The sequence below is a fragment of the Falsibacillus pallidus genome (assembly GCF_003350505.1).
GTDB classification, from domain to species: Bacteria; Bacillota; Bacilli; order Bacillales; family DSM-25281; genus Falsibacillus; species Falsibacillus pallidus.
Genome location: NZ_QQAY01000011.1, coordinates 1 through 57,671, shown reverse-complemented (window position 1 = coordinate 57,671; position 57,671 = coordinate 1). Strand labels below are relative to the sequence as shown.

The following is a 57,671-nucleotide window of genomic DNA, read 5'->3' as shown; positions in this document are numbered from 1 at the left end:
TAATTACAGTATACTTCTTCAATAATTCCAAACCCATAATGGAAATAAGAGAATTTTTCAAACTCTTCCTGACTGAAACCAGTAATACTCTTATAGCTAAATAAACGTCTTCTATACCCTTCAAGTATTCTATTAATCTGCCCACAATCCCTTCCCCTTTTACTCCCATATACAGTTTTTGCTATCTCTTCAATATCGACTTTTAGGTTTCCCCATATAAGAGTCTTGTAATTTGCGTATTGGAGTATGAATTGTGCTATTACCTTGTACTCTTGATCCAAGCGGTTTATCAACTGATAATTCCTCGGTAGCCCATAAAGACGAAGGACATGACTGCTATTTAGTAAATCATCTAAGTTCTTCATCATTTCCATCATCAATCTTTCCTTTCAACAAAAAAACTCTTGACCATAGTGAATAAAAAACGCCTCTTTGACTAAAGTCAATTTTTAAAAAGGTTTTTTTTTATTCAAACTATGTTCAAGAGTTTGAGTTTTATTATTTTTAAGTTGTTAATTTAAATCCTATCATAGAAACATTTGTTTTTCAAACCAATAAACACCTCCTAAAATACACGCAGAATTTTAGTAATTGCTACTAAGTTGCTTTTAACAATTGCCGCTGCTGACAACTTACTCATTAACTACTTGTCTGAAACAAGGGTAGTCTATAAAAATTTAATTTTGTAAAAATGTATATATGAAAGGTTAAGCAACCATTATAGGGTACATATTTAACAACAAGGAGGTTCATTTATGACCGATAATATGTCTAAAGAAAATAGAAGTAAAACAATGAAAGCAATTAAATCGCAATCGAAATTGGAGAATAGACTTACAAAGGAGTTATGGAAAAAAGGGTATCGATTCAGGAAAAACGCAAATGACCTATATGGGAAACCTGACATATCTATAAAAAAATATAAGACGGTTATATTTATTGATTCTTGTTTTTGGCATGTCTGCCCAATTCACAGCAATAGTCCCAAAACCAATACGGAATACTGGGGAAAAAAATTGCTAAGAAATCAACAACGAGATAAAGAAGTAAGTGAGTTTTACGTAAAGAATGGTTGGAACATTAAAAGAATATGGGAACATGAAATAAAGCAAGATATCAATGCAGTAATCAATGATATAGCAAATTTTATCAATCAGGCTAAAGATAAAGAGAATAAAAAAACCCTGACTTAATAAGTCAAGGTAAATTGTATTAAATAGTAGATGATATCTGCTTTTTACTATCAGAAACACTTTCATCTTCATTCGTCTTTTTTTGTTTTTTCTTTTTCTTTTTTTGTCCTGTTTCAAGCATTTCTTTTAATTCATCTTCCCATTTAGATGATTCAGTTTCATAAGGAATTCCTGCAAAAGAATTTAAAATGGCTTCAATAATCACTTTAGCCCCATCTGGCGGAACTGCCATACCAACTTGTTTTCTGACTATTTCTTTTCCACCCAGAAATTCAAACCAGTCAGGGAATGTTTGCAGTCTTGCTCTTTCACGGTTAGTTAATGCCCTTGGTTGGTCGTAGTGGTACATATGCGTACCGCCTCCCCCTGACCCTGTAACTGTATAAGACGGTAATTTAGGATTTAATCGTTTATAAATATTAGACATCCTTGCACCCTTGACATTTAATCTAAGGTGTTCTGGAATACCTTCATACCAGGCATTTTCCCCTTGTGGAATATGGTTTAACATTTCAATAACCTTACTTTGGTGAGCAGTAAAATCATGGTTATATGCTTTTTCGGGAATTGGTGGTTCTTCAATTGCCTGACGGGATGTTTTTTGAGTCATAGGATCTTTAGTTGTTGCTTTAGGGACTTTAAAAGACCATCCAAAGTCTTTATGAATCCCTACAATAATTATCCTATGACGTGCCTGGGGAACACCATATTCCTCAAACTTATAAAGGTGAGGTGTGATATTATATCCAACCTTCTCCATCTCTTGTAGAATTTTTATGAATGCTTTCCCTTCATTAGCAGATTCTAACCCACCTACATTTTCTGCAATAAACCATTTAGGCTGATGATGCTTTAGAACTTTGATGCCATAAGAGTATAGTGGCCCATATTCTCCTTCTAAGCCCTTCGATTCCCCAACAATACTAAAATCATTGCAAGGAAAACCAAAAGCAAAGGCATCAATTGGCGGTAGACTCTCTATATCCAATTTACGTACATCTTCACAAATAACAGAAGTAGGGTTGTCTGGACAAATATTATGACGAAAGGTCTCACATGTCCATTCATCATAGTCATTAGCCCAAGCATGTTCGACTTTAAATACTTCTCCGTCTTTTTCCACTTGTGCCATTTTAGCACCCAGCGTTAGGCCACCTGGCCCACAAAAAAGCTCTCCTTTTCTAAATATCATTTATGTCAACTCCATATACGTACTTTTGTTCGGTTAGCTATGATTATACACCATTTCCTAAATCTTTGGGAATAACAAGTATTGCCTTACCTTGTCTTACTAATGTGAAAAAGACTCCCTGTGAAATCACAGAGAGTTGATATCCGATAATCTTATTATTGAATTCTGAGTAAAAAGCATTCGCAGTCTATTATGATCAAGTGGATTAGAGGAATGCCGTTGTAATAACCTTATCATATTTTGGGCAGTTATAACACTTCCATTTACATTAGTTCTTGTTGCAATATCTTGAACCTGGGTGTCTATATTTGTCCCAAATCCATCAGCAACATACATGAAAAATTCAAGGTTATTACCGTTTTGATATGTTGGAATATAATTATTAATCATTCTGTTCCTATGGTCATTAGATATAGTATATTGTCTGTATGCCTTAGTATCAATAATTCCTGAAAAATTCAATGGCGATCGCACAAAAACATCTGGATGCAAAGGTTGGTTTCCGACATGTTCCGAATCAAAACCTAACTCTTCAAATATCCCACCGGTAGCAATTTCAAAATCAGCAGCCAGTTCTGTCCCACTTAAAGCCATGTTTAAATAACTTGCCTCAAAGTGCGAAAAGGTATCAGGCCTGAAGTTTGCCAAAGCATCTTCAACTTGGTGATTTGAATAGCCAGTGGAATCAGAAATTTCGTTTATTAATCTTACATTAAAGTGAGAAATTGGTCTTGTCCCGGCAATATGAAGTAAATGACTACGTACACGTCTCTCTCTATACAAGGTGTCCGTTATAGTCTGACCTCCAAAATTTCGATTGTCTCTATTTTGACCTGGTGCTAACCCAAAGGCTCTCTGAAATCGCTGTATTCCAAAAGGTTCGTTTGGATTAAAAGCACGAAGGCCAGATCCATCATTTAATATAGTTTCAACAGTTGCAATACTTTCAGCAGGGATATATATATGTCCCCTTTCATTTCTTCTAACCAATTGTGTATATTCCAAATAATTTATTAAAGTATTTCCTATGTCCTCTAAATAAGATATAGTGCTTTCCCTCGTCCTCACTCCTGTTGTACTACTTTGGTATAACTCTTCGAAGTTAGCATGAAGAATTGCATCTCCAAGGTTACGGAAATTAAGAATCCTTTGTTTAACATGTTGGAAACAAGTTGTTGATTCATTTTCTCCCTCGGTTATGACAAAGCGACCTATCTCGGCTTTATTAAGAGTTTGAATCTGTTGGTCTACAAGTAGTCTTAACAAGAATCGAAAAGGTCTAATTCGGAAACGAGGGTTAATATTAACCCTACTTCTTATTGAATAAGGTGATGGATATTGGAGCTTCATTAGTTGATTTGTAATAATAGGTACTGGAGGTTGACCAGCAAGAAGTGCTTCTCCCGCTAAAGTAGTCCGTACCACATCATTGTCTTGCTCTTTAAAAATTAAACCCAAATTGAATAGCCATGACTCATAAGTTCTTGCACCACCAGCACGCCTGTCCCGCCGTTCTCCCGGTCTTTTTAACCCAAATCTTTCTAATTCACTCTCAAAATCTAATTGGCGATGCAAGTTTCCTCTCCAATCATCGCCTATCGTTTGTAAGTTAAAAAGTGAAAGAACATCAACAACAGGGTACAATTTCCTTTTATTTCTGGGAACTTGCCAATTATTTATCATATTTTTTCCCCTGACATGTGTACTATAGACAATATTATTTTAACAGTTTTTGAAATATATGGATATGCATTAGTAGTAAAAAGATTTTTTTCGTAATTGAAGGCAACTTGTATCTTAGTGATTATTCAATTGGAAAAAGGTATAATTAATTTACTGTTTCCTTTTTTGGAAATCAGTACCGAGCTAAGCCACCCGAATGATTCCGCTAATAACAATTCAAGGGTGGCTTTTGATATAGTTTTCTTAACAACTTCGATTAAATGTAATTCCCAACAACAGTTCGTTTAAATGTATAATTTTAATTTAACTAAATAGATTAGGAATGATTTTTTTCACACAGCAATTAAAATGATAAGTTTTACTTTCCTAACATGAGTTAAGACGACTTTGTATAAATCATCATTTGCAATCAAAGAAAGCGTCTGATGCTCATTCTTTACTTCAAATGAGGCATAGAAAGAAGGGGGATAATTTGAAGCGTAAAAAAATTACCACTGTAGGAACATTCCCATCCACAAGAAGACTAATTAAGTTATCAAACAAAATTATCAGGTTATTAACATAATGAAGAGGACATTAAAGCGAAAAACCAAAGAACCTCGAACGGTTGTCGTAGACATGGGTTTCAAGAAAATTTTAGAGAAAATAGACAGGGAAATAGACAAATTAGAAAAAAGACGTTGATTGGTAATAGTAAGGTTATAGCTTTGGAGACGGTCAATTAAATTTATTTAGTTCTATAATGAATTAAAAACAGTAGAACACCGTAAAAAGAAACCTCTGCTATAACAGTGGTTTCTTTCTTTTATTGCTTGAATTAAATGGACTTATTAATGGTAGAGGAAGTTAGATTCATCCTTATCGAGCTGCTTAAATACTGTAAATAAGTTAATTGATGAAATCTATTGGGTGTTTTTTATTTTTTTCTATCGGAAATTATACTGATAACTGTCCCAGTATATGATACTTTCTTAGTAGTAAAGGTGGGGGTTTTTTGTATTTATTACACAATTTAGAAGAACAGGTTTTATCAATACCTTACAATCAAGGGTATCGTCATTTGAGGGTATTATCTGGATATGTAAGTCCAATATTTGTCCAACATGTATTAGAAGTTTATAGTGAAATACAGTTAGAAATTACTATTGGAATGGTGTCAACAGATGGTTTAGCTATATGGAATCATCAGGCATTTAAAGGTTTAATGAATCAATTTCCTGGTCGTTTAGAAATTTTTTATCAAGTTGTTAGCCCTGGTAATCATCGCAAAGTATATCACTGGAAAGATGCTATCTTGGCAGATAAAGTATTTATAGGATCAGCTAACTTCACGCAAAATGGTTTTTGGAATCTGCGAGAAATCTTAGTAGAATCTACATTTCCTAATATAAATGATGTTTTTTCTGACTTAAACAGTATTAGTTGCGACAGTCCAAATGTAGAGGAACAAGTAAGATTCTATAGGGCGTTACCAGGTAGTGTAAAACTTACTACTTCTCATGAACATATGACAGTTGATATATTAAGTACACCTACAAATACTTTTATGAATTATGTTGATCTTTCTTTAATAGATAGAAGCACTGGCCAAGTTCCAGCACGTTCGGGACTAAACTGGGGGCAAAGGCAAGGAAGAAATCATAATCAGGCATATTTATCCGTACCGCTATCTTTCCATAATGCTAATCCTACTTTTTTCCCACCCTTAGCAGAACGGTTTTTAGTCATTACAGATGACGGAGAAAATTTAATTTGTGTAATGGCACAACAAAATCGAAAAGGGATACACACAAGTAATAGCAACAGTATCATGGGTGCTTATTTCCGAAGGAGATTGGGATTAGGGGACGGAGCATTTATTACATTAGAAGATTTACATCATTATGGTCGTGATAGTGTAAGAATTTTTAAAATGGATAATGAAACGTACTATTTGGATTTCAGCGTTTAAACTCAGTTGTTAGTTAGGAGGATTAAGCATGTTGTTTTGTCCTAAATGTGGAGGAATTCAAGAAGTTATTAAGATTCATGATTCTAAAAATTTTGAGCCAAGATTGTGTGATGTACAGTGCTTTAAATGCGATCATATTGTATATTATCAACCCTACGATTTTGGTAAATCACTCAATTTAGTTAGTAATGATCTTTTAAAAAAAGAAGATAAAAAGAGTTGATATTTTTTGTTTATGTATTTCAATAAACTTTATTGGCATATAACCGTTTATATAAAATTTTCCTTTCTACCACAATGTTCAGTTCCTACAGTCAGTGTATTATGTAAAACGCTCACGATCATTTAGGATTACATTTTTATTAACATTTTGTTTAAAAGTCAAAGAGTTGAAATGTAAATATTTATATTATGTAAATCAAAAAAGATTGGCATTGCTTAAACAATGCCAATTCAGTTTAATGATTGTTTTTTTCCTTTTCTAAAGTCTGCAAGACCAATTCAGCTAAATCTATCATTTCTACTTGGAAAGCCACTGCCAACGATTGAATGGTACTTACTGATGGGTTAATTCTTTTCCCCCTCTCTAATCTATTGATATACGATGGCTCTAATCCAGTCCTCATTCCTGCTTCACGTAAACTCCAACCTCTCTCTAATCGAGCATTATAAAGGAATATTGCAAATTGGTTACTTTTCTCTTTTTGTCTCATGCTTTTCACCTATCTCATTTAATTTTATTAATCTCCATTTCTATTACAACGTTATATTATAGTGAAATTTAAAAAATCTATAACTACTCTTATTTGCGGTTGCGTTTCTTTTCAAGAAACGATTTCAGTAAATTAATTCCTACTCGTTTTCGTATTTACACACCAACGTTTATTTTAATAATATTGTCAAAAGGAATATTAAGTGTGTATAGCGAATCTCTTGTAAAGGAGGTGGATGCAATTTGACAAAGTTAATTAAGGTACAAAAAGCCAAAGATGAAATAAAAAGGCTGCAACACTATATCAATTTAGTAGAAAGCTATGAAGTGAACTCATTAGAGAGGTGGATTATTAAAGAGTATGCCTATACGAACAGCATTATCGAGGTAGTCAGAAGGGCTAATATTCAAAAGCTCACCTATGAAGGATTACCGTTAGATAAAAAATTTGCAACAGCAGTTTTAAAAGCAAAGGCAACGGATGAACTCCATCTGATAATGCAACGTGGTTATAAACATAGAATAAAAATGAATAAGGGTAGACCTTTGCGGTAAATGCATCTTATAAGAATTCTTCAATAATTTTTCAGGAATTTCTCATTTTATTCTACTGTGAAAGCCTGGCTGATCTTAACAACAATTTGCCTCCTAAACTGTGAAGAATAGCTTCTCCCTCCCACTACAAAATTGCATCCTGTTCAATTTCCGGCTCCATATATTTCTCGACTCCCATACTATCAATAAAAGCCAAAAAATTAATGGTTCCCGCATTATAAAAAGCACTCTGCCGTATAGAATATATAAGCATTTCGCAGGTTATTTTTTTCGGCGTATCGCTATCCTATTGCCAGTATGAAATCTCGACTTTCGTTTCATTTTCAGCTGCCACTCAGGATAACTTTACATCTCTTCTTTAATTTCCAAACTATCCCCCTCTATTCTGATGGCATTTCGGAGACATTGTAAACAGCCGTTTCACTCTGTTCCCCATGTCGATAGCTTGAATTAAAATGAAACACAATCCCCACACATGATTGTTTTGAATGCATCTCTGATTAGCCTCAGACCGCTATGCAATCAAAGATTTCAACACTCAAAAAAAGGTCTGCAAAAAAACAAAGGAGGGATTTCTCATCCTGTCAATAAAGGTAATTACTAACCGAGATCGAGAGTTATTTCGTCAGTTAGCCCGTACTGGCATTGTGACAAAACAACAAGCTCAACAGTATCTCAATTATGATAAAAATAATCGCAGAATTGAAAATCTTGTCAAAGGGGATTATCTTAAAAAGCAAATGATTAACGGCAAAATGATTTTCCGCCTTGGTAACAAAGGTACTGCCTATGTAAAAGAAAATATCGCTGACGTGGATAAGATTTATTCGCTCGCCGGAGGGAGAAGTGGCTTCTACCACGACCACCTATTGACAGAGCTTTATTATGAATATCACCATAGTCACTACGATGCATTAGAAACATGGAAAACCGAACAAGATTACAAGCACAATGGCTCCTATGGCAGTCCAGATGCCACAATAACATTAAACGAAAAGACCCTTTGCTTAGAAATAGTTACTTCCAATTACAAAACAGAACACATAGAGAGCAAGGTATTATTTGCCGAACTACATGGTTTTCAGATGGTGATGCATCGTGTCTAAGATCATCATTGAAGTTCGAACTGATCTCCCCTCGATAAACCCACACGACCATTTAGATTTTCTCCTCGAATTCAAGCCTTATCTCGAATTTATTTCCAACCATTTTAACGGCTATCTTTCTCAAAGCAATTTCTTTAACTTCATGGAAAGGTACTTTGGCAGAACTGAGAGCCAATCCAAGACAATTCTTAAAAAGCTGATAAAAAGTAACTGGATAGGTCAAGAAAACATCGGTAACAGGCACAAAATCCTTTATTTAAAGCGAAAAGCAAGGGTTTGTTTGAAAGAAAAAAATCTATCAGACCTCCCTTCTCCTTCAAATCGGACAATCATTCGCTCTCTTTTAATTGAGCAGTTCTCTATTGAGCATAGAACAATAGAGTTCAGAAGGAATGTTTGCGAAATTAATAAGGGTTTTGACCCAAAAGATATCATAGTGGCAATTTTGCCGTCAGGAGCAGTTCAAATCCTATTTATTGACCTTGTTAGAAAAACTGCTAAGCAATATGCGGAGCTTATTGAATCATTTTTAAGTGATGAAAGATTTCACGGTCAAAAAATTTATATTCGATTTCTTTCCTATACAAACGCTCGTAAGAAAACACTTTTCAAAGTGCTTCAAGAAACACCAGTTACCACCCTTGTTAGCCTCAATCAGAGCCGATTGAAAATTGGGGGGAAGTGTTATGACTTATTGTATTACTTTGACAATACAGAGCCTTTGCTATGATTTAAAAGAGTAGAACAGGTTGGAACCTATCTACTCTTTTTCAATTTTTAAGACAAGAAAAGATTATTAAAGCAAAAATAAATATGAGAATGATTTTCTTGCAAAATGAAGATTTTCCAATATGCACGAAGAAAAGTGAGGAAAAAGCATCGACAAACAAACATTTGCAAGATTAACCATTGAAGATTAAGAAAAATTCATTAGTGAACGACAAAAAATCAGCTGCAGTTAATTTTTTTGAAAATAAATAACCCTATCAAGTTAAAAATTAAATTACTTATGTAAACATTTCATGAAACACCAATGTATACATTTTTTGATTATGAATTTATTTATGAAGCAATTACTTGCTAACCCCATTTGTAGGTTTTGTTTTTTATAAGGCCGTATAGAACTGAAAAGCTGTCGTCTCTTATAGTAATGTTAGGTATAATTTGAACGAAAAGTTGTATTGAAGCCTTGATACTGCTGGACTAATTGCCATTAAATTTCGCGAAGGAGTTGTTGTAAATGACAAAATTGAAATCTAAAGTTAAATACAAAAAAGAAGAGTCTTGCCCTTTATATAAAGTAAAACTATGTATTGATACATTTATACTTGTTGGAAAACTCACTGAAGAACAACAAGAAGAACTATTTGACCACTTTATCTTACTGAAAAGGGAATGGTATCAAGACCGTTATTTCCACTACAGCATACGCATTAATAATATAGTTATAAAATACTCCCCTCGAAATCTCCTTGCTTGGAACAACTACAATACAATGATAATAATTGAAAAAAACACTTCAATCACCTATATTCCCCATTCAGTTAAAGAGATTCTTAAATTTAACACCTGGCAAATTAAGCGATTAGACCTTGCCTTTGATTTCTCTGATGGTACTCCCTTTTCAACTTTCTCCAACCGATTAATAATGAAACATCATGGGAATGTTAAATTATTGCAAATAAGTAAAAATGATAAGGATTGGAACTCCGAATATGTTGGTACTTTGAAAACAAGAACAGAATCAAAAGCCTGCTGTTATGATAGGAATAAAAAGGAGGAGGATTATGGTTCAGGAGTTGAGCATGAATATCCTTTACGTTTCGAAATAAGATTGTTCCCAAAATTGAATGAGTTTAACTACTTAAATCAAATCGATCACGGTTGGATTGAGAATAAACTCAGCAAATTCATCTTTATAACCGACATTGAAAACCTTCCTTTAAACAAGTGGGATAAAAGGAAGCTATATAAAGTGCAGGCAGACTACGACTATTTCAAGGGAATAGAACCCTCCAAACAAAAGGCGTTAAAAAAGGTTATTAATTCATTAAGAGTTCCGTTTGAAGATATATATTCTTCCCGCAAGGATACCCTTTTTTTATTCCTCGATCTACCTCCAATTCACATGAATAGCCAAAATCAATATTATGAACAGTTAACTTTAAATGATTTTTTCTAATTTGTGATTAATAGATTAGTAGCATAGAAAACTCACTTTTTCCCACAACGCTATACTTCCTATCCATCTAATTTGTTTCTATGTTTAACAAAAAAGGGAACAAACGTTCCTATAGAACCACTAAACTATAGACATATCTTTACCAATTTGATTATTCTATAGGAGAAGCATTACCCCACAATTTAACCCCAATTATTACAAGGAGGACTCCTCATGAAAAACAACCCCAATAACAATCACACCAATACCGAAGAAAAGACTATCGGTGAATCCTTAAACACATCATTAATTGATAACTCTATGGATAACCTGGATATTATTTCTACGTATCTATTGAAAGCAATCAAACTAAACACAAGCCATAAAATTCAAAAGGAGAGTGCATAAATATGACACAACAAACACAAAAGGTAGTTGGAATTTATATAAGGGTTTCCACAGAAAAACAAGTTCAGGAAGGTTTTTCATTAGATGCCCAAAAAGATGAAGATACACAATTTGCCAAAAAACTCTTTGGTGATGACGTTGTACTTAGATATTATGTTGATGAAGGAAAAAGTGCAAAAAGTACAAAGAGCCGATACGAATTACAACGAATGATGAAGGATGTAAAGCATGGATTGCTTTCAACAATTATTACCTATAAGGTTAGTAGACTTTCCCGCAACTTGTCTGACTCACTTAAATTAGTTGATGAAATACACAAGGCAAAAGTACGTTTTATTAGCATCAAAGAAGGTGAATATGGAACACCTCATGGAAATTTACAATTCAACATTTTAGCATCCGTCGCTCAGTATCAAAGAGAAGATTTAGCTGAGAATGTTCAATTCGGAATGAGTAGGCGTGCAAGAGAAGGAAAATTTAACGGTGGCAGAGTGTTAGGATATGATAGCAAGGATAAAAAATTAGTCGTAAATACAGAGGAGGCAGAAATTGTTAATATTATTTTTGACAAATTTGTAAATGATGGCTGGGGAACAAAAAAAATTGCTCATTATCTAAATACAATTGGTAAGCATACAAAGAATGGTAAGTCATTTTCTGTTAATACGGTTTCAATTATACTTGATAATCCCATATATAAAGGTTACACACGCTACAATCAGGTAATAAACTGGGAATCTCAACGAAGAAAGGGAACAAATCCTGATTATATTTTGGCTAAAGGGCTACATGAAGCAATAATTGATGAAGCTATCTGGAACAAAGCCAAGGAATTAAGAGAAAGGAAATCCACAGGGACTCCTCGGCAATATAGCGGTTCATTCCCTTTAACGAGCTTAGCAAAATGTCCTAAATGTGGATCCTATATGACTTCACTATATGGGGCTAAAAGAAAAGATGGTACAAGGAAACGCTACTATGTATGCGGAGAGTACCACAATAAAGGAAGAGCAGTATGTAATCCAAACACTATCTGTGCAGATTGGCTTGAAAATGCAGTATTTGAAAGGCTAAGAGAGGCACTTATGTCGGACAAAATCATAAAGGAAATTACGGATCGTATCAATCTACAAATTAGAGAACATCCTGCTTCTGCAAGCAAATCTAACGAAGTAATAGTATTAAAAAAGCAATTAGATGATTATGAATCGAGAAAACGACAAATACAAGAACTTATTGAAACAGGTGTCTACACCATCGACGAAGCAAAAGAAAGAATGTTTCATTTTCGCAGTAAGATTGAGGAAACCAATAAGCTCCTTGATTCCATGGAGAAAGAACAATATACAGACATCCGTATCTTAGAGCCAATAACACCGGAGCAGATTAAATTGCAACTAAAAGAGTTTCTGGAACTGAAAGAGTTACTTTCTCCGTTAGAGTTCAGGCAGCTACTTGTAGCATCAATTATAAAAATAGAAGCAAGCAAAAAAGAACTAAAACATATCCACTTTTCCTTTATTGCTCACCTCCCTGAAAATGAGAAGGATCAAGGCGATCCTTCTCTACATATCCATCCTCAGAACACCCCTTTTATTCTACGGGGTTTAAATTTTAAGGAAAACCATTACCTATTTATGATAAGGTTCCCCCCGATTTATCCTAAACGCCCGATAAATCTGCTCCACCAGTATCAACCGCATCAACTGATGAGGGAATGTCATCTTCGAGAATGACAGGGTGTCATTTGCCCTTTTCATTACCTCATCACTTAATCCTAATGAGCCGCCGATGATGAAGGCAACTTTGCTTTTTCCGTAGGTGGCGAGCTTGTCCAGGTTGTCTGCTAGTCCTTCGGAGGACTGCATTTTTCCTTGGATGGCGAGGGCGATGACATGGGCATCGGGGTTGATTTTGGCGAGGATCCGCTCACCTTCTTTTTGCTTGACCTGTTCCATTTCGACTTGGCTCAGTTCTTCGGGTGCCTTTTCATCAGGCACTTCGATGATTTCGAGTTTGGCATAGGCTGACATCCGCTTGACGTATTCTTCGATTCCTTGCTTCAGGTACTTCTCTTTTAATTTTCCAACTGTGACAATTGAGATATTCACACTTCATCCTCACTTTACAAACATATTACAAACAACATATCCACAGACTTTATCCACATATCCACAAAACCCATCCACATCTTGTAGGCGAATATTAGTTCGCCACAAGATATACAGGTTTATTTTCGCAATATTCACAGGTTGTGGATAACTGCTCTTCCTCTGAAAGCACCTTCATCACAGGGGCTGTTTCATATTCATCCACGATTACATCCAAGGCTAATTCTACGTGTTCTTTGCAGCAATATATCATGTTTAATCCCGTCCTTATCACATTTATCTTATTTTTCTGGCATACTGAGACTTTCGTTGCATCAGTCGAAAATCTGCTCTGTTATAGTATGCTCTAATCCATTGATCAACTGTTTAATTATCCACAAGGTCATTCTACCATTAAAAGAAAAAGCAGGAAAGGGAGCTCGCCCTTTTCCTGCTTAGTTATCCACATGTTTACATCTGAGATTCATCTGTCAGCTTGATTGTGGTTTCTTTTTTCTTGCCGGCACGGTAGTAAGTGACTTTCATTTGATCGCCGACTTTTTTCTTATCATAGAGATATTTGCGAAGTTCAAGGATGTTTTTGACCGGTTTGCCATCGAGTTCGGTGATGACATCAAGCTCTTGCAATCCTGCTTGTGCTGCCGGTGTATTTGGCATTACTTTCGCGATCATCACGCCGTTATTGATATCTTTAGGCAATTTCAATGTTTCCTGCTGGTGATAGGCTGGAATGTCGGTTACATCGCGCAGCTGAACTCCCATTGCAGGACGCTTGATTTTTCCGTACTGCTCAAGGTCGCTGATGATTGGCTTCGCGTAGTTAATCGGAATGGACAACCCGATTCCTTCGACAGCTTCCTGAGCAATTTTCATGGAGTTGATTCCGACTACTTGACCGGAGATGTTCACCAAAGCCCCGCCTGAGTTACCAGGGTTGATGGCTGCATCGGTTTGGATGACCTGTGCTTGCCAATCTACTTGTCCATCCTTGTTTAAGTCCATTGGAATGGTTCTTTCAAGGCCTGAGACGATTCCTTGAGTGACTGAACCCGAGAATTGCTGCCCAAGCGGATTCCCGATTGCAATGACAGGCTCACCTGGTTTGAGAGCGTCGGAATTGCCGAATTGTGCAACTGTATCGACTTTGCTTCCGTCAATCTCGATGACGGCAAGATCTGTCCAAGGATCGGTTCCCCTCAGTGTTGCTTTTTCTTTCGTGCCGTCCGTTAATGTCACTTCAAGCTGATCGGCTCCTTCGACTACATGGTTGTTCGTCACGATGTATGCTTTGCCTCCAGCTTTTTTATAAACAATCCCTGAACCGGATCCTGCTGGCTGCTCCTGCTGAGACCAGAAATCCGTCGACTGGATGTTCGTGATTCCGACGACTGCCGGGCTCGCTTTTTGAACGGCTTTTGTCACATCGGTTGTGACATCAAGGGAAACATTCTCTTTCTGGCCGTGGAAAGCCTGGTCGGTTTCCTTCAGTTGTGAATTCGGCTGGACGCTATAAGGGAGTACACCCACATCGGCCAGCTTGGGAAGCGCCACTAAGATTAGGATGGCACCAAGGACCAACCCAACGAGGCTCGCTAAAAAGATGCCTCCTTTATTTCCTTTTTGCTCTTTATAGCGATTCGAACTATCTTGATCATAGTATCCCACGTATAAATCATCCTTTCTTCAATGATTGCTACATATTATTTTGTCTCTCATGATGTCATTATAGTCAGCGACTATTAAAATTTTATTAAAATTTCTTAAAAATCGCCTCGTAATCTATTAAAAAAGGAATGAAAATACAGTTAAGTTTAATTACACCAAACTGTGTCTTCATTCCTCTATATCCTTCATATACATGTTTTAAACATTAAATGGCGACTAATGGGGTCGGAATTTTCGGGTCGGTATCGTAGAGCGCGAATTGTTCACCTACGATGATTCCCCGATCTTGAAGAGTCTGGGATACGCTCATCCTCGCCAGATCCTTCATATTGTTGTCCGTACTCAAATGGGCCAAATAGAAGCCTTTTGTCCGATCGCCAGCCACTTCTCCCATAGCAATGGCAGCATCTTCATTTGATACATGGCCGACATCGCTCAAGATCCTGCGCTTGATATTCCAAGGGTATCTTCCCATCCGGAGCATCTGCACATCGTGGTTGCTTTCAAATACATAATAGTCGGCGTTCTCGATGGTTCCCTTCATCCGGTCGCTGACATAGCCGGTATCCGTGATGACCACGAGCTTCTTATCCCCGTGATGGAACGTATAGAACATAGGCTCAACGGCATCGTGGGAAACACCGAAGGATTCAATATCCAGGGAGCCGAATGTCTTGACCGTTTCCATATCAAATGTGAACTTCTGATCCACCGCAACTTCGCCGATCAGCCTGTCCATCGCATGCCAAGTTTTTTGATTGGCATAGACCGGCAGTTTATACTTCCTCGCTAAAACGCCGATGCCTTTAATATGGTCGCTATGTTCATGTGTCACCAGGATTCCGCTTAAATCCGAAACACTTTTTCCGATCTGTTGAAATAATCCTTCCATTTGCTTTCCGCTCAAGCCGGCATCCACTAGGAATGACTGTCCATCAGCTTCAACGAAAACCGCATTTCCCGTACTGCCGCTGGCCAGTACACTAAAATGCAATGACATACCCGTTCACTCCAATTTTTTATTTATCGTGATGACTGAACCTTCAAAGGCGTTGACAAATAGGTTGTCCTTTTTATCCCCCTGATTGACGACCACATGCCAAGTAGGCGTCAATACTTGCGATTCCGGGGTCTGAACGAGTGTATAATACCCAAGCTCCACATTCGTGATGTTGCTGTCGAGCCGCAGCATCCCTCTATTGAATAAAGTCCCGACGGCTTGAATGGATGAAATAATCTGTTCTTTATTGTATTCATCGATAGAATCAAGCATAGTCTGTTCATAGGAAACTACTTCATTCTTGTCGTTCAGATAAAAGGTCAGTTCTCCATTCACGTTCTCGAAAATCACCTTATCTTTAAACTTCTGCGCATACGTTATTTTTTTACTCTCTTTATTATAACGCCAAAACTGATATTTTTCTCCCCCAATGATGTTGTCCTTAACAAATGTATCAAGGACTTCAGGGTCAAAGTCCGTGCCTAATTTATAAGGTTCATCCAATGTAGAAGAGATTTTAGTATCATTGACGATTATGGCATCCTGTCCTTCAAGCTCATCGAGTTCCTCTTTGGAAAACTTCTTCGTCTTCACACTCAACAGGTAATGTTTTTCTTTCTCCTTATCCTGTGGCAGCGATTCATAGGTGATGCCAGCTTCCTTCAGCTGCTCCTCAATGGAAGCATCCTTCTTCGGGAGATACTGGCTCGTTGTGTTTTTCTTCACCAATTGAGACAGAAGGAACACGTCGAGGATCAAAAAGACTATGATGAAGATCGTTTTCGTTTTATTCCAATCCACCGCTCGTTCCTCCTGCATCATTAATTGATAAGCGAATCCAGCTGCCGCTGTCCATGTAATACCAGGATGGTTCTAAGACGACCGTCTGCGGATTCTGCGGATCCCTTGATAGTTTGTAGCCGATTGTGAAATCTTGAAGCAGCTTCGGTTTGATATCAGGATGATTCTCGAGATAATCCAGTACCTCATATCCATTTGGAAGTGTCACCTTCAGCGCCCAAGGCAATGAAACATCCAAGGTGAAATACGGACGCATATATTTATAGATTTCGTCCTTACCCCAATATTCGGTAATCTCAGACATGCCATCATCATTAAACACCGGCAATCCATTCTTATAAAGAAGGAAAGAAACCATGCTTGTATCAGAATTCAGGCTGAAATAATGGTATTGATCCGTCCATCCTGCATGTCCATTGATAAAATCAATGCTCTTCTGTATTAATTCATGAGGGCTGTCTGTCAGATTGCTTTCTTCTGCGGGATTGATATAAGAAAAATAGTTCGTTAGTTTATTCACCCTCATCAAGCTCGACCCATCCGTAAATTCCTCAAGATTGGCCAGCTGCGACTTCCGGACATCGCTCGGATCGCTGAACAAGGCATTTTTAAATTTATTCACATCAATTTCAGTCATGTAGTATCGAAGCATCGTTAGATCAATCCGTGTCTTCGGCAAGTAAATCGTTTGATGATCATTGATATCATATGGGAAATAAGAAGTATATTTATCCGGTGCCGCGTGGGCAAACGTGTTTTGGAAATTCGTTAAGTAATTCGCTCGGATATTGCATTCATACACCTTGTAGCTGTTAGGCTCATTGCTGATAAAATAAACCACTGATTCCTTTTGAATATTGCTCAAATTAATAACGATTTCATTGAAAGTGACAGAAGGAATTTTCGCCTCTTCAAACTTCAGAGCGCCTTTATAAAGGGTAATGGGCACCTCATCTGGAAAAAGGATCTGAACCTTGCCGTTTGAATGCTGAATATCAAGCAGTTCCGCCCTCGTAACAGAGCTGGTGATGTTGCGAAAATCATAAAATGTCCATTTCTTCATTTCTTCGACAACCCGACTCACTTCAACACCATTGAAAGTCCCATAATGGGCATCATTTTGGTGGAAAAAGATCTTGGAAGGCTTAATCAAACTGGAAGTTTCTTTCTTGTCGCTGATCGTGACTTCACGGAATAGGTTATCCGGATTTGCCACCTCAAGCTCCGGTTGATAAGTCCAGAGATTCCATGTAAGGACAATGCTCGTAATGACAAGGACCGTTAGCAATATTGATTTAATGGTTTCATATCTCATGACCAATCATCCTCTAGCGATGGGTCATATGGAAGAGTAAAATGAATCGTCGTTCCTTTCCCCTCCACACTGGTGGCCCATATTTTTCCGTTGTGTGCTTCTATCATTTCTTTCGCAATCGCGAGACCCAGGCCTGTCCCGCCCATCTGTCTAGTCCTTGCCTTATCGACGCGGTAGAAGCGGTCAAAAATCTTATCGAGCTGATCCTTAGGGATGCCCATTCCTTCATCTGAAACACTAACCTCAATGAAAGGCTCTTTTTCCACAACAGAGAAAGTCACTTTTCTGCCTTGAGGAGAATATTTCAGTGCATTTGAAATGATATTATCCAGCACCTGCGTCAGCTTATCTGTATCAATATCGACATACACATCATCACTGAAGAAATTTCTCGTAAATGTGATGTTTTGATTGATCGTCATTTCAAAGCGGTCAATAATGCGATTGAAAAACTCGATGAAATTGACCCAATCCTTGTTGAGTAGGTAATCTTTGCTGTCCAATCTGGAAAGCTGCAGCAAATCATTAACGAGGCGGATCATCCGCTCCGTTTCATTCTGTGTCACATGCAGGAACTGAGGGGCGATGCCTTCATCCTGCCAAGCTCCTTCGGCTAATGCTTCCAGGTAGCTCCGCATGGTAGTCAAAGGTGTTCGAAGCTCGTGAGAAACGTTCGCAACGAATTCCCGTCTCTCCATATCAATTTTTTCCTGTTCGGTTATATCGTGCAGGACAGTAATCAATCCGTTCACAAATCCAGTTTCTTTTTGGATAACAGAGAAGTTGGCCCGTAAAATATAATGGGTATCCATTGTACTATAATCGAGAATAACTGAATTTTGTTCCACGAGAAGGTCATCAAACGTATACTCTTCTTCCAGACCAAGGACAGAAACGATCGGCTGCGCCAAGACTGTTTCACGTGAAACATCCAAAAGTTTCGAAGCAGGTTCATTGATGAGAATGACCCTTCCTTTTCGGTCTGTGGCGATGACTCCATCTGTCATATAGGAAAGCACGGAAGAAAGCTTGCGTCTTTCCCCTTCTGTCATGGCCTGTGCTTCCTGGAGCTTCTTCGTTAAATTGTTGAATGTAAGGGCCAACTGCCCAATTTCATCATAGCCGTAGACTTTAACTTTCCTCGAGAAGTTCCCTTTGGCCATGGCCAATGCCTGTTTTCGCATATCGGAAATCGGCCTGGTGATCGTCTGAGCGAGAAGGACCCCAAGAACAGCTGTAATGGCCAGCGCAATCGCTGTACCGGTTGTAAAGATGCTGTTGATTTCGTTCATCTGTTCGTAGACAGTATCAATTTTTGCTATTAAATAGATCGCCCCGACCACTTCACCATTATTCTTAATGGGGGATGTCAGAATCCATATTCTGTGTCCAGTAGTATTATCAATGTATTGATGGTTTTCTTCCGTCCCGATGACAAGGACCCGCTTAACGGACCCCTCTGTAGTTCGCTGGCCGACGATCCCCTGATTATTTTGATCAGAGGTCCCGATGATCTCTCTTTTATTATCGATGATCCGAACTTCCTCAATATCGGAAGCTACGAAATCCTGCAGGACCTTTCGAATTGCCTCTTTTTCCGTCGGGTCTTCATCCTGCCGCACTTTAATGATTTCTTCGCGGGCTAAATACTCAAGCAAGTCCACCCGCTCGTAAAGGGACTTCTTAAAGTTGTCGATGAGATTGGATTCGAGCCTATTCACAAAATAGACCCCAATGATCTGCATCGTAATCAAAATCAATAGCATGTAGATCAAAACAAATTTCAGGTGGATGGAACGAAAAAAGCCTACCTTTTTCATCTATTACTCCTGTTCTGGATTGCGAAGGTAATAACCGACTCCTCTTCGTGTCACGATCCATGTTGGATGACTAGGGTTGTCTTCAATTTTCTCCCGCAATCGGCGTACGGTTACGTCAACAGTCCGCACATCTCCGTAATAATCATAGCCCCATACTGTCTGGAGCAAGTGCTCCCTGGTCATGACCTGGCCGATATGCTTCGCCAAGTAATGAAGCAGTTCAAACTCGCGGTGCGTCAATTCGATTGTCTCTCCACGCTTGGAAACCACATAGGCATCCGGATGGATGATCAATGAACCGACAGCGATTTCGTTGTTTTCATCTTCTTCATTCGTCTGGTTGGCAATATGCTGATGACGGCGAAGGTTCGCTTTCACCCTTGCAATCAACTCGCGCGTGCTGAATGGCTTTGTCACATAATCATCTGCGCCAAGCTCCAATCCAAGGACCTTGTCGATCTCTGAATCTTTCGCTGTCAGCATAATGATTGGCATTTCATATTTCTTTCTGACTTCACGGCAAACTTCCATACCGTCGCGGTTTGGCAGCATTATATCGAGAAGGATCAAATCAGGCTTGAATTCTTCTGCCATGCGGATCGCTTCATCTCCGTCATGGGCGCACCAAACTTCATATCCTTCTTTCTTCAAATTGAACTGTAAAATATCTGCAATTGGTTTTTCATCGTCTACAACAAGTATTTTCTTTTCCATAAGGTTTGTTCTCCTTTGTAATAAGCTGTTTTCATAAACAATGTTGTTAAAATCTTTATGCCGATTTTAACGCGAAATTAGCTGTTTGGCGCGTTGCAATAGAGTATCCAGGCTCTTTTCTAGCAAATAAACTATTATGATTGTACAAACTATCCTAATTTAATTTCAAAAGCAACAAAATTTAAGAAAAGAGCCTTGTAATAAGTCATTAGAGCTTACTATTACATAACATACTACCCTTAATTTATCACGTTCTGTCCACGAATTCATCTTTTCACCTAAAAAGCACCAACTTTTCTCGGGAAATAATTTCGTCGGATCCTGTCGAACCAAGGGGGCGTAAATAGTAAAATGCCTCTAGTCAATCACTGGCTAGAGGCATAGTATTTAATATCATCTTTATAGTTTTGTGCGTGGGTTGACCAGCTTGCCGTGGTAGCGTACTTCAAAATGAAGATGCACTCCTGTTGCTTCCCCGGTTTCACCCATAACCCCAATTTTTGATCCTGCAGTAACAGTTTGGCCAACATGGACAGAAACGGAGCTCATGTGAGCATATAACGTTTGGTAGCCGTTTTTATGGTCAATTACCACTTTATTTCCGTATCCATCATCGCTGTAGCCAGCTGTGACAACGACACCATTGTCTGCTGCCTTAATTGTGCGGTCAGAAGGACGAGCAATATCAAGTCCTTTGTGCATCTTGCCCCAGCGGTACCCCATCTCACTGGAGACATATCCGCCGACTGCCGGCCATACAAAGTGGCCAGTTCCTCTGGATGGCACCACTTTTGTACCTTTTTTGACGATGTAGTTGACCGGTTCACTCAATACTTTTTGATCTTTCACTTCTTTTAAGACACGTTCCCCGTTTTGTTCAGAGATGACATAGGTAGTGGCGCTTTTGCCTTCTTTGCCTTCTTGGACTACCTTTGTTTCGCCTTTATACATCGAGCTGTCTTCAACGACCTTCTTTTCATAAGGAACAGGCTCGACTTTATATACTTCCCTCTTCATGATGACATGAATAAGAGGTTCGTAGGCTGTTACATTGATGTCGCTGCCGATCTTTAAAACGGAATCTTCTTTGAGTCCCGGGTTGAGCTTAATCAGCTCTGCAGTGGAAAGGTCATGCTTAGAAGCAATAGCGCCAAGGACATCGCCTTCCTGTACTTGATATTTCTTCTCTTCAAGTGTACCTTTTTGCAGATACTTCGCTGCCTGCTCAGGCTCAAGAATCTTACCAGGTTCTACTGACCCTTTTTCTTCGTTTAAACTTTCTTTGAGGGAAACATCTACTAATCTAGTTTCATCTTCCTTCAATCGTGGTAAAGAAGTGGAAGAAGATTTCTGAGCGTCTAATGCATCAAGCTCTTTTTGGGTAGCATAGGAAAGTTTCAACTGCTTTAACACTTGATCAGCTGAGTCTTTGTCTTTTAAGTAGACAACTGGCTTTCCATCGACTGTAATTGCCACGGCATCGGCAAGAACTGAAACTTGCTCTTCTACTTTCTTAGCCGTTTCATCATTGTCCGCATCTGTTTGAAACACTTGTTCAGGTATGTATTTCAAATTCTTCCCGACTTCCACATGGAATCCGGAATATGCATCGCTGCTGGCTGCTGTCTTTTCATCAATGACTTTTTGAATGACAGCTGGATCTGTGACTGTGCCCATATATTGATCTTTAATATAGACGTGGTAAACTTTGTTCAATCCTGACTTTGAATCATTCGCTGATACAGAGTGGAATGAAAAAGCGGATAGAACAAGAGCAGCAACTGCTGTCTTTTTTATAAGATTAGTAGAAACATTTATATTCAGTTTTGGAAAATTGGATGATACGTTAGACAATTTCTGTCTCCAATTCATTTTCTTTTCCTCCTAAACGCAAAGGCGACCGACCAAAAAACGATGTTATCTAACACGATTGGTACTTTCTGCCTAAAAGCAAATATTCTTACAATTTGACACTCATTTACTTTACCATAAACGCAAGTCAATAGGGCTAACGTCGCTGTAATGTAACATAAATGTATAATAAATTACATTTTGTGACATTTAATCCCTATGAAAACGTTTGCGCTGATAGCGTAAAAAGCCTATTCTAACGGGACTTAGGTAGGATTTTATGCCTAGCAAATGAAAATCTAAAATAAGATTTTATAGAGGAAATAATACCCGGTATTTTTCTCTTAATGTTACAGTTGTGTTACAAAACAGAACAAAAATAAAAAAGCACTGCGAGAGTCATGTCATCGCAGTGCTTTTTAGTGATGGCTCGGGACGGAATCGAACCGCCGACACATGGATTTTCAGTCCATTGCTCTACCGACTGAGCTACCGAGCCTTGTAGTTACGGTTTACGCTAGGCGGCGAATTTCTTCGTCAGCTTCGATCACTCAAGTCCTCACGTGCGTATAGCACGCTCCGGCTTTCGCTCAATCGCTTCCTTGAACTTCTTGCCTATCCTAAACCTTTCATTCTAGATAAGGTATGTAATTATTACTTACCATCCATCTTCTAAAATGAAAATGGCGGTCTGGACGGGACTCGAACCCGCGACCTCCTGCGTGACAGGCAGGCATTCTAACCAACTGAACTACCAGACCAGAGTTTTTCACGAATGTGAAATAACTTTCATTAATTACGAAGCAAAATAAATTTCCATAATTGCTTGTAAACAAATGGTGACCCATACGGGATTCGAACCCGTGTTACCGCCGTGAAAGGGCGGTGTCTTAACCGCTTGACCAATGGGCCAATCTAAAATGGTGAGCCATGAAGGACTCGAACCTTCGACCCTCTGATTAAAAGTCAGATGCTCTACCAACTGAGCTAATGGCTCGAAATAAGATGTTGTTTACAACAAAGATAGATTTCTAGTCCTTGGCATCTACGACGTCCAGATTTCAGAGAGCTTATTCAAGATGCGGCTCAATCTGTACGCTGAAGTGGAGGCAAGGAAGATTATTCGTACGTGCTCTACCAACTGAGCTAATGGCTCGAAATAAGTGCTGTAATCTTCTTAAGAATCTTGTAATCTCGCAGCAACGAAACTAATAATAGCACAGAAATTCGACAAAAGGCAACACTTTTCTTAATATTTTTTAATGAAAGATAAGAAATCAATGGGAACACCGTTATGGTAATCGAAATTCTTCTAATTCGACTCGTAATTAGATCTAATCTGCTCCTTGGTGCGCTATATTTTTGACCACATCAAAATTTGCTCCGAACTTTCGGCCCTGACCGCCGCACTTTGCCGATTTACCCCGCGACTTTTGGCCATAACCAACGAACTTTTTTGTTTCACCCCGCACCTTTTCCCTTCAACCGCTCAACTTTCCTTTTTTTGAGATAAAAATCCCCCAGTCCGAAGGCTGGGGGATTCGCTTTTTCAAATTGTCTTTTGATCTTTTAAAGCCTCTGCGAAAACCGCTTCCGCTTTTCATGATCCAGCTCCAGCGGCTAGAGGCTGGGAGGTTTCCCTCAGCACGCTTACGATAAGTCAACATCGAATCGCTAGCGCTCTTCGTGTTTCCTTTATCTCGCAGCACTTCAGTCCAACCTCGGCGCCTCTAAACAGCCGCTTCCGCTTTTCTATCTATCTCCAAACACTCTGCACTACATTAGTCTGTGTTCTATCCGGACCTACGGAGAAGATGGATAATGGGATGCCTGTCAGCTGGGATACGCGCTCCAGGTAGTGTCTTGCGTTTTCCGGGAGTTCTCCTAGTGTTTTGCATCCTGTGATGTCTTCTGTCCAGCCTGGCAGTTCTTCGTATACCGGCTCGCATTTAGCAAGGATGTTAAGATTAGCCGGGAATTCCTCGATGACTTTTCCATCGTATTTGTAGGCTGTGCAGATCTTGAGCGTTTCGATGCCAGTCAATACGTCGATGGAGTTAAGCGACAAGTCTGTCAGACCGCTGACACGGCGTGCATGGCGTACAACGACGCTGTCAAACCAGCCGACACGGCGCGGGCGTCCTGTTGTTGTACCGTATTCACGGCCGACTTCACGGATTTGGTCGCCGATTTCGTTTGTCAATTCTGTAGGAAATGGACCATCGCCGACACGTGTTGTGTAAGCTTTGGATACACCGACGACATGATTGATTTTAGATGGACCTACGCCAGATCCGATGGTTACTCCCCCTGCAACTGGGTTGGAGGATGTAACGAATGGATATGTCCCTTGGTCGATATCGAGCATGACACCTTGTGCACCTTCAAATAGGACGCGGCGCCCTTCGTCTAGTGCATCGTTCAACACAACAGATGTATCGCAAACATATTTCGCGATTTGCTGTCCGTAATCAAAGTATTCCTCAAGGATTTCTTCAATTGTGAATCCATCTGTTTCATAGAACTTTTCAAGAAGGCGATTTTTCTCTGCCAGATTGCGCTCAAGCTTCTCTTCAAAGGATTCTCGGTCCAAAAGATCGGCGATGCGGATTCCGCTGCGTGCCGCTTTATCCATGTAAGCTGGGCCGATTCCTTTTTTCGTTGTACCGATTTTGTTTGCGCCTTTGCGTTCTTCTTCTACTTCGTCCAATTTAATGTGGTAAGGAAGAATAACATGTGCACGGTTGCTGATGCGCAGGTTGTCCGTTGTGATTCCGCGGTCATGGAGATATTTCAGCTCCTGAACAAGTGCTTTCGGATCCACGACCATTCCGTTTCCGATGACGGAAATTTTTTCATTATAGAATATTCCAGATGGGATCAAGTGCAATTTATACGTTTCACCGTTGAATTTAATTGTATGGCCCGCATTGTTTCCGCCTTGGTAGCGTGCGATGACCTCTGCATTTTCTGAGAGAAAATCTGTAATTTTCCCTTTTCCTTCATCTCCCCATTGTGTTCCAACTACAACTACTGAAGACAATATGAAGCACCTCCGCATGAACTACTTATGTAGCCCGCTATTATCAAACATACTAAGTTTACCAGCGATATGTAGGAAAAGTCAACGAAAACACGAACATTTATATTAAAACACTCAAATTCGTTCGTAATTATTCGGAAACAAACCTGTAATAATAATTAGAAAAGGCCAGCCTTTAGGCCGACCTTTTTATTATGCGCCAGGTGGGACGGAAGTATCATCAAACCGCCGCTCCAAATTGACGAATTTATTATATTCTTTCACAAATGCCAATGAGACGGTTCCGACAGGGCCGTTACGCTGCTTGGCAATGATGATTTCGATAATGTTCTTGTTTTCGGATTCCTTATCATAATAGTCATCCCTGTAAAGGAAGGCTACGATATCGGCATCCTGCTCGATACTTCCGGATTCACGGATATCGGACATCATCGGGCGTTTATCCTGACGCTGCTCCACTCCACGGGAAAGCTGAGAGAGCGCGATGACAGGGACTTGCAATTCACGTGCAAGCTCCTTCAGGGACCTCGAGATTTCAGATACTTCCTGCTGGCGGTTCTCGCCTGAGCGGCCGCTTCCTTGAATCAATTGAAGGTAATCAATCAAGATCATGCCCAGGCCATGCTCCTGCTTAAGCCTTCTGCATTTGGACCGGATTTCCGTGATCCGGATCCCTGGCGTATCATCGATGAAGATGCCTGAATTTGATAAGCTTCCCATTGCCATGGTCAGCTTGCGCCAATCCTCATCCGTAAGGGAACCTGTACGAAGGTTTTGGGCGTTGATATTGCCTTCTGCACAGAGCATACGCATGACCAGCTGTTCAGCTCCCATCTCCAAACTGAAGATGGCGACATTTTCTTCTGTCTTCGTAGCTACGTTCTGCGCAATGTTCAAGGCAAAGGCGGTCTTACCAACTGACGGACGGGCCGCAACAATGATTAAATCATTGCGCTGAAATCCGGCTGTCATCCGGTCAAGTTCAGCAAATCCTGTGGCAATCCCCGTAATATCTCCTTGTCGGTTATGGAGCAATTCGATATTGTCATAGGTCCTGACGAGAACATCCTTGATATTATGGAAAGCACCTGCATTTTTCCGCTGGGCCACTTCCATGATATTTTTTTCCGCTTCGCCAAGGAGGGCTTCCACTTCGTCTTCCCTTGAGTAGCCGTCTTTCGCAATGTTGGTCGCTGTACGGATCAAACGGCGAAGAAGGGATTTCTCTTCTACGATCCTTGCATAGTACTCAATATTTGCGGCGGTCGGGACGGCAGCAGCAAGTTCACTTAAATAAGAGATCCCGCCGACATCCTCCAGTTCTTTGGCAGCCCCAAGCTCTTCGGATACTGTGATTAAGTCGATCGCTTTCCCGACATCACTCAGCTTCAGGATGACATTATAGATCTTTTGGTGGGAACTCCGATAGAAATCATCCGGAATCAGGACTTCGGATGCTACAGTCAACGAGGCAGGCTCGAGAAAAATAGCCCCAAGCACGGCCTGTTCTGCTTCGATATTTTGCGGCGGTATTCGATCATTGAACAAATCACTCATATTTATAACCTCCTTCTCTTGAAGGATAATAGTAAAATCCCATTAAAAAATGTGATCAAGAGCCAGGCATATGCAGCCTGGAACACTCTATTCCCTGATCACATTTTCTTCTTTTATTCTATTGTATCAGAAAGTTGTTTTTCTGAAATTGGAAATTTTAGTTTTGGCTGTTTTCGTAAGCATCGTTGTTAAAATCTTAAAGCCGATTTTAACGTGAAAATACCTGTTTTATGCGTTGGTATGGAGTATCCAGGCTCTTTTCGAGCTGAATTTTTTGCATAGATTGCATAAGTTATCCTGTTTTAATTCATAAAGCAACAAACTTTGAGGAAAGAGCCTTAGTTTTCCTCTTTAACATGGACATTCAAAGTGGCCGTCACTTCTGTATGCAGCTTCACAGGAACCTTTGTGTAGCCAAGCGTGCGGATGGCATCGTCCATTTCAATTTTGCGCTTATCAATTTTGATATTACTCGCTTTTTTCAATGCTTCAGCAATCTGTTTGCTTGTGATGGAGCCGAACAGGCGGCCGCCTTCTCCACTTTTAGCGGAAAGCTCAACCGTGACTTTTTCCAGCTTTTCTTTCAGCTTTTTCGCTTCTTCAAGCTCTTCTGCTGCCAATTGTTTTTCTTTATTTTTCTGCGCATCCAGCGCTTTTTGATTTCCTGATGTTGCTTCAACTGCTAAGTTATTTTTAATAAGGAAGTTATGCGCGTAGCCATCTGCTACATTTTTAATTTCGCCTTTTTTTCCTTTTCCTTTAACATCCTGCAAGAATATTACTTTCATGATTTCGTTCTCCCTTCCAAATATTCATTAATAGCTTCCTTCAATCGCTCTTCCGCCTCTTCAATCGAGACGTCTGTCAATTGTGTAGCTGCATTTGTCAAATGTCCTCCGCCTTCAAGCTTTTCCATGATGATTTGAACATTGATATCGCCCAGTGACCTTGCACTGATTCCGACAACACCATCAGCCCGATTGGAGATGACGAATGAAGCGATCACTTCATCCATCGTCAGAAGGGTATCAGCGGCCTGGGCAATCAGAACAGGATCATATACCGCGTCTTCCTTCCCTTTCGCTATGGCGATTCCTTCTTTGAAAAACTTAACGGATTCAATTAGTTTTGAGCGTTTGATATAGGTGTCCACGTCTTCCTTAAGGAATTTTTGGACTAGGACTGTATCTGCTCCTTGGCCTTTCAGATAGGAGGCAGCATCGAATGTCCTCGACCCGGTCCTGAGTGTGAAGCTCTTTGTATCGACGATGATTCCCGCCAACAGGGCAGTAGCTTCGAGCATGTTGATTTTCTCATGCTTCGGCTGGTATTCGAGTAGTTCGGTAACCAGCTCGGCAGTGGATGAAGCGTAAGGCTCCATGTAAACCAAAAGCGGATTCAGAATGAAGTCCTCTCCACGTCGATGGTGATCGATAACCACTTTGTTCTCCACTTTGTTCACAAGCTTTTCCTCGATCACAAGGGCTGGCTTATGAGTGTCCACAATGACAAGGAGTGTATCCTCGGTTGCCATTTCCAAAGCTTCCTCCGGTGTGATGAACCGCGAATATAGATCGGGGTGCTGCTTCATTTCACGCAGCATCCGCTTGACGCCTGTATCAATATCGGAAAAGTCCAGGACGATATACCCTTCCTTCTGATTCATCTTCGCCACTTTCTGGATGCCGATTGCAGCTCCGATAGCATCCATGTCAGGGTGCTTATGCCCCATGACAATGACTTTGTCGCTTTCAAGGATCAATTCCTTCAATGCGAGTGAAATAACCCTGGCACGTACTCTCGTGCGCTTTTCCATAGGGTTCGTCTTGCCGCCGTAGAACTTTACTTTTCCGTTCGGCTGTTTCATTGCGACTTGATCGCCGCCTCGTCCCAGCGCCAAATCGAGGCTCGACTGTGCAAGTGCACCGAGCTCAGGCAGAGAAGACGCGCTCACGCCTACGCCGATACTTAAGGTTAATGGAACGTTTTGTTTAGATGTTAATTCCCTCACATCATCCAGGATGGAAAACTTATCTTTTTCCAGGACTTGAAGGATCTTCTCATTCATGACGCCCACGAAACGATCGGAAGAAACCCTTTTGAGGTAGATTCCATATTCGTTGGCCCACTTGTTCAAAGTCGAAGTCACCATGCTGTTGAGGCTGCTTCGCATTTGATCGTCCATGCCCTGTGTAAGGTCATCATAGTTATCGAGGAAGATTGTCGCAATGACCGTTCTTTCTTCCTCATACATTTTTTCGATTTCGGATTGTTCGGTCACATCGAAGAAATAGAGAAGTCTTTCTTCGGCTTTTAAAATCACCCGGTATTTTCTATCGTTGATCATGATCGTTTCCGTATTCACTTCTTGTTTGATCAACGGAACGATCGCCTCTGCCACATCATATAAAGACCGCCCAACAAGCGAATCTTCATTGAGGCAGGAAGCGAGATAAGGATTGGTCCATTCAATGTAGTAGTCATCATTGAACAGCATGATCCCGATCGGCATTTCCATCAAAGCTTCTTCCCCGACGCGCTTCACCCGATAAGAAAGGGTCGATATGTATTCCTCTATCGCATCATGGGATCTCTGTTCAAAGTACAGCACCAGATAGAATAGAGCCCCGAAAAGGAGGACCGCTATTAAGCTGACCCACCACTTATAAAAGACTAGAATGCCGATCAAGGCCAGAGAAATGGCCATCAATCCATACAGCGGAAAACGAAGCATCCGCTTTTTATAATAAGAAGGCATGATTTCAGCTCCTAAAACTTGAAATTGACGCCGTTTTGCTTATCGCTGGAATCTTTGGCGCATTGCAAATCCCAGATCCAGCATGCCTAAAATCGATACCAGGGAAAGCATTTGGAACGTAATGATCGTCAGGATCACAGCCACTGCATTTGGTACATTTTTATTATGGCAAATGAAGTAAATGAACGACAACCCTTGGAGGTAAAATAGCGTCAGCAGCATAAACGAGACGTTCAGCAAGGCAGAATGGGCAAACCCTGACTCTGTTTTTCCAACCAAAAGGCTTATGACAATAGTAATTAAATAATACCATAATAAGCTTTTCGGTAGTTGCATTTGTCGAAAAGGCTTGAAGACCGGGACATCGACGTGGAACCTTCTGGCCAATGGAAAATTGACGGCCATGAGGAGGACGACCAGTAAAAACGAACCCATCACGAATAAAGACGGCATCAACGTTTTAACCAGACCTGCCATCGCATCAAGCTGCGACGTCACCCGCGGATCCACTGTCTGCCCAAATTTCTCCATCAAGTCAACAGACTGATTGATGGAAGTTTGGACCTGCTTGAGCATATCGTCAATGAACTTCATATTGAATATAACAGCTGCAACTGCATACTGCACAATTAAATTGATTAAGAAAACGAAGCTTGAAACTGCGTATGTAAATAACTTGCTTTTCTTATATCTGATGCACAACCCCATTGCTATCCCTGTTGTCCCGTACATGATCGTCAAAGGCAGATTCATCACCGTACCGACGACAGCAGACAGGATAAGTGCCCCGATAAACAGGACGAATGAAAACTTAGCAGGGTGCTTAGCACTATAATATAGAAATGGGAATATTAAAAATAAGTTGGCGACCAAAGACAGCAGCGGTACATAAATGGTAATCAACAATAAAACCAGATAAACCGCAAGCATCAGCGCCCCTTGCGTTAATTGCCGCGCTTGATTCACAGCTTCACTCCTATTCCGTAAAAAATCCATACCTCTATTCTATCCGCTGGAGGTCCCCGATTCAACTTTCCGCTATGAGTTTACCTTAGGTGACAGGCAATTAGAAAAGCGCAAGCGCCTTGGTCAGCCCGACCCGCATAAGACGAAACTCGAAGGAAATCCTGATTTCCGTAGAGGTACGGCTTATGACCTCGAGGGGCTAGGAGCTGGAACTGGACAGATTTACACTCCGATTTTATCCTTACTTAGCTATAAAAAAAGACAGCGAGTTAAACTCGCTGCCTTATCCGATCATTATTCACCAGATACGTATGGTAGTAATGCCATAGTACGTGAGCGTTTGATAGCAATCGTTAATTTACGTTGGTATTTAGCGCTAGTACCAGTTACACGACGAGGAAGAATCTTCCCGCGTTCAGAGATGAATTTTTTCAATAAATCGACGTCTTTGTAATCGATGTGTGTAATACCGTTAGATGTAAAGAAACACACCTTTTTACGCTTACGTCCGCCTCTGCGTCCACCTGCCATTTGATTTCACTCCTTTTCTTCCAATGGGATACGTTTTAGAATGGTAGATCGTCGTCCGAAATATCGATAGGTTGTCCATCGTTTGCAAACGGATCTTCATCTAAACGAGTATAGCCTTGGTTATTGTTATTGCTGCGTTGATTCTGATTCTGATTTTGGTTTTGATTGAATGGATAGTCTTGATTGCGCTGGTTTCCGCCGCCGCTAGAGCTTGCGTTCCCGCGATCTTGATTATTGGCATTCTTTGGCTCAAGGAATTGTACGCTTTCTGCCATCACTTCCGTGACGTAGACTTTGCGTCCATCCTGTCCTTCATAATTTCGAGTCTGAATCCTGCCATCTACACCTGCGAGGCTTCCTTTCTTTAAGAAATTCGCCACGTTCTCTGCAGGACGGCGCCAGATTACACAGTTAATGAAATCCGCTTCCCGTTCGCCTTGCTGATTCGTAAAAGAACGATTCACGGCTAATGTAAATGTTGCAACGGCTACGCCACTTGGTGTGTAGCGAAGCTCAGGATCTTTTGTTAGCCTTCCGACTAAAATGACACGGTTCATCATCAGAATCAACCCCTTTCTCCCAAAATAGCTGTCTCGGTTATGGAAACAATTTTTTAGAAGTATTTATAAAAATACGTTTAATTATTGTTCGTTCTTAACTACGATATGACGGATAATATCGTCGCTGATCTTAGCAAGACGGTCGAATTCTTGAACCGCTTCTGTACCAGAATTAACGTTTACGATTTGGTAGAAACCATCACGGAAGTCGTTAATCTCGTATGCAAGACGACGCTTACCCCAATCTTTTGACTCGATGATTTCCGCGCCGTTTGAAGTTAGGATGGTAGAGAAACGCTCAACAACTGCCTTCTTTGCTTCTTCATCAACACTTGGGCGGATAATGTACATTATTTCGTACTTTTTCATCAGTATGTCACCTCCTTATGGACTATGCGGCCCTTTTGAAAGGGCAAGGAGCAATATAATTATTACTCACAAGTTGTAATTATATCAGAATCACCCGGGTTATGCAATATAATCTCTAATTCCAATCTAAAGCAAAAGCTGCCCGAGAAAACTCCAGGCAGCTTAGGATAAATTATACGTTGAAACGGAAGTGAATGACATCTCCGTCTTTAACGAGATATTCTTTTCCTTCCAGTCTTACTTTCCCTGCTTCTTTGGCCGCTGTCATGCTTCCGCCTGCCATCAAATCATCATAGGAAACCGTTTCGGCACGGATGAATCCGCGTTCGAAGTCTGTATGGATGACTCCTGCACATTCTGGCGCCTTCATGCCAAGACGGAATGTCCATGCACGAACTTCCTGGACGCCGGCAGTGAAGTAAGTAGCCAATCCAAGAAGGTTGTAAGCGGCACGAATCAACTGATCAAGGCCGGACTCTTCAATGCCAAGCTCTTGAAGGAACATCGCTTTTTCATCTTCGTCCAATTCGGCGATTTCTTCTTCGATTTTTGCACAGACGACAATCACTTCCGCATTATCATTTGCAGCGAATTCGCGTACTTTCTGAACATATTCGTTGTTTGAAGGGTCCGCAATTTCATCTTCTCCAACATTCGCTACATAAAGAACCGGTTTTGTTGTAAGTAGGTGAAGGCCTTTTACTGTTTTCATCTGATCGTCAGAGAATTCAACCGTGCGGGCAGGCTTTTCGTTTTCCAGTGCTTCCTTGATTTTCACAAGCACTTCCTGTTCAGCCAAAGCTTCTTTATCCTTTTGCTTCGCAAGCTTTTCAACACGGCTTAAGCGCTTATCGACAGATTCCAAGTCAGCAAGGATCAATTCCAAGTTGATTGTTTCGATATCGTCAATCGGATCGACCTTACCGGAAACGTGCGTGATATTATCATCTGCAAAGCAGCGGACCACTTGGCAGATTGCGTCTACTTGGCGAATATGGGATAAGAATTTATTTCCCAATCCTTCCCCTTTGCTCGCTCCTTTTACAATTCCGGCAATATCCGTAAATTCAAAAGCAGTCGGAACTACTTTTTTCGGCTGAACCAATTCAGTCAGCTTGACCAGACGATGGTCTGGAACCTCTACAATCCCTACGTTTGGATCGATCGTACAAAATGGATAGTTGGCAGATTCTGCACCTGCTTTTGTTATCGCGTTGAACAACGTGGATTTTCCTACGTTCGGTAAGCCTACAATTCCTGCTGTAAGTGCCATGAAACGTCACTCCTCTTCAAAAATTCATCTATTTATAGTCGATCATTTCTACCAAAGTTATAATGATGCAAAAAACAATAAACCCTTCCCAATTATAGGGATAATGCCCGGAAAAGACAAGCTTTCCAACGTGGATAATCCTTCTTCCCTGAGAACTTCATGAAAAAAGCCTGCAGATTTAGGTTTCATCTGCAGGCGCTTCCGCTTTTCTTTGTCCAGCTGCAGCACCCAGCCCCTCGAGGTCATAAGCCATAACTCTACGGAAATCAGGATTTCCTTCGAGTTCCGTCTTATGCGGGTCGGGGCTTTCGGGGTGCTTCCGCTTTTCTTTATTCTTCGTGCTTCACAAGAATCTTTTTCATTTTTCGTGTGAATTCTTTTCTGGGGAGTAAGACACTATGGTCGCAGCCTTCACATTTAATGCGGATATCCATCCCCATCCGTATGATCTTCCAGCGGTTGACGCCACATGGATGAGGCTTCTTCATCTCTACTACATCATGAATCCCGAACTCTTTGTTTTGTTCCATCGTGTATCCCCCTTATTCACCTTCAGCACTTTGTCTCATATTTGGAAGCTTTGCTTTTTCCTCTTCTTGGCGAGAGTAGAGCACCATTCTCGGGAAAGGGATGTCTACACCGCGTTCATCCAATACAGATTTTATTTCTTTGCGAAGCTGTCTGGCGATATACCAATGTTTCATCGGAAGGGTCTCGGCTACAACTCGTACGGTCACCTGCGAAGCAGCCATATTCTGTACACCTAACAGCTCAGGCGGCTGCACAAGTTCTTCATATTTATGAGGCATCTTTAGCAGAAGATCATTGATGATCTTTTCTACCTCTTCAATATTCTCTTCATAGGATAAATTAATATCGACTACCGCTACACTGTTATTAAGAGAAAAGTTGGTCACTTCCGAAATGTTCCCATTTGGAATAATATGCAATTCACCCGTCCAACTTTTAATTTTCGTCGTCCGGAGCCCGATTTCCTCTACTGTCCCCTCAGTTGCTCCAATTCTTACATAGTCTCCTACTGAAAACTGGTCTTCAAATATGATGAAAAACCCTGTAATGATGTCGCGCACCAGGTTCTGCGCACCAAAACCAATGGCAAGACCGACAATGCCGGCACCTGCCAGAAGCCCTGTAACGTTGATGGTTAGGGCTGACAGCACCATGATGACTGCAATAAAGTATACGACATACACTAAGACATTTTCCAATAATTTCAATAAAGTAGTTTCTCTTCGTTCCGTAAAACGAAGCGGCGATTTTGCACGGACTTTAAAGATATTTCGTATTGCCACTTTACCGATCTTAATGATCAATCCTGCTATTAAGAGGATAGCAATGATTTTTATAGCTATCGCGCCAATCGATATCCATAAGTCCTCATTCGTGATTTTATTATACAACGTATCCAGTGGACCGCTGATTTGCTTCTCCATTTTACTCACCTGCCAAATCTTTTTTAAAAGAATGAGATAGTCTTCCGTATTTCTAATTTATTTTAACAACATTCCATTTTTTTTGGTAGGAATAACTCTAATTGGGGAATAGATAGAATAGTATAATTTTTCGGGCAGTACATGGGCCTATTCTTTCATTTTCATTTCCCCTTAATTTCATATTTTTACCCTATCCCCATCCGTTTATGTATAGAACTTTTTATTTTTCCGTATACTGATATTACTATCTTTAAGGAGTGGAGCCAATGAATCTGAAAAAAGGTCTTTTCGACCGAAAGGGAGATCCGGCAAGAATCGCCCATGATGCGGAGCACGCTTCCGGCCTCATGGCTGAGGAAATTGTATCCCTTCTCCCATCTGTCGGTACACAGCCCATTGTCGTCGCCTGCATCGGGACCGATCGATCCACTGGAGATTCATTAGGTCCGCTCATCGGCACTTTATTAGAAGAAAAAAATCCAGCTAACTTCTTTGTATACGGAACGCTGGAGGATCCCATACATGCCGTCAACCTTGCCGAAAAGCTTGCGATGATTGAAGAAAAGCATCCCAACCCTTTTGTTATCGGGATCGACGCCTGCCTCGGCAGGATGAAAAGTGTGGGCGTCATCCAGGTCGGCAATGGACCGGTGAAGCCCGGTGCCGGCGTCAATAAGGAGCTGCAGGCCGTCGGGAATATGCATATCACCGGCATCGTCAATGTCAGCGGCTTTATGGAGTTTTTTGTCCTGCAAAATACGCGCCTCAACCTTGTGCTGAAAATGGCACGCACCATGTCAGAGGGGCTTTATGAAGCTAGTCTCCACTATCAACGGAAACAAAGCTGGTTCCAGATGAAATTGACTCAGGACGCTGAACTAAAAAGAACCCCTTTTCAATAATTGAACGGGGGTTCTTTCACGTTATCCATTAAATAGGTACATGCCGCTTACGATGAGCGCCACGACAAGAATGCCGGGGAGGAGATTGGCCACCCGGATTTTGGTGATGCCGATCAGGTTCAATCCAATGGCAAAAATCATGATGCCTCCCGCTGATGTCATTTCGTGAATGAATTGATCCATCAGTTCTTGTGGAACAAACCTATCAATCTGAGTGGCAAATAGTGCGATTGCTCCTTCATAGACCAGGACAGGGATGGCGGAAAAAATCACGCCGATGCCAAGCGTTGTCGTCAAGATCAACGAGGTGAATCCATCGATAATCGATTTGGTATATAACACTTCATGGTTTCCGCGAATCCCGCTGTCCAAGGCACCTAATACAGCCATGGCGCCTATGACGAAAATCAAGGTGGCTGTGACAAATCCTTTCGAGATGCTTCCTTTTTCATTCGACCCTATTTTTTGTTCGAGCCATCCCCCGACTGCATTCAGTTTATCCTCAAGCCCCATCCATTCACCGATGACTGCTCCCACTACGAGAGAGATGATGACAATCAAGAAATTTTCACTTTTGAATCCCATCTGGAGTCCGAGTGTCACAACTGCCAGTCCAATCGCATGCATGACAGTGCCTTTCATGCTGTCCGGAATACGATGCATCAGCTTGCCCAGGAGCGTCCCGGCAATGATGGCAGCGCCATTCACTATCGTCCCTAACAAAACCATATTGATTCACCTTCTGTATGTACTGTTTAGGCTCTTTTCGTAAAATGTTGTGAAAATCTGTTGGAAAACAGCCGCTGTGTAAAAGAAATCGCCATTATCGACAGGGGAATCTGCTGATAATGGCGTTTTAATAGAAATTAAGATTGGTTTTTCTCAAGCAGCTCAAGGATTCTTTCGAGATCGTCTTTTGAAAAGAACTCGATTTCGATTCTGCCTTTTTTCTTCGATTGTTTAATTGTTACGGTCGTACCAAAGCGCTCTCTCAACCATGATTCCTGTTCCTTCAGGAAGATATCTTTCTGAGGCTTTGCTGTTTTTGTTTCACGTGAAACATTTTCGTTTATCTCATGGATTAACTTTTCTAATTGGCGGACATTCAATCCTTCGCCCATGATCCGCTCCACAACAGCTTTCATTTTATCTTTCTTCCGAAGACCTAAAAGTGCTCTTCCATGTCCCATGGAAATCTTTCCGTCTGAAATCAGTTCCTGTATCTCTGCAGGAAGGGAAAGCAAACGGATATGATTCGCAATGTGCGGACGGCTCTTTCCAAGCCTTTTCGCCAGTTCCTCTTGAGTGAGCTGAAGCTTGTCCATGAGTGTCTGGTAGGCAGCTGCCTCTTCAATAGGCGTCAAATCCTCACGCTGCAGGTTTTCCAGAATGGCAAGTTCCATCATTTGCTGTTCCGATAGCTCCCTTACCACCACTGGCACCTTCTCCAGTTTAGCTTCTTTTGCCGCACGGTAGCGTCTTTCCCCTACCACTATCTCGTATCCCTTGATGCTTTTCCGTACAATGATCGGCTGCAGGATGCCGTGCTGAAGGATCGAGTCCTTTAGCTCTTCAATCGCCGCAGGATCAAAGATTTTCCGTGGTTGATAAGGATTGGGACGAATTTCTTTCACTTTGACTTCTTGAACTGTCTCCTCTTTTCCTGAATCAACATTTGCAAATAAAGCATTAATGCCTTTTCCGAGTCCTTTAGCCATTCGTAACCACTTCCTTTGCCAGATCTAAATAAACTTCTGCCCCGCGTGATTTAGGATCATAAATAATGATAGGCTCCCCATGGCTCGGTGCTTCACTTAAACGGACATTGCGCGGAATGATGGTTTTATAGACTTTATCCTGGAAGTATTTCTTTACTTCTTCAATGACCTGAATCCCCAAGTTTGTCCGGGCATCAAGCATTGTCAATAGAACGCCTTCAATCGTCAAATCGTGATTGAGATGCTTCTGGACGAGGCGAACCGTATTCAATAGCTGGCTGAGCCCTTCAAGTGCATAGTATTCACACTGAACAGGGATCAGCACTGCGTCAGATGCTGTCAAAGCGTTTATAGTCAACAGCCCCAAAGAAGGAGGGCAGTCGATGATAATGTAGTCATACTGATCTTTTACTGCTTCGAGTGACCGCTTCAATCGGACTTCCCGTGAAATGGTCGGCACTAATTCGATCTCTGCCCCGGCCAATTGAATGGTTGCAGGAATGGCATTGAGATTATCGACAGCCGTCGATTTAATGATCTCTTTGACATCTGCGTCATCTACGAGCACATCATAGATACATTGATGGACATCTCCTTTTTCAATTCCTACACCACTTGTGGCATTTCCTTGAGGGTCAATATCCACTAATAATACTTTCTTTCCTATGTATGCTAAGCAGGCTCCCAAATTTACGGAGGTTGTTGTTTTGCCAACGCCCCCTTTTTGGTTGGCAATGGTAATAATCTTGCCCAACGGTGTCACCTACCTTAATTTCCTAGTAATATTGCAATCATGTATTCTATTTTATCAAAAAATTCTTCCTTCGTTGGTGTTTCCATCAAAAAAATTAAATTTCCTAATTTTTTCATATAAAAAAAGTGAGAAACTTTGCTTCAAAGCTTCTCACCGGCTTATGGATATGATCGGAATCTATGATTTCTATATCTATGTTTTCTAACGCATCGGCAGCTGAGAATGAGATTGTGCCGTTTGAGCGATATTATTTCTTTTTTGGAATCTTGATTGTGAATTGATAATATTCATCAAACTCTTCTTCTGCTGCGTCCAAGTTGATGCCGCTGTCAGATACCATAGAAAGGGACTGCCTGATTGTATTGACGGCAATGCGCATATCTTTGCTGAATGCTTTGCGGGTTGGCTTTGGTTTCCTCTCGGTGTTATCAAGAAGTTTGACGACCCGTTCCTCTGTCTGCTTGACGTTCAAGTTCTTTTCAATGACCTCGTTCATCAATTGGATCTGTTTGGCAGGATCCTTCAATGGAATCAAAGCACGGGCATGGCGCTCTGTCAGCTGCTTGTTCAAAAGGGCTTCCTGGACCTCCTGCGGAAGCTTCAAAAGCCTAAGCTTATTGGCGACAGTCGATTGCCCCTTCCCAAGACGCTGAGCAAGTGCCTCTTGCGTCAAGCTATGTAATTCCAGTAATTTTCCATAGGCGATGGCTTCTTCAATGGGAGAAAGCTCTTCCCGCTGGAGGTTTTCAATCAGCGCGACTGATGCTGTCTCGGTATCGCTCATATTTTTCACAATGACCGGAACGACATCCCATCCCAATGTTTGGACGGCTCTCCATCTTCTTTCACCAGCAATGATTTCAAAGCGTTCGTTATCAAATTCACGCACTACGATCGGCTGGATAATGCCGTGGATATGAATGGTGCGTGCTAATTCTTCAATTTTCTCTGTATCAAAAACAGTTCTCGGCTGAAAACGATTGGGGACGATATTCTGAACGGGGATCTTTTTTACTTCTTCCTGATCACCCTGCACTTCTTCTCTCTCAAACTGCTCTTCCTCTTTTTCTCCAAGACCAAATAAACGAGAGAAAGGATGCTTCATGTCCTACACCACCTTTAAGAAACTCCCTTAAACATATTCTCTATTACTCTTAAAGTTCCTGCACTTCATGTGACAAAATTAAACATTTCTCCACACCTTTTTCACGGGCATTTCTGCCCATTACAAAGGTGTTTTGTTTGGTGTTCCGGGTTTTCGAGGATATTTTTTGGGAGTGATTTTTGTTTTGCGAATGACTGCAATATTTCTTTCGCTTTCTTCGACTGGAAGCTTGAATGAATAGACTTTTTCAAGTTTTCCGCCAAGCGTGGCAATGGCTTTTTTGGAATCTGTCAATTCATCTTCCGCACTGGCAGCCTTCATGGCAATGAACAGCCCATTCTGTTTGACAAGAGGCAGGCATAATTCGCTTAAAACGGACATTCTCGCCACGGCCCTTGCCGTTACCAGATCATACTTTTCGCGGTGCTCCGCTTTTTGTCCGAAAGTCTCCGCCCGGTCATGAAAGAAGGATGTGCCTTCAAGCCCAAGTTCGCTGGCCAGCGTCTCGAGGAATGTAATCCTCTTATTGAGAGAGTCCACGATGGAAACCTTTAAATTCGGGAAGCAGATCTTCAACGGGATGCTCGGAAAACCCGCTCCTGCCCCAACATCACAGATCGAGAAATTCTCTTTGAATTCTTCGATGTAAAAAGCAGCTGAAACAGAGTCGAAAAAATGTTTTAAATAGACTTCTTCACGATCCGTGATGGCCGTCAAATTCATTTTTTCATTCCATTCCACCAGTAGTTCATAGTAGCGCTGAAATTGGTTTAATTGCTTGGAAGAAAGGGAGATCCCCTTTTCTTCCAGCATCTTTGTAAATTGCTCGATATTCATCGGTCAATCCTTCCTGACTTAGTTTCCGGAAACCTTCGCGATCTTTCCTTGCTCGATATAGACGAGAAGGATTGATACGTCCGCAGGGTTCACCCCGGAGATCCGAGATGCCTGTGCGATGGATAAAGGCCGGACTTCTTTTAATTTTTGGCGTGCTTCTGATGCAAGTCCATTGATGGAATCGTAGTCAATATGATCAGGTATTTTCTTATTCTCCATTTTCTTCAGCTTATCGACCTGCTGAAGGGATTTTTCAATATATCCTTCATATTTAACCTGGATTTCCACTTGCTCCTCAATGTCGGAGGAGAGCTCCACTTCAGAAGGAACAAGCTGTTTGATATGGCCGTAATTCATCTCAGGGCGTTTCAAAAGGTCGGATGCACGGATGCCGTCCTTCAATTCGCTTCCCCCTGCCTCTTTGATGAGAGCCTGCGTTTCTTCATTCGGCTTGATGATGATGGATTCAAGACGTTTCTTCTCATCCTCGATCATGCCTTTTTTCGTTTGGAAGCTTTCGTAGCGGCCGTCAGTGATCAATCCGATTTTATGGCCGACTTCTGTCAGTCTCAAATCGGCATTGTCATGTCTCAATAGCAGACGGTATTCCGCTCGGGATGTCAAAAGGCGGTATGGCTCGCTTGTCCCTTTTGTCACAAGGTCATCGATCAATACGCCGATGTAGGCATCAGAGCGGCTCAGGATGACTTCCTCTTTGCCAAGTGCACGGCAAGCGGCATTGATCCCTGCCATTAGCCCCTGGCCAGCAGCTTCTTCATACCCGGAAGTCCCGTTGATCTGGCCTGCTGTATAGAGGTTTTTAATTTTCTTTGTTTCAAGCGTCGGCCAAAGCTGCGTTGGAACGATGGCATCATACTCAATCGCGTAGCCTGCACGCATCATTTGGACATTTTCAAGCCCCGGGATGGTCGCAAGGATTTTACGCTGCACTTCTTCAGGCAAGCTTGTTGATAATCCCTGTACATAAACTTCCTTCGTGTTCCTTCCTTCCGGCTCAAGGAAAATCTGGTGGCGCGGTTTGTCATGGAACCTTACGACTTTGTCCTCGATCGATGGGCAGTAGCGCGGCCCTGTCCCTTTGATCATCCCTGAATACATCGGGGAGCGGTGAAGGTTGTCATCGATAAGGGAGTGCGTCTGGTCGTTTGTATAAGTAAGCCAGCACGGAAGCTGGTCAGTGATATATTTCGTCGTTTCATAGCTGAATGCCCTCGGTACATCGTCTCCGGGCTGGATTTCAGTCTTGCTGTAGTCGATGGTCTTGCTGTTGACCCTCGGCGGCGTACCCGTTTTAAAGCGCACCATATCAAATCCAAGCCTTTGAAGATGCTCTGAAAGCTTGATGGATGGCTGCTGGTTGTTCGGGCCGCTGGAATATTTCAAATCTCCTAAGATGATTTCCCCTCTTAAGAAGGTTCCAGTAGTGATGACAACAGTTTTGGCTGTGTAGACAGCACCAGTCTGTGTCACGACGCCTTTCACTTCATCTTCTTCAACGATCAGCTCTTCTACCATTCCTTGAAGAAGGGTCATATTCGGTTCATTTTCAATTGTCTTTTTCATCTCATGCTGATAGGCAAATTTATCCGCCTGTGCCCTCAATGCCCGCACGGCCGGTCCTTTCCCTGTATTCAGCATACGCATTTGGATATGGGTTTTGTCGATGTTGCGCCCCATTTCGCCGCCCAATGCATCGATTTCCCTGACCACAATGCCTTTTGCCGGGCCTCCGACAGAAGGATTGCACGGCATGAAGGCCACCATGTCTAAATTAATGGTCACCATCAACGTCTTCGCACCCATGCGTGCAGAAGCCAATCCTGCTTCTACTCCGGCATGCCCGGCTCCGATGACAATGACATCATATTGTCCTGCCTCATATTGCATTTTAAATAGTTCCTCCTTAGTAAAGCTTATTTCCCTAGGCAGAATTGAGAAAATAATTGATCGATCAAGCTTTCATGCACTGTATCGCCGGTGATTTCACCAAGCAGCTCCCATGTGCGCGTCAAATCGATTTGAACAATATCAATCGGAGTTCCCATTTCGACTCCATTAATCGCTTCCTCGATTGCGTTCAATGCCTGGTTCAAGAGGGCGACGTGCCTGCTATTGGACACATATGTCATATCGCCGGATTCAATGGAGCCTGCAAAGAAGAGCGTTGAAATGGCTTCTTCGAGTTCATCGACTCCCTGCTCCTGCAGCAATGAGGTTGAAACGATTTTATGATCTTTGGCCAAGGCTTTCACCTTGTCCATATTAATTTTCTCCGGAAGGTCCGTCTTATTGATGATGACAATGACGTCCATTCCTTCAACTGCTTTGAATAAGTTTTCATCTTCTATGGTCAATTCATCAGAATAGTTCAGTACCAATAGGATCAAATCCGCCTCTTTCAAGACTTTCCTTGATCGTTCGACCCCTATTCTTTCAACGATATCTTCTGTTTCACGAATTCCTGCTGTATCCACGAGCCTTAAAGGAACGCCTCTGACATTCACATACTCTTCGATCACATCGCGGGTTGTACCGGGGATATCCGTCACAATCGCTTTATTTTCGTGGACCAGACTATTTAATAGAGAAGATTTCCCTACATTCGGACGGCCGATGATGACAGTCGAAAGCCCCTCTCGCAAAATCTTCCCCTGCTCGGAAGTCCGGATGAGCTTCACGATCTCTTCGCGGACAAACTGCGCTTTCTCAATCAGCATTTTGTGGGTCATTTCTTCGACATCATCGTATTCCGGATAGTCGATATTCACTTCCACATGGGCAAGCGTTTCAAGAATTTCCTGCCGAAGCTTTTGAATGAGCTTTGATAGACGGCCTTCCATCTGGCCCATCGCCACATTCATGGCACGGTCCGTTTTCGCACGGATCAAATCCATTACGGCCTCCGCCTGCGATAAATCGATTCGTCCATTCAAAAATGCTCTTTTAGTAAATTCTCCCGGCTCCGCAAGCCGTGCCCCCTGATTCAGGATAAGCTGCAGGACGCGGTTCACACTGACCAAACCGCCATGGCAGTTGATTTCAACTACATCTTCCCGGGTAAAAGTCCTTGGCCCCCTCATCAGCGAAACCATGACTTCTTCCACGACTACATCCGTTTTCGGGTCTACGATATGCCCATAATGAATGGTATGGGACGCCTGCGTGGAAAGTTTTTTATTTCCCGGCCCTTTAAAAATCTTATCGGCGATCAAAAAGGCTTCGTCTCCGCTCAGCCGCACAATGGCAATGGCGCCCTCCCCCATCGGAGTGGAAATGGCTGCAATTGTATCAAATTCCATGTCTTCACCTCGTTTCTTTCCATTCTCGTTCTATATAAAAGATGTCTCTTCCATTTTGTCCCCTAAATTAATAGAATATCACAGACATCCGCCATAAAAAAGAACGGAAACTTTCCTGTCCTCAGAAAGTTATCCACACGCTCTATTTCCCACGTTCAATTTATAGGTTTATTTTAACTTATCCACATGTGAATAACAATTCTTCTTTCAACGATAGGCAAAAGTGACCACTGCTATTTTCCCGCAAAAAAATACCACAGCCTGATCGACTATGGTATGAGAGAATTTTATGATTTCAAATAAGATCAATATTTCGGTTTTTTTCCTGCCGGCTGCGAAACGGGATTGATGACCAGATACCGGTTTGGCTCCGCGCCTTCAGAATGTGTTTTCACTTGTCTATTGCTCACAAGTGCTGCATGGATCACTTTCCGCTCAAATGACGGCATTGGCTCGAGTTTGACCGGACGTTTTGTCCGAACGGCCTTTGAAGCCATTTTTCCGGCGAGGTCCATCAAGGTTTCTTTCCTCTTTTCGCGGTAGTCCTCTGCATTCAAAATGACGTTCATGAACTGATCACCCTGTCTATTGACGAAAAGCTGCGTCAAATATTGCAGGGAATTCAGTGTCTGACCTCTTTTTCCAATCAAAAGCGCCATTTTTTCACCGGAAAAATAAATATCCAGTACTTTTCCTTCCCGCTTCACATCAATTTGGGCATCGACGCCCATGTTCCTCGTTACATCCATAAGGAATTTTTTTACCTCGCTGATCGGATCATACTTCAGCTTTGCTTTAACGATGGCAGGACGGCTCCCGAATAATCCGAGGAATCCCTTCTTCCCTTCATCAATCACTTGAAGTTCCATACGGTCTCTAGTTGTTTTTAGCTGAGCAAGAGCTGATTCCACTGCTTCTTCAATCGTTTGTCCAGTCGCAGTTACCTCTTTCACCTTTTCGCTCCCCCTGAATGGCCAGAAACAAGTGTACCCCCGCTTAATCCTGGTCCATTGATAATATATGTTTGAATAATCATGAAAATATTTCCTACAACCCAATATAAAGATAGCGCAGCAGGGAAATTAATGGCAAATATAATGATCATGACGGGCATGATCCAAACCATCATGGCCATCTGCGGATTCTGAGAGGCCATTCCGCCTGTCATCATCCTCTGCTGGATAAAGGTCGTGACGCCAGCAATTAATGGTAGGACATACAACGGGTCAGGCGCCCCAAGGTCGAACCATAAAAAACTATGCCCCGCAATGTCTTTTGTCCGGCTGATTGCATGGTAAAAACCTATTAATATCGGCATCTGAATAATGAGTGGGAGGCATCCTGCCAGCGGATTGACTCCGCTTTTTTGGAAAAGCTCCATCGTTTCCCTCTGCAGCATCTGCTGGCTCTTGCCATCTCTTGAAGGGTATTTTTGCTTCAACTCATCCAGTTCCCCCTGGATGGATTGCATCGCTTTTGTATTTTGAGTCTGTTTGACCATAAAAGGCATGATGACCAGTCTGATCAGCAGGGTGACAAGGATAATGGAAACACCAAAATTCCCTGTCAGATCTGCTATTTTTAAAATCAGCCATGACAAAGGATAGACGATGTATTCATTCCAGAAGCCCTGGCTGCTCGAATCGATCGGGTCATTCATCTGAGAACATCCAGCGACTGCCAACGAAAGTGCACAAATGGCAATCAAAAGAAATATTCTTTTTTTCAACCGCTTTTTCCTCCCTGCATTCGTTTGTTTTTAACACTATTTCCAATTTTGGGCTTCCCCAATACATTGGCACGGCTAAAAACGTGAAGCAGGCTTTTTTTCACCTCATGAAAATCCATTTCGGCCGCCGGTTTCCTGGCGATGATAATATAATCGTTCCCTTTTTGAATTTCATCCTTTACTTCAAGGAAAAATTGGCGAACATAGCGTTTGATCTCATTGCGCTTCACGGCATTTCCGATCTTCTTGCTGACAGACAGGCCGATCCGAAAATGCTCCTGCTCTTCTTTTTTCAATACATATACAACAAATTGGCGGTTAGCCGTCGATTTGCCTCTCTTGAAAACCTTCTGAAATTCATCATTCTTCTTGATTCGATACTCTTTTTTCATATGAACACCATCCTAAAAATAAAAACATGCTCTAGAAAAGCGCAAGCGCCTTGGTCAGCCCCGACATGCATAAGACGGAACTCGAAGGAAATCCTGATTTCCGTAGAGGTGCGGCTTATGACTCGAGGGGCTAGGCGCTGGAGCTGGACAAATAGAAAAGCTGCTGCAGCTGCATTTTTTATGCCTCCTATAGAAGATGGACTCTTTTGAAGAGTTTTATCCTCTTGGTAAAAAACCGCTATGAGGCGAAAAAAAAGACCACTGAAAGGTATCAGTGGTTTAAGCAGACAATACTTTTCTTCCTCTACGGCGGCGAGCTGCAAGAACTCTACGTCCGTTTTTAGTGCTCATACGTGCACGGAAACCATGTACTTTGCTTCTTTTACGCTTATTTGGTTGGAACGTTCTTTTCATTTATGACACCTCCCTGATGGGTTAGAAAAAATTTCAGTAATAGACAGTCTTTTTGATTATATAGATGAGCATGTCAGATTGTCAACTCCCTTTCCAAATTTCCAGATGAAACCTTATTACATTATGAGGATCTTTTTTTGGATGCGGGCATTCTATTTATAGAGATTTTTGTTCGCATGGTGGGATTTGATTCGCTCTTTTTGCTGTGATCAGGGGGGCTTCGGTGGATTTGCTCCGAACTTTTCGAGGTTACCGGCGCACTGTGCTGGATTTGCTCCGAACTTTTCGGGGTGCCCCCGCAACTTTGGTGTCTGACCGCTCAACTTTTGGGATTTACCCCGCAACTTTTGGCGACAACCGCTCAACTTTTGACCTGAACCACTCAACTTTCATATTTCGGGGGGTTTCTTGGCCGTTAGAGGTGTAAGATATGTAATTTTAAAAATCGCGCTCCAGCCTCTACGCCTTTGAACAGTCGCTTCCACTTTTCTTGATCCAGTTCCGCCTCCTAAAGGCTAGGAGACTTCGCTCAGCACACTTACGATAAGTCATCATCGATTCCTTTATCTCGTGGTGCTGCGCTCCAGCCTCTACGCCTTTAAACAGTAGGCTCCACTTTTCACCTTGTGGATAATTTTTCGACAGGTTTTTCGCTATCCACAACACATATCGACATGTTTTACACATATGAATAGGCTGTGGAAAAGTTTTTTTCACAGTTGAGGAAGCTTGTGGATAATGACGAAAAAACATTGCACCCTCTAGAAGAATTTGATATGATGATTGTGTTTTCACTCTGAATATAAAGTTCTGGATAACTCATTTATCCACAAATTGTGGATATCTTGTGGACAGTTTATCAACGCCGTTTGGAAAAGCTTGTCCACAAGTGGTGGACTATGTCGAAAATCTATTAGTTTCCTTATTATATAGTTTTCCACATTAATAGTTTTGCATTTTTATACGAATCGGCATTTTTAGCATTGTACAAACCTTGTACAATTTATTTTTATGTAAAGGAGGGTTTGAAGTTGGAGAACATTGCGGATCTTTGGAACAAAGCCCTGGCAGACATCGAAAAAAAGATTAGTAAACCCAGTTTTGATACGTGGCTGAAATCGACAAAGGCCCATTCATTGCAAGGGGACTCTTTAGTGATCACAGCTCCGAATGAGTTTGCTAGAGATTGGCTTGAGGGGCGCTATTCGCAATTGATATCCGGTGTTTTATATGACATCACCGGGGAAGAATTGGAGATAAAATTCATCATTCCGCAAAATCAGGATGAAGAAGAATTCGAGATCCCGCTTCCACCGAAAAAGGTGAAGAAAGATGAGGATCAAACGGAACTTCCCTTAAATATGCTCAATCCGAAATATACGTTCGACACGTTCGTCATTGGATCCGGGAACCGTTTTGCGCATGCAGCATCGCTTGCTGTTGCAGAAGCGCCGGCTAAAGCATATAACCCGCTGTTCATCTATGGGGGAGTAGGACTGGGCAAGACCCACTTGATGCACGCCATCGGACATTATGTCGTGGAGCACAATCCAGCGGCCAAAGTGGTTTATTTGTCATCTGAAAAATTCACGAATGAATTCATCAATTCAATCCGCGATAATAAAGCCGTAGATTTTAGGAATAAATACCGCAACGTTGATGTACTTCTTATAGACGATATTCAATTCTTGGCTGGAAAAGAACAGACCCAGGAAGAATTTTTCCATACATTCAATACGCTCCATGAAGAAAGCAAGCAAATCGTCATTTCCAGTGACCGGCCTCCAAAAGAGATTCCGACACTTGAAGACAGGCTGCGCTCCCGCTTTGAATGGGGATTGATAACAGACATCACTCCGCCTGATCTGGAGACGAGGATCGCCATCCTCCGTAAAAAGGCAAAAGCAGAGGGACTAGATATTCCTAATGAAGTCATGCTGTATATTGCGAATCAAATCGATACCAATATTCGAGAACTTGAAGGTGCACTTATTCGTGTTGTTGCTTATTCATCCTTAATTAATAAAGATATCAATGCAGATTTGGCAGCAGAGGCCTTAAAGGATATCATCCCAAGCTCAAAGCCTAGAGTCATAACGATTCTTGACATTCAGCGGATCGTCGGCGAACAGTACAGCGTGAAGCTGGAAGATTTTAAAGCAAAAAAGAGGACAAAATCCGTAGCATTCCCAAGGCAGATTGCGATGTATCTATCGCGTGAATTGACTGATTTTTCGCTGCCTAAAATCGGTGAGGAATTTGGGGGACGCGACCATACGACCGTCATCCATGCCCATGAAAAGATATCAAAGATGATTCAGTCTGATTCTCAAATGGAAAGAAGAATTAAAGAATTACATGATATGCTTAGGAATTAATTCATCCTTCGATGGGAAACTGTGAATAAGTCCGACTCATTTACACACAGTCTGTCCACATGTGGATAGGCTGTATTTACTTTCGTTGAGATGAGTTATCCACATATCTACAGGCCCTACTATTACTTCTACTATATTTTTAAAATAAATTAATAATATATGTCCCTAGTCAGGAGACTATGCTTTCGGGAGGAAAATAAAATGAAATTTATCATTCAGCGCGATCGATTAGTCCAAAGCGTTCAGGATGTAATGAAAGCCGTCACTTCAAGAACGACCATCCCAATTTTAACGGGGATTAAAATCATTGCTGCAGAAGAGGGAGTAACGCTGACAGGAAGCGACTCTGATATTTCAATCGAATCGTTCATTCCAAAAGAGGAAGAAGGCGATGAAATCGTTGAAGTGAAACAAACTGGCGGAATCGTTCTCCAAGCTAAGTTTTTCAGCGAAATCGTTAAAAAATTGCCGAAGGATACAGTAGAAATCGAGGTAGGAAGCAATCTTCAGACCACGATTCGTTCAGGAAAAGCCGAATTCAATTTGAATGGGCTGGACCCGGATGAATATCCACATCTTCCGGAACTCTCTGAAGAACAGGTTTTCAAAATTCCTGCTGACCTATTGAAAAATCTTGTAAGGCAGACTGTATTCGCAGTGTCCACCTCAGAAACACGCCCGATCTTGACAGGTGTAAACTGGAAGGTTGAAACTGGACAATTGATCTGTACTGCAACAGACAGCCACAGGCTCGCGATGAGAAAAGCAGCAATCGAAACGGAAAATGATGCGCATTACAATGTGGTCATCCCAGGGAAGAGCTTGAATGAACTAAGCAAAATTCTTGATGAAACAAATGAACCGGTTGAGATTGTCATTACGGAGAATCAAGTATTGTTCAAAGCAAAGCACCTATTATTCTTCTCAAGACTGCTTGAGGGTAATTATCCGGATACATCCCGCTTGATTCCTTCAGAAAGCAAAACAGAACTGGTTTTGACAGCCAAAGAATTCTTGCAGGCAATCGACCGTGCTTCTTTATTAGCGAGAGAAGGAAGAAACAACGTCGTGAAATTAAGCACGCTTGAAGAAGGAATCATTGAGGTTTCCTCCAATTCTCCTGAGATCGGGAAGGTTATCGAACAAGTACAATCCCAATCCATCGAGGGGGAAGAATTGAAGATTTCTTTCAGTGCGAAATATATGATGGATGCTTTAAAAGCACTTGAAGGCACAGAGATCAGGGTCGATTTTACAGGAGCGATGAGACCGTTCATCATCCGCCCTGTACAAGACGATTCCATCCTGCAATTGATTCTTCCAGTCCGTACTTATTGATCACAGCTTGCACAAAGCTCGACTTTTATGGTCGGGCTTTTTCTTTTTCGGAGGCCCCTTTGTATTAGGGCCCAACATCTAGTAAAATAAATGTTTAGAGACTATGAAGAAAAGAGTGAGATCGTGGAGAATCAAATCAAGATTGATACGGAGTATATTACACTTGGACAATTCCTGAAGCTTGCCGATGTCATTCAGTCTGGCGGAATGGCAAAATGGTTTTTGAGTGAATACGAAGTTTATGTCAATGGTGAACAGGATCAGCGGAGGGGAAGAAAACTTCGTGCCGGGGATCAGATTGAAATTCCGGACGTTGGAACTTTTGTTGTGACTGAGTAAATCTAAAGGATGTAACCCTATGTATATTAAAGATTTACAGCTTAAAAATTATCGAAACTATGAATCCCTGGAGGCAGCATTCGAGAACAAAGTGAACGTGATCCTCGGCGAAAATGCCCAAGGAAAGACGAATGTGATGGAAGCCATCTATGTTTTAGCCATGGCGAAATCCCACCGGACATCAAATGATAAAGATTTAATCCGCTGGGATGAGGAATATGCTAAAATAAAAGGGAGGATTCAAAAAAAGAATACTTCCCTGCCCTTGGAGCTCGTTATTTCCAAAAAAGGGAAAAAAGCAAAAAGCAATCATATAGAACAGCAGAAGCTGAGCCAATATGTCGGAAACATGAACGTCGTTATGTTTGCACCTGAAGATCTTCATTTAGTAAAAGGAAGCCCACAGGTGAGACGGCGTTTTATTGACATGGAAATTGGCCAGGTTTCACCTGTTTATTTACATGATATGAGCCAGTATCAAAAGATTCTCCAGCAGAGGAACCATTATCTGAAAGCAATGCAGATGCAAAAGCAAAAAGATGAAACGATGCTGGATGTTTTGACTGATCAATTCATTCAAGTCGCGGCCAAAATCACAGCGAAGCGGTTCGAATTCATCCATTTGCTCGAAGAATGGGCGAAGCCGATCCATTCAGGCATATCAAGGAATCTCGAAACATTGAAAATTCATTATAAACCGTCCCTTGATGTATCAGAAGACCAGGATTGGTCGACAATGGTAAAGATATTTGAAGAGAAATTCGCGTCTGTTCGAAAGCGCGAAATCGACAGGGGTGTGACACTCGTCGGTCCCCATAGGGATGACCTTCAATTCTTTGTCAATGACCGCGATGTCCAGACATTTGGTTCACAAGGCCAGCAAAGGACGACTGCCCTGTCACTCAAACTGGCGGAAATCGAACTGATACACGAAGAAATCGGCGAATACCCGATTCTCCTCCTGGATGATGTCCTTTCCGAATTGGATGATTATCGGCAGAGCCATCTATTGAATACCATCCAAGGCAAAGTCCAGACGTTCGTCACCACGACAAGCGTCGACGGAATCGATCATCAAACCTTGAGGGAAGCGGCTGCATTCTCTGTTACATCGGGTAAAATGGAACAGGTCAAATGAGGTGAATGGAATGTATGTACATGTAGGGGAAGATGTGATGGTCAGGACGGATGAGATCATCGCAATACTTGATAAGAATTCTGTCCAAGCTTCCGAGGATATAAAACAATTTCTTCAGCAAAAAGAAAAAATGGTCCAAAACCTCGCGAAGAACGCCTTTAAATCTCTTGTGATTACGAATAAAGAAATCTATCTTTCGCCCCTTGCCTCTACGACATTGAAGAAAAGGTCGACGAAAGGGAACCGGCAGTTCAATCCATAAAGGGACTCCAATAAAGAAATAGGCCAGACCGGCAGAAACGGTAAACCGGAATTCTGGATTTATATAGATGCAAAGAAGCTTTGAGAAAGTGCAGGTGGAAATTAGTGGCCATGGATCAAAAAGAAATCCAAGAACAATCCTATGATGAAAATCAGATACAGGTGCTCGAGGGTCTTGAAGCTGTCCGCAAACGACCAGGTATGTATATCGGTTCAACAAGCGGAAGAGGGCTCCACCACTTGGTATGGGAAATTGTCGATAATAGTATAGATGAAGCACTGGCAGGCTACTGTGATGAGATAACTGTTACCATCGAGAAAGATAATTCCATTACGGTCAAGGATAATGGACGCGGGATTCCAGTTGGGATCCATGAAAAAATGGGAAGGCCTGCAGTCGAAGTCATCATGACTGTCCTGCATGCCGGCGGTAAATTCGGCGGCGGAGGCTACAAAGTTTCCGGAGGGCTCCATGGTGTAGGGGCATCTGTTGTTAACGCCTTGTCTACTGAACTGGAAGTCTACGTTCACCGCGACGGCAAGATCCATTATCAAAAATTTGAGCGCGGCGTTCCATCGTTCGATTTGAAAATCATCGGAGATACGGATACAACCGGAACGATCACCCATTTCAAACCAGATCCTGAGATCTTCACGGAAACGACCGTCTATGAATTTGATACATTGGCGAACCGCATCAGGGAACTTGCTTTCCTGAACAGAGGCATCATGATTGCCATTGAAGATAAGCGCGGTGAAGAGCCAAAACGCAATGAATATCATTACGAAGGCGGAATCAAGTCCTATGTAGAGCATTTGAACAGGACGAAGGATGTCATCCATGAAGAGCCTATCTACATGGAAGGTGAAAAAGAAGGCATCTCGATTGAAATCTCCCTTCAATATAACGATGGATTCACAAGCAGTATTTATTCTTTCGCCAACAATATCCATACGTATGAGGGCGGAACGCATGAATCAGGCTTCAAAACAGCATTGACGCGCGTCATCAACGATTACGCCCGTAAAAATAATATTTTCAAAGACGCAGATTCCAATCTTTCAGGGGAAGACGTACGGGAAGGAATCACAGCGATTGTCTCAATAAAGCATCCAGATCCGCAGTTCGAAGGCCAGACGAAGACGAAACTTGGCAATTCTGAGGTCAGAACCATTACGGATGCTGTCTTCTCTGAACAGTTCGAGAAATTCATGCTGGAAAACCCAAGTGTCGGACGCAAAGTCGTCGAAAAAGGATTGATGGCTGCGCGCGCCCGTCTTGCAGCGAAAAAAGCACGCGAATTGACGAGACGGAAAAGTGCACTTGAGATTTCAAGCCTTCCTGGGAAATTGGCGGATTGTTCGTCGAAGGATCCATCCATCAGCGAATTGTATGTCGTTGAGGGTGACTCTGCAGGCGGTTCCGCTAAGCAGGGAAGAAGCCGCCACTTCCAGGCAATCCTGCCTCTAAGGGGAAAAATCATCAACGTTGAAAAAGCGCGTCTAGACAAGATCCTTTCCAACAACGAAGTCCGTGCCATCATCACGGCGCTTGGAACGGGGATCAGCGAAGATTTCGACATCAGTAAAGCAAGGTATCATAAAATTGTCATCATGACCGATGCCGACGTCGACGGTGCCCACATCCGTACATTGCTTTTGACATTCTTCTACCGCTACATGCGCCAGATCATCGAAGCAGGCTATATTTACATCGCCCAGCCGCCATTGTATAAAATCCAGCAGGGCAAAAAGATTGAATATGCCTACAACGATCGCCAGCTGGAAGCGATTCTTGCAGAGCTGCCTGCCCAGCCAAAACCAGGCATCCAGCGCTACAAAGGTCTGGGGGAAATGAATCCTGAACAATTATGGGAGACCACAATGGATCCGGAATCACGCACCCTGCTGCAAGTAAGCCTTGAAGATGCAATCGAAGCAGATGAAACGTTCGAAATCCTCATGGGGGATAAAGTAGAGCCCCGCAGGAATTTCATCGAAGAAAATGCACTTTATGTAAAGAACTTGGATATTTAATCCGAACGGCAGGATAGATAAAAGGTCTATCCTGCGTTTACATATCACTGAATCCCATCATCTTTCAGAGAGAAAGAGGGATATGCTTATTTTCTTAAGCAAAGGAGGTCACTATTATGGCAGAAACACCTAATTCCAGAGTAAACGAGATTAATATAAGCCAGGAAATGCGTTCTTCCTTCCTGGACTACGCAATGAGCGTTATCGTATCCCGCGCCCTTCCGGATGTCCGCGATGGATTGAAGCCGGTCCACCGACGCATTCTATACGCCATGAACGATTTGGGCATGACTTCAGACAAGCCATATAAGAAATCTGCCCGCATCGTCGGTGAAGTAATCGGGAAGTATCACCCGCACGGGGATTCCGCCGTTTATGACACCATGGTCAGGATGGCACAGGACTTCAACTACCGCTACATGCTGGTCGACGGCCACGGAAACTTCGGATCTGTCGATGGAGATGCAGCAGCTGCCATGCGTTATACAGAAGCGCGCATGTCCAAGATTTCAATGGAGCTCATCCGCGATATCAACAAAGATACGATCGATTATAAAGACAACTATGATGGATCAGAGCGGGAGCCGGTTGTTCTTCCTTCCAGATTCCCTAACCTTCTGGTGAATGGTTCTTCTGGGATTGCTGTAGGGATGGCGACCAATATCCCTCCGCATCAGCTTGGAGAGGTTATTGACGGTGTCCTTGCAGTCAGTAAAGATCCTGAAATCACTATACAGGAACTGATGGATATCATTCCTGGCCCGGATTTCCCGACAGCGGGATTGATCATGGGACGCAGCGGCATTCGACGCGCCTATGAATCCGGTAAAGGGTCCATTACATTGAGGGCCAAAGTAGAAATCGAACAAAAGGCAAACGGCAAGGAAACCATCCTGGTTCACGAATTGCCGTACCAGGTAAACAAAGCGAAGCTGATCGAGAAAATTGCTGAGCTTGTCCGCGATAAAAAAATCGACGGCATCACAGACCTTCGCGATGAATCAGACCGAAACGGAATGCGCGTCGTCATTGAAGTCAGAAGAGATGCGAATGCAAATGTCATCTTGAACAACCTTTATAAGCAGACTGCCCTGCAGACGAGCTTCGGCATCAACCTTCTGGCATTGGTCGATGGACAGCCAAAAGTATTGAATTTAAAGCAGTGCCTAGTCCACTATCTCGATCACCAAAAGGTCATCATCCGCAGAAGAACTGAATTCGAATTGAAAAAAGCAGAGGCGCGTGCCCACATCTTAGAAGGGCTTCGAATTGCACTGGATCATATCGACCAGATCATTGCCTTGATCAGGGGATCCCAAACGACGGAAATTGCCCGTCAAGGATTGATGGAGCAATTCTCCTTATCAGAGAAGCAGGCACAAGCCATCCTCGATATGCGCCTTCAGCGTTTAACAGGTTTGGAGCGCGAAAAAATCGAAGAGGAATACAACAGTCTTGTGCAGTTGATTGCTGAATTGAGAGCGATTCTGGCGGACGAGGAAAAAGTCCTTGAAATCATCCGTGAGGAGCTTGAAGAAATCAAAGATCGTTTCAACGATATTCGCCGTACAGAAATTACAGCGAGCGGCCTGGATCAAATCGAAGACGAAGATCTGATTCCAAGGGAAAACATCGTTGTTACCCTTACACATAACGGCTATATCAAGCGATTGCCTCTATCTACTTACCGCAGCCAAAAACGCGGAGGAAGAGGAATCCAGGGGATGGGCACAAATGAAAATGACTTCGTTGAACATTTGTTGACGACATCCACCCATGATACGATCCTATTCTTTTCCAACAAAGGGAAGGTCTATAAAGCAAAAGGATACGAAATCCCTGAATACAGCCGTACGGCAAAAGGGATTCCGATCATCAACATGCTTGGAATCGGCCAGGATGAAGTGATCAATACGATTATCCGTGTAGAAGAATTCAACGAAGATTGGTTCTTATTCTTCACGACTAAGCAGGGTATCTCTAAGCGTACCCCTGTCAGCGACTTTGCCAACATCCGGACAAACGGACTGATCGCCATCAACATCCGCGACGAGGATGAATTGATCTCTGTTAAATTGACGGATGGAAGCAAGGATATGATCATCGGTACGAAAAACGGGCTGCTGATCCGATTCCCTGAAACCAATGTCCGCTCAATGGGACGTACGGCTACCGGGGTAAAAGGAATCAACCTTGCTGCTGATGATGAAGTAGTCGGAATGGAAATCCTTGAGGATAACAGCGAAGTCCTGATTGTAACCAAAAACGGTTATGGAAAACGGACCCCTGCAGGGGAATACCGAATCCAGACCCGCGGAGGAAAAGGATTGAAGACATGCAACATCACTGAAAAGAATGGCCCAGTTGTTGCTGTTAAAACTGTATCTGGAGAAGAAGACTTGATGCTCATTACGGCAAATGGCGTCTTGATCCGGATGGCAGTCGGCGATATTTCAACCATGGGAAGAAATACGCAAGGCGTACGCTTGATCCGTTTGGATGAAGCAGGCTACGTAGCGACAGTTGCGAAAGTCGAGAAAGAAGAAGACGCTGAGCATGCTGAACCTGAGGAAGAAGCTTCAGAACATGAAAATGCTTCTGTTCAGGAAGACTCTCCAGAACAAGAGGGCGATTCTGATCAGGAAGACGCACCAAGCGACGATTCTACAGAAGAATAAACAACACTAAACAAGGCCTGGGATTTTTCCCGGGCCTTTTTTCTATTTATGATGAAGAAAAAATTCAGCAGGGTCATTTAATCAAAAGAAATTATTTGGTAAAATAAACTAACTGATGTAGAAATTTCTGCGGTCGGAAAATGGGACAACATGGGGTGGGGAAAATGAGGGTCAAAGTTTCTGAATTAATAGAAGGCTGCATCCTGCAAAAGGATGTCACTGGCATGACGGTTTACCCTTTAGTACCGAAAAAGACAGTCTTGAATCCTATTCATTTGGATGTATTAAAAAGATTTTCGATAGATTCGGTTGAAGTGGAGCGGACTTTAGTGGACGGAACATTATTCAAACCACAGACAACCGCAGAGGATGCAAGTGAACAAAAGATAGAAGAAATCCCGTTGTCGTTCACAGAATCTTATTTGAAGGCAATCAGAGAATTCAAACAAGAATTCACCAAATGGCAGTCCGGGGGCGCCATTGACTTTATGAAGGTGAGATCCATCATCATGCCCCTTTTGAAAAAGGTAATTGAAACACCTGAAAACCTTCATACCATCCGGCACTATTCAAACCCTAAGGACTACCTTTATCATCATTCCGTCGCAGTCGGTATCATAAGCGGGATGCTGGCTAAAAAACTGGGGTACGATGTAGGCATCTATAACCAGGCGGCTTTAGGCGGGATGCTCAGTGACTGCGGCATGGCGAGGATCAGAGCATCGATCCTCGAAAAGAAAAGCCTCAGTCAGTGGGAGTTCCAAGAAATCAGGGAGCATACACTGAACAGCTACAAAATGGTCAAGGATACTTCCCTTCTGAAACCGGAAATAAAGCTGGCAATCTATCAGCATCATGAGAGACTGGACGGAACCGGCTATCCGGGTGGAGAAAAAGCAGAAAAGATTCATATGATGTCGAGGATCATCGCTGTAGCGGATGTTTATCACGCTATGACATCTGAGCGGGCTTACCGAAGCAAGCAATCTCCATTTAAAGTGTTGGAGATGATCATGGAAGACAGCTTCGGACAATTTGATATTTCCGTAGTAAAGGCACTGTTTTCTTTAATAGGAGATTTATCTATCGGCACAAAGGTGCGTTTGTCCAACGGGGAGGAAGCGAGCGTCATCTTCACGAAGAGAGAAGCACTTACAAGGCCATTGGTGAAATTGGAGAAATCCGAGGAAATCATCGATCTTGTCCAGAACCGTAATATATTCATAGAAGATGTTATTTGATTTAAGCTCGCGGACCTGCAGCAGGAGTGTCCGCAAGCTTATTTTTATAGTATTTTAAAGCAATCTATCATCATTTGATATTTTCATAAATTATATTTGTAAAACTTGTTGACACTTATTGGACTACCATGTTATATTATTAAAGTCGCTGATGGCGATAACGAAATTGATCTTTGAAAACTGAACAAAACAAAACGTCAACGTTAATCTATTTTTTTAAAAATCGAGCTAATCAAGCTTGAAACTTTGTGGCTTTGAGCCAACAATTTTTCGGAGAGTTTGATCCTGGCTCAGGACGAACGCTGGCGGCGTGCCTAATACATGCAAGTCGAGCGGATTGA

52 protein-coding genes, 4 tRNA genes and 1 rRNA gene (1 of these 57 running past the window's edge) are annotated in these 57,671 nt (G+C 42.0%); 18 read left to right on the top strand and 39 right to left on the bottom strand.

Annotated features, from left to right (window positions below; genetic code table 11):
• A protein-coding gene (locus DFR59_RS14765; protein WP_147278278.1) for a hypothetical protein crosses the window boundary here: on the bottom strand, positions 1-377 show its start. 427 nt of this gene lie to the left of the window's left edge; 377 of the gene's 804 nt are visible here — the first part of the coding sequence; it begins with the start codon at positions 375-377; its stop codon lies off the left edge, out of view.
• Between the two features lie 378 nt (positions 378-755).
• On the opposite strand from DFR59_RS14765, the gene DFR59_RS14760 reads away from it, so the two are divergent.
• The gene (locus DFR59_RS14760) at positions 756-1,193 is read left to right on the top strand and encodes a very short patch repair endonuclease (RefSeq protein WP_114746438.1); all 438 of its coding nucleotides are present in this window, start codon (positions 756-758) and stop codon (positions 1,191-1,193) included.
• A 19-nt stretch (positions 1,194-1,212) separates the two neighbouring features.
• On the opposite strand, the gene DFR59_RS14755 is transcribed toward DFR59_RS14760, so the two are convergent.
• Positions 1,213-2,385: a DNA cytosine methyltransferase gene (locus DFR59_RS14755; protein WP_114746437.1), complete on the bottom strand. Its 1,173-nt coding sequence runs from the start codon at positions 2,383-2,385 to the stop codon at positions 1,213-1,215.
• A gap of 126 nt (positions 2,386-2,511) precedes the next feature.
• Entirely contained in the window at positions 2,512-4,068 is a 1,557-nt protein-coding gene (locus DFR59_RS14750; protein WP_114746436.1) for a restriction endonuclease FokI C-terminal domain-containing protein, read from the bottom strand.
• 994 nt (positions 4,069-5,062) lie between these two features.
• Here DFR59_RS14750 and DFR59_RS14745 point away from each other — a divergent pair.
• The gene (locus DFR59_RS14745) at positions 5,063-6,019 is read left to right on the top strand and encodes a restriction endonuclease PLD domain-containing protein (RefSeq protein WP_114746435.1); all 957 of its coding nucleotides are present in this window, start codon (positions 5,063-5,065) and stop codon (positions 6,017-6,019) included.
• Between the two features lie 458 nt (positions 6,020-6,477).
• Here the strand turns inward: DFR59_RS14745 and DFR59_RS14735 are convergent, their stop codons facing one another.
• Positions 6,478-6,732, bottom strand: a complete 255-nt coding sequence (locus tag DFR59_RS14735; protein ID WP_114746433.1) for a helix-turn-helix domain-containing protein — start codon at positions 6,730-6,732, stop codon at positions 6,478-6,480.
• A 242-nt stretch (positions 6,733-6,974) separates the two neighbouring features.
• On the opposite strand from DFR59_RS14735, the gene DFR59_RS14730 reads away from it, so the two are divergent.
• The 6 genes from DFR59_RS14730 (at position 6,975) to DFR59_RS14710 (ending at position 12,697) form a co-directional block, all read left to right on the top strand.
• Complete coding sequence (locus DFR59_RS14730; RefSeq protein WP_114746432.1) at positions 6,975-7,286, top strand: hypothetical protein; 312 nt, start codon at positions 6,975-6,977, stop codon at positions 7,284-7,286.
• A gap of 647 nt (positions 7,287-7,933) precedes the next feature.
• Complete coding sequence (locus tag DFR59_RS14725) at positions 7,934-8,392, top strand: hypothetical protein (protein ID WP_114746431.1); 459 nt, start codon at positions 7,934-7,936, stop codon at positions 8,390-8,392.
• Positions 8,385-9,122, top strand: a complete 738-nt coding sequence (locus DFR59_RS14720) for a hypothetical protein (RefSeq protein WP_114746430.1) — start codon at positions 8,385-8,387, stop codon at positions 9,120-9,122. The genes DFR59_RS14725 and DFR59_RS14720 overlap by 8 nt, the downstream gene beginning before the upstream one ends.
• 510 nt (positions 9,123-9,632) lie before the next feature.
• Positions 9,633-10,574 (top strand): hypothetical protein, encoded by a 942-nt coding sequence (locus DFR59_RS14715; protein WP_114746429.1) that lies wholly within the window; start codon positions 9,633-9,635, stop codon positions 10,572-10,574.
• A gap of 213 nt (positions 10,575-10,787) precedes the next feature.
• A complete protein-coding gene (locus DFR59_RS20100; RefSeq protein WP_158538399.1) occupies positions 10,788-10,961 on the top strand; it encodes a hypothetical protein in 174 nt (57 codons plus the stop codon).
• Positions 10,962-10,963: 2 nt separating this feature from the next.
• A complete protein-coding gene (locus DFR59_RS14710; protein ID WP_114746428.1) occupies positions 10,964-12,697 on the top strand; it encodes a recombinase family protein in 1,734 nt (577 codons plus the stop codon).
• Here the strand turns inward: DFR59_RS14710 and rlmH are convergent.
• From rlmH to DFR59_RS14585, 24 genes are all read right to left on the bottom strand, one after another.
• Positions 12,593-13,072 carry a 23S rRNA (pseudouridine(1915)-N(3))-methyltransferase RlmH gene (gene rlmH, locus DFR59_RS14705; RefSeq protein WP_114746427.1) on the bottom strand — a complete coding sequence of 160 codons (480 nt, stop codon included), beginning with the start codon at positions 13,070-13,072 and terminating at the stop codon, positions 12,593-12,595. The two genes, DFR59_RS14710 and rlmH, sit on opposite strands and share 105 nt — an antisense overlap.
• Before the next feature lie 94 nt (positions 13,073-13,166).
• A complete protein-coding gene (locus DFR59_RS14700; protein WP_114746426.1) occupies positions 13,167-13,325 on the bottom strand; it encodes a CxxH/CxxC protein in 159 nt (52 codons plus the stop codon).
• Between the two features lie 197 nt (positions 13,326-13,522).
• Complete coding sequence (locus tag DFR59_RS14695) at positions 13,523-14,737, bottom strand: S1C family serine protease (RefSeq protein WP_114746425.1); 1,215 nt, start codon at positions 14,735-14,737, stop codon at positions 13,523-13,525.
• 205 nt (positions 14,738-14,942) lie between these two features.
• Positions 14,943-15,737 carry an MBL fold metallo-hydrolase gene (locus DFR59_RS14690; RefSeq protein WP_114746424.1) on the bottom strand — a complete coding sequence of 265 codons (795 nt, stop codon included), beginning with the start codon at positions 15,735-15,737 and terminating at the stop codon, positions 14,943-14,945.
• Positions 15,738-15,743: 6 nt separating this feature from the next.
• Entirely contained in the window at positions 15,744-16,538 is a 795-nt protein-coding gene (locus DFR59_RS14685) for a two-component system regulatory protein YycI (RefSeq protein WP_158538398.1), read from the bottom strand.
• Positions 16,525-17,853 carry a YycH family regulatory protein gene (locus DFR59_RS14680; protein WP_114746422.1) on the bottom strand — a complete coding sequence of 443 codons (1,329 nt, stop codon included), beginning with the start codon at positions 17,851-17,853 and terminating at the stop codon, positions 16,525-16,527. Before DFR59_RS14680 ends, DFR59_RS14685 begins: the two co-directional genes overlap by 14 nt.
• The gene (gene walK / locus DFR59_RS14675) at positions 17,850-19,673 is read right to left on the bottom strand and encodes a cell wall metabolism sensor histidine kinase WalK (RefSeq protein WP_114746421.1); all 1,824 of its coding nucleotides are present in this window, start codon (positions 19,671-19,673) and stop codon (positions 17,850-17,852) included. The genes DFR59_RS14680 and walK overlap by 4 nt, the downstream gene beginning before the upstream one ends.
• A 3-nt stretch (positions 19,674-19,676) precedes the next feature.
• On the bottom strand, positions 19,677-20,387 hold the full coding sequence (gene yycF / locus DFR59_RS14670) for a response regulator YycF (protein WP_114746420.1): 711 nt from the start codon (positions 20,385-20,387) through the stop codon (positions 19,677-19,679).
• Positions 20,388-20,786: 399 nt separating this feature from the next.
• Complete coding sequence (locus DFR59_RS14665) at positions 20,787-22,259, bottom strand: peptidoglycan DD-metalloendopeptidase family protein (RefSeq protein ID WP_114746419.1); 1,473 nt, start codon at positions 22,257-22,259, stop codon at positions 20,787-20,789.
• A gap of 405 nt (positions 22,260-22,664) precedes the next feature.
• Positions 22,665-22,737: transfer RNA gene (locus tag DFR59_RS14660), tRNA-Phe, on the bottom strand.
• Positions 22,738-22,922: 185 nt separating this feature from the next.
• Positions 22,923-22,999 (bottom strand) — tRNA-Asp (locus DFR59_RS14655).
• A gap of 76 nt (positions 23,000-23,075) precedes the next feature.
• Positions 23,076-23,150 (bottom strand) — tRNA-Glu (locus DFR59_RS14650).
• A 9-nt stretch (positions 23,151-23,159) separates the two neighbouring features.
• Positions 23,160-23,235, bottom strand: a tRNA-Lys gene (locus DFR59_RS14645).
• A 759-nt stretch (positions 23,236-23,994) separates the two neighbouring features.
• Positions 23,995-25,281, bottom strand: coding sequence for an adenylosuccinate synthase (locus tag DFR59_RS14640; protein ID WP_114746418.1), 1,287 nt, complete (start codon positions 25,279-25,281; stop codon positions 23,995-23,997).
• Positions 25,282-25,473: 192 nt separating this feature from the next.
• Complete coding sequence (gene dnaB, locus DFR59_RS14635) at positions 25,474-26,838, bottom strand: replicative DNA helicase (protein WP_114746417.1); 1,365 nt, start codon at positions 26,836-26,838, stop codon at positions 25,474-25,476.
• 338 nt (positions 26,839-27,176) lie between these two features.
• Positions 27,177-27,626, bottom strand: coding sequence for a 50S ribosomal protein L9 (rplI, locus tag DFR59_RS14630; RefSeq protein WP_114746416.1), 450 nt, complete (start codon positions 27,624-27,626; stop codon positions 27,177-27,179).
• On the bottom strand, positions 27,623-29,596 hold the full coding sequence (locus DFR59_RS14625) for a DHH family phosphoesterase (RefSeq protein WP_114746415.1): 1,974 nt from the start codon (positions 29,594-29,596) through the stop codon (positions 27,623-27,625). The genes rplI and DFR59_RS14625 overlap by 4 nt, the downstream gene beginning before the upstream one ends.
• Before the next feature lie 39 nt (positions 29,597-29,635).
• Positions 29,636-30,562, bottom strand: a complete 927-nt coding sequence (locus tag DFR59_RS14620) for a YybS family protein (RefSeq protein WP_158538397.1) — start codon at positions 30,560-30,562, stop codon at positions 29,636-29,638.
• A gap of 294 nt (positions 30,563-30,856) precedes the next feature.
• Positions 30,857-31,093, bottom strand: coding sequence for a 30S ribosomal protein S18 (rpsR, locus tag DFR59_RS14615; protein WP_114746413.1), 237 nt, complete (start codon positions 31,091-31,093; stop codon positions 30,857-30,859).
• Positions 31,094-31,128: 35 nt separating this feature from the next.
• The gene (gene ssb, locus DFR59_RS14610; protein ID WP_114746412.1) at positions 31,129-31,653 is read right to left on the bottom strand and encodes a single-stranded DNA-binding protein; all 525 of its coding nucleotides are present in this window, start codon (positions 31,651-31,653) and stop codon (positions 31,129-31,131) included.
• Between the two features lie 81 nt (positions 31,654-31,734).
• Complete coding sequence (rpsF, locus tag DFR59_RS14605) at positions 31,735-32,022, bottom strand: 30S ribosomal protein S6 (RefSeq protein WP_114746411.1); 288 nt, start codon at positions 32,020-32,022, stop codon at positions 31,735-31,737.
• 172 nt (positions 32,023-32,194) lie between these two features.
• Positions 32,195-33,295: a redox-regulated ATPase YchF gene (gene ychF / locus DFR59_RS14600; RefSeq protein WP_114746410.1), complete on the bottom strand. Its 1,101-nt coding sequence runs from the start codon at positions 33,293-33,295 to the stop codon at positions 32,195-32,197.
• Positions 33,296-33,624: 329 nt separating this feature from the next.
• Complete coding sequence (locus DFR59_RS14590) at positions 33,625-33,825, bottom strand: DUF951 domain-containing protein (RefSeq protein WP_114746408.1); 201 nt, start codon at positions 33,823-33,825, stop codon at positions 33,625-33,627.
• Positions 33,826-33,837: 12 nt separating this feature from the next.
• Positions 33,838-34,749 (bottom strand): mechanosensitive ion channel family protein, encoded by a 912-nt coding sequence (locus DFR59_RS14585; RefSeq protein WP_211318565.1) that lies wholly within the window; start codon positions 34,747-34,749, stop codon positions 33,838-33,840.
• Positions 34,750-35,015: 266 nt separating this feature from the next.
• Here DFR59_RS14585 and yyaC point away from each other — a divergent pair, with 266 nt between their 5' ends.
• On the top strand, positions 35,016-35,651 hold the full coding sequence (gene yyaC / locus DFR59_RS14580; protein WP_114746406.1) for a spore protease YyaC: 636 nt from the start codon (positions 35,016-35,018) through the stop codon (positions 35,649-35,651).
• A gap of 21 nt (positions 35,652-35,672) precedes the next feature.
• On the opposite strand, the gene DFR59_RS14575 is transcribed toward yyaC, so the two are convergent.
• The 11 genes from DFR59_RS14575 to rpmH all read right to left on the bottom strand — a co-directional run bounded on the left by DFR59_RS14575 (position 35,673) and on the right by rpmH (position 45,920).
• The gene (locus DFR59_RS14575) at positions 35,673-36,380 is read right to left on the bottom strand and encodes a DUF554 domain-containing protein (RefSeq protein WP_114746405.1); all 708 of its coding nucleotides are present in this window, start codon (positions 36,378-36,380) and stop codon (positions 35,673-35,675) included.
• A 137-nt stretch (positions 36,381-36,517) separates the two neighbouring features.
• Positions 36,518-37,369 carry a ParB/RepB/Spo0J family partition protein gene (locus DFR59_RS14570; protein WP_114746404.1) on the bottom strand — a complete coding sequence of 284 codons (852 nt, stop codon included), beginning with the start codon at positions 37,367-37,369 and terminating at the stop codon, positions 36,518-36,520.
• Entirely contained in the window at positions 37,362-38,123 is a 762-nt protein-coding gene (locus DFR59_RS14565) for a ParA family protein (protein WP_114746403.1), read from the bottom strand. The genes DFR59_RS14570 and DFR59_RS14565 overlap by 8 nt, the downstream gene beginning before the upstream one ends.
• Positions 38,124-38,370: 247 nt before the next feature.
• Positions 38,371-39,228, bottom strand: coding sequence for a nucleoid occlusion protein (noc, locus tag DFR59_RS14560; protein ID WP_114746402.1), 858 nt, complete (start codon positions 39,226-39,228; stop codon positions 38,371-38,373).
• A 120-nt stretch (positions 39,229-39,348) separates the two neighbouring features.
• The gene (rsmG, locus tag DFR59_RS14555; RefSeq protein ID WP_114746401.1) at positions 39,349-40,065 is read right to left on the bottom strand and encodes a 16S rRNA (guanine(527)-N(7))-methyltransferase RsmG; all 717 of its coding nucleotides are present in this window, start codon (positions 40,063-40,065) and stop codon (positions 39,349-39,351) included.
• Between the two features lie 18 nt (positions 40,066-40,083).
• Positions 40,084-41,973, bottom strand: coding sequence for a tRNA uridine-5-carboxymethylaminomethyl(34) synthesis enzyme MnmG (gene mnmG, locus DFR59_RS14550; protein WP_114746400.1), 1,890 nt, complete (start codon positions 41,971-41,973; stop codon positions 40,084-40,086).
• A gap of 26 nt (positions 41,974-41,999) precedes the next feature.
• Entirely contained in the window at positions 42,000-43,385 is a 1,386-nt protein-coding gene (mnmE, locus tag DFR59_RS14545; RefSeq protein WP_114746399.1) for a tRNA uridine-5-carboxymethylaminomethyl(34) synthesis GTPase MnmE, read from the bottom strand.
• Positions 43,386-43,690: 305 nt separating this feature from the next.
• Complete coding sequence (gene jag, locus DFR59_RS14540) at positions 43,691-44,338, bottom strand: RNA-binding cell elongation regulator Jag/EloR (protein WP_114746398.1); 648 nt, start codon at positions 44,336-44,338, stop codon at positions 43,691-43,693.
• Positions 44,335-45,114: a YidC family membrane integrase SpoIIIJ gene (gene spoIIIJ, locus DFR59_RS14535; RefSeq protein ID WP_114746397.1), complete on the bottom strand. Its 780-nt coding sequence runs from the start codon at positions 45,112-45,114 to the stop codon at positions 44,335-44,337. The genes jag and spoIIIJ overlap by 4 nt, the downstream gene beginning before the upstream one ends.
• Positions 45,111-45,506, bottom strand: coding sequence for a ribonuclease P protein component (gene rnpA / locus DFR59_RS14530; RefSeq protein ID WP_114746396.1), 396 nt, complete (start codon positions 45,504-45,506; stop codon positions 45,111-45,113). The genes spoIIIJ and rnpA overlap by 4 nt, the downstream gene beginning before the upstream one ends.
• Before the next feature lie 279 nt (positions 45,507-45,785).
• On the bottom strand, positions 45,786-45,920 hold the full coding sequence (gene rpmH, locus DFR59_RS14525) for a 50S ribosomal protein L34 (RefSeq protein ID WP_114746395.1): 135 nt from the start codon (positions 45,918-45,920) through the stop codon (positions 45,786-45,788).
• 1,031 nt (positions 45,921-46,951) lie between these two features.
• On the opposite strand from rpmH, the gene dnaA reads away from it, so the two are divergent.
• From dnaA to DFR59_RS14475, 9 genes are all read left to right on the top strand, one after another.
• Positions 46,952-48,298, top strand: a complete 1,347-nt coding sequence (dnaA, locus tag DFR59_RS14515; RefSeq protein WP_114746393.1) for a chromosomal replication initiator protein DnaA — start codon at positions 46,952-46,954, stop codon at positions 48,296-48,298.
• Between the two features lie 201 nt (positions 48,299-48,499).
• Complete coding sequence (gene dnaN, locus DFR59_RS14510; protein ID WP_114746392.1) at positions 48,500-49,636, top strand: DNA polymerase III subunit beta; 1,137 nt, start codon at positions 48,500-48,502, stop codon at positions 49,634-49,636.
• A 123-nt stretch (positions 49,637-49,759) separates the two neighbouring features.
• Complete coding sequence (yaaA, locus tag DFR59_RS14505; RefSeq protein WP_158538396.1) at positions 49,760-49,975, top strand: S4 domain-containing protein YaaA; 216 nt, start codon at positions 49,760-49,762, stop codon at positions 49,973-49,975.
• 19 nt (positions 49,976-49,994) lie between these two features.
• The gene (recF, locus tag DFR59_RS14500) at positions 49,995-51,113 is read left to right on the top strand and encodes a DNA replication/repair protein RecF (protein WP_114746390.1); all 1,119 of its coding nucleotides are present in this window, start codon (positions 49,995-49,997) and stop codon (positions 51,111-51,113) included.
• 10 nt (positions 51,114-51,123) lie between these two features.
• Positions 51,124-51,375: an extracellular matrix regulator RemB gene (remB, locus tag DFR59_RS14495; protein WP_114746389.1), complete on the top strand. Its 252-nt coding sequence runs from the start codon at positions 51,124-51,126 to the stop codon at positions 51,373-51,375.
• 110 nt (positions 51,376-51,485) lie between these two features.
• Positions 51,486-53,411, top strand: a complete 1,926-nt coding sequence (gyrB, locus tag DFR59_RS14490) for a DNA topoisomerase (ATP-hydrolyzing) subunit B (RefSeq protein WP_114746479.1) — start codon at positions 51,486-51,488, stop codon at positions 53,409-53,411.
• A 116-nt stretch (positions 53,412-53,527) separates the two neighbouring features.
• On the top strand, positions 53,528-56,089 hold the full coding sequence (gene gyrA / locus DFR59_RS14485; RefSeq protein ID WP_114746388.1) for a DNA gyrase subunit A: 2,562 nt from the start codon (positions 53,528-53,530) through the stop codon (positions 56,087-56,089).
• Positions 56,090-56,253: 164 nt separating this feature from the next.
• Complete coding sequence (locus tag DFR59_RS14480) at positions 56,254-57,330, top strand: HD-GYP domain-containing protein (RefSeq protein ID WP_114746387.1); 1,077 nt, start codon at positions 56,254-56,256, stop codon at positions 57,328-57,330.
• 267 nt (positions 57,331-57,597) lie between these two features.
• A 16S ribosomal RNA gene (locus DFR59_RS14475) occupies positions 57,598-57,671 on the top strand; the annotation flags it as partial.

What these genes read in the sequence shown, in the direction of transcription:
- rpsR (WP_114746413.1), bottom strand. Translation starts at nt 31,093, where the DNA reads ATGGCAGGTGGACGCAGAGGCGGACGTAAGCGTAAAAAGGTGTGTTTC.
- DFR59_RS14665 (WP_114746419.1), bottom strand. Translation starts at nt 22,259, where the DNA reads ATGAATTGGAGACAGAAATTGTCTAACGTATCATCCAATTTTCCAAAA.
- DFR59_RS14590 (WP_114746408.1), bottom strand. Translation starts at nt 33,825, where the DNA reads ATGGAACAAAACAAAGAGTTCGGGATTCATGATGTAGTAGAGATGAAG.
- rpsF (WP_114746411.1), bottom strand. Translation starts at nt 32,022, where the DNA reads ATGAAAAAGTACGAAATAATGTACATTATCCGCCCAAGTGTTGATGAA.
- DFR59_RS14570 (WP_114746404.1), bottom strand. Translation starts at nt 37,369, where the DNA reads ATGGCTAAAGGACTCGGAAAAGGCATTAATGCTTTATTTGCAAATGTT.
- remB (WP_114746389.1), top strand. Translation starts at nt 51,124, where the DNA reads ATGTATGTACATGTAGGGGAAGATGTGATGGTCAGGACGGATGAGATC.
- DFR59_RS14480 (WP_114746387.1), top strand. Translation starts at nt 56,254, where the DNA reads ATGAGGGTCAAAGTTTCTGAATTAATAGAAGGCTGCATCCTGCAAAAG.
- rpmH (WP_114746395.1), bottom strand. Translation starts at nt 45,920, where the DNA reads ATGAAAAGAACGTTCCAACCAAATAAGCGTAAAAGAAGCAAAGTACAT.
- DFR59_RS14710 (WP_114746428.1), top strand. Translation starts at nt 10,964, where the DNA reads ATGACACAACAAACACAAAAGGTAGTTGGAATTTATATAAGGGTTTCC.
- DFR59_RS20100 (WP_158538399.1), top strand. Translation starts at nt 10,788, where the DNA reads ATGAAAAACAACCCCAATAACAATCACACCAATACCGAAGAAAAGACT.
- yyaC (WP_114746406.1), top strand. Translation starts at nt 35,016, where the DNA reads ATGAATCTGAAAAAAGGTCTTTTCGACCGAAAGGGAGATCCGGCAAGA.
- DFR59_RS14700 (WP_114746426.1), bottom strand. Translation starts at nt 13,325, where the DNA reads ATGATATATTGCTGCAAAGAACACGTAGAATTAGCCTTGGATGTAATC.
- dnaB (WP_114746417.1), bottom strand. Translation starts at nt 26,838, where the DNA reads ATGAGTGATTTGTTCAATGATCGAATACCGCCGCAAAATATCGAAGCA.
- walK (WP_114746421.1), bottom strand. Translation starts at nt 19,673, where the DNA reads ATGAAAAAGGTAGGCTTTTTTCGTTCCATCCACCTGAAATTTGTTTTG.
- noc (WP_114746402.1), bottom strand. Translation starts at nt 39,228, where the DNA reads ATGAAGCATCCTTTCTCTCGTTTATTTGGTCTTGGAGAAAAAGAGGAA.
- rsmG (WP_114746401.1), bottom strand. Translation starts at nt 40,065, where the DNA reads ATGAATATCGAGCAATTTACAAAGATGCTGGAAGAAAAGGGGATCTCC.
- rplI (WP_114746416.1), bottom strand. Translation starts at nt 27,626, where the DNA reads ATGAAAGTAATATTCTTGCAGGATGTTAAAGGAAAAGGAAAAAAAGGC.
- DFR59_RS14625 (WP_114746415.1), bottom strand. Translation starts at nt 29,596, where the DNA reads ATGCCTTCTTATTATAAAAAGCGGATGCTTCGTTTTCCGCTGTATGGA.
- DFR59_RS14760 (WP_114746438.1), top strand. Translation starts at nt 756, where the DNA reads ATGACCGATAATATGTCTAAAGAAAATAGAAGTAAAACAATGAAAGCA.
- ssb (WP_114746412.1), bottom strand. Translation starts at nt 31,653, where the DNA reads ATGATGAACCGTGTCATTTTAGTCGGAAGGCTAACAAAAGATCCTGAG.
- DFR59_RS14755 (WP_114746437.1), bottom strand. Translation starts at nt 2,385, where the DNA reads ATGATATTTAGAAAAGGAGAGCTTTTTTGTGGGCCAGGTGGCCTAACG.
- gyrB (WP_114746479.1), top strand. Translation starts at nt 51,486, where the DNA reads ATGGATCAAAAAGAAATCCAAGAACAATCCTATGATGAAAATCAGATA.
- mnmG (WP_114746400.1), bottom strand. Translation starts at nt 41,973, where the DNA reads ATGCAATATGAGGCAGGACAATATGATGTCATTGTCATCGGAGCCGGG.
- gyrA (WP_114746388.1), top strand. Translation starts at nt 53,528, where the DNA reads ATGGCAGAAACACCTAATTCCAGAGTAAACGAGATTAATATAAGCCAG.
- DFR59_RS14735 (WP_114746433.1), bottom strand. Translation starts at nt 6,732, where the DNA reads ATGAGACAAAAAGAGAAAAGTAACCAATTTGCAATATTCCTTTATAAT.
- yycF (WP_114746420.1), bottom strand. Translation starts at nt 20,387, where the DNA reads ATGGAAAAGAAAATACTTGTTGTAGACGATGAAAAACCAATTGCAGAT.
- rnpA (WP_114746396.1), bottom strand. Translation starts at nt 45,506, where the DNA reads ATGAAAAAAGAGTATCGAATCAAGAAGAATGATGAATTTCAGAAGGTT.
- DFR59_RS14690 (WP_114746424.1), bottom strand. Translation starts at nt 15,737, where the DNA reads ATGTCATTGCATTTTAGTGTACTGGCCAGCGGCAGTACGGGAAATGCG.
- DFR59_RS14715 (WP_114746429.1), top strand. Translation starts at nt 9,633, where the DNA reads ATGACAAAATTGAAATCTAAAGTTAAATACAAAAAAGAAGAGTCTTGC.
- DFR59_RS14750 (WP_114746436.1), bottom strand. Translation starts at nt 4,068, where the DNA reads ATGATAAATAATTGGCAAGTTCCCAGAAATAAAAGGAAATTGTACCCT.
- DFR59_RS14575 (WP_114746405.1), bottom strand. Translation starts at nt 36,380, where the DNA reads ATGGTTTTGTTAGGGACGATAGTGAATGGCGCTGCCATCATTGCCGGG.
- DFR59_RS14585 (WP_211318565.1), bottom strand. Translation starts at nt 34,749, where the DNA reads ATGGAGAAGCAAATCAGCGGTCCACTGGATACGTTGTATAATAAAATC.
- ychF (WP_114746410.1), bottom strand. Translation starts at nt 33,295, where the DNA reads ATGGCACTTACAGCAGGAATTGTAGGCTTACCGAACGTAGGAAAATCC.
- mnmE (WP_114746399.1), bottom strand. Translation starts at nt 43,385, where the DNA reads ATGGAATTTGATACAATTGCAGCCATTTCCACTCCGATGGGGGAGGGC.
- recF (WP_114746390.1), top strand. Translation starts at nt 49,995, where the DNA reads ATGTATATTAAAGATTTACAGCTTAAAAATTATCGAAACTATGAATCC.
- dnaN (WP_114746392.1), top strand. Translation starts at nt 48,500, where the DNA reads ATGAAATTTATCATTCAGCGCGATCGATTAGTCCAAAGCGTTCAGGAT.
- DFR59_RS14680 (WP_114746422.1), bottom strand. Translation starts at nt 17,853, where the DNA reads ATGAGATATGAAACCATTAAATCAATATTGCTAACGGTCCTTGTCATT.